Origin of the sequence: Streptosporangium sp. NPDC006930 (assembly GCF_040635605.1) — a bacterium.
Lineage (GTDB): Bacteria > Actinomycetota > Actinomycetes > Streptosporangiales > Streptosporangiaceae > Streptosporangium.
This window is the reverse complement of sequence record NZ_JBEYID010000010.1, coordinates 57382-114413: the sequence shown is the minus strand read 5'-3', so window position 1 is coordinate 114413 and position 57032 is coordinate 57382. Positions and strand designations below refer to the sequence as shown.

The window sequence follows — 57032 nt, the reverse complement described above, 5'->3', positions numbered from 1 at the left end:
CGCTGCCGTACAGCCGCCGGCACTCCTCGCCCATCGTCTGGGAGGCCAGCACCCGGCCGTCCTCCCAGCGCCTCAACTCCCAGGCGGCATCCATGGGGACGGCGAAGGAGGCCAGCCGCTCGCCGAGCCCGGCCCGCACCAGAGGGCGGACCATGTTGGGGCTCACTCCGATCCCCGCTCCCACCTCGCGCAGCTCGGCGGCCTGCTCGTACACGACGGCCTCGACACCGGCCTGCCGCAGGAGCAGGGCGGCGGTCAACCCGCCGAGACCTCCGCCGACAATGGCGACCTTCACTCAGGGGCTCCTCTCGTCGGATGGCGTCTCACCCCGAGGTACCGCTGTGCTCCCGGGGCGGCGTCCCGATGCTCCCGGCGATGTGAACCGCGGCGACTTCGAACGCGTCCGTACGGCACTCCCGGCTCACCCGGAGATCTTCGTCCATTCCATCCCGATCCGGTAGGGGGAAGGAGCTGTCGATCATGGCGAGGCGAGGTCCGGTGGTGGTTCCACGCGCCTGCCCCCGCCCCCGTTGGTCCCTGTACGCCCTCGTGCGTGTGGTGCGCCCGCGCCGCGCGATGTGACGAACGTGTTCGCCGTATCGGGGTTTGAACGCCTCAGCCGAGGAACTGTCGATGTATGGACGCACTCGCGCATGTCGACGCCTACTGGCGCGCGGCCAACTATCTGTCGGTCGGTCAGATCTACCTGCTGGACAACCCGCTGCTGACCGAGCCGTTGCGGCCCGAGCACATCAAGCCGCGGCTGCTGGGACACTGGGGGACCACTCCGGGACTGAACTTCTGCTTCGCCCACCTGAACCGGATCATCACCGAACGCGACCAGGACATGATCTATATCGCCGGTCCGGGCCACGGCGGCCCGGCGGCGGTGGCGCATGCCTGGCTGGAAGGTTCCTACACCGAGTGCTATCCCGACATCTCCCGTGACGGGGAGGGGATGCGGCGGTTGTTCCGGCAGTTCTCCTTTCCCGGTGGCATTCCCAGCCATGTGGCGCCCGAGACGCCTGGTTCGATCCACGAGGGCGGGGAGCTCGGGTACGCGCTGGTGCATGCCTACGGGGCCGCGTTCGACAACCCGGAGCTGGTGGTGGCGTGTGTCATCGGGGACGGAGAGGCCGAGACCGGGCCGCTGGCGGCCAGCTGGCACTCCAACAAGTTCCTCGATCCAAGCCGTGACGGCGTGGTGTTGCCGATCCTGCACCTGAACGGCTACAAGATCGCCAATCCCACCGTGCTGGCCCGTATTCCGGAAGAAGAGCTCCTCGCGCTGATGGAGGGGTACGGATACCGTCCGCACGTGGTGGCCGGGGACGAGCCCGAGGCGATGCACGAGCTCATGGCCCAGACGCTGGAGACGGTCTGGGAGCAGATCGCCGACTACCGGCGGGGACGGGCCGACCGGCTACCGATGATCGTTTTGCGGACGCCGAAGGGGTGGACCGGCCCCAAGCGGGTCGACGGCCTGCCGGTGGAGGGCACCTGGCGCTCGCACCAGGTGCCGCTGTCGGGGGTGCGCGACAACGGCGAACACCTGGCGATGCTGGAGCAGTGGATGCGCTCGTACCGGCCGCAGGAGTTGTTCGACGCCGACGGGCGGCCGGTGGCCGAGATCCTGGCCACAGTGCCCGAAGGGCCGCTGCGGATGAGCGCCAACCCGCATGCCAACGGCGGCGAACTGCTGCGACCGCTGGCGTTGGGCGATTTTCGCGAGCACGCGGTCAAGGTCACCTCACCGGCCACCGCCAGCAGTGAGCCCACCCGGGTGCTGGGTGAGTTTCTGCGCGACGTCATCGCCGCCAACCCCGAGACCTTCCGGCTGATGGGCCCCGACGAGACCGCCTCCAACCGGCTGCAGGCGGTCTTCGAGGTCACCGACCGCGCCTGGAACGCCGAGATCCGCGATGGGGACGACCACCTCCAGGCGGGCGGCCGGGTGATGGAGGTGCTCAGTGAGCACCTGTGTCAGGGCTGGCTTGAGGGCTACCTGCTGACCGGCCGCCACGGGTTGTTCAACTGCTACGAGGCGTTCATCCACATCATCGACGCGATGTTCAACCAGCACGCCAAGTGGCTGGAGTCCTCGCGGAAGATCGGCTGGCGTCGCCCGGTGGCCTCGCTGAACTATCTGCTGTCGTCGCACGTGTGGCGCCAGGATCACAACGGTTTCTCCCACCAGGACCCCGGCTTCCTGGACGTGGTGATGAACAAGAAGGCCGAGGTGGTGCGGGTTTATCTGCCGCCGGACGCCAACACGCTGCTGTCGACGGCCGATCACTGCCTGCGCTCGCGCGACTACGTGAACGTGATCGTGGCGGGTAAGCAGCCGGTGCTGGATCTGATGGGGATGGACGAGGCGATCGCCCACTGCACCCGAGGGCTGGGCATCCTGGAGTGGGCCAGCACCGACGCCGGCGTCGAGCCGGATGTGGTGCTGGCGTGCGCGGGCGACGTGCCCACCCTGGAGACGCTGGCGGCGGCCGCGCTGCTGCGTGAGCATCTGCCCGAACTACGGGTCAGGGTGGTCAACGTGGTGGACCTGATGCGGTTGCAGCCGCCGTCGGAGCATCCGCACGGCATGTCGGACGCGGACTTCGACACGGTGTTCACCGCTGACCGGCCGATCATCTTCAACTTCCACGGCTATCCGTGGCTGATCCATCGTCTGACGTATCGGCGCAACGGTCACGAGAACATCCACGTGCGGGGTTACAAGGAGGAGGGCACCACGACCACGCCGTTCGACATGGTCATGCTCAACGACATCGACCGGTTCCATCTCGTGATGGACGTCATCGACCGGGTTCCCGGGCTGGCCGAGCGGTCGGCGCACCTGCGCCAGCACATGGTCGACGCCCGCCTGACCGCCCGCGCCTACACCCGCGAGCACGGTGAGGACCTGCCCGAGATCCGCGACTGGACCTGGCCCCACTAAAGAACCCGCCCCGGTGCCCCGCGTCCGCCCTGGGACGGGTGCGGGGCACGAGATGGCAGATCATCGTCGCGCGCAGACCATAAGTCCTCCTGTTCAGGGACTTTCGCCGCTGACGCCCCCAGGACCGCCTTGCGATGCTCGTCGTGAGGAGGTGCGTCATGAAGGTCAGGGAAGTCATGGGCGGCACGGCGATCGCGGTGCGGCCGGAGGCGACGTTCGCCGAGATGGTCGACGCCATGCGACGCTTCAAGGTCGGCGCGCTCACCGTCATCGACGCCGACGATCATCCCATCGGCGTGGTCTCCGACGATGATCTTCTGCTCAGGGAGACCGATTCGGGCGCGCGCGCCGGCGGCGTCTTCGACAGTCACAAAAGACGCCAGGAGCACCGTAAAGCCGCGGGCGGCACGGCCAGGCAGATCATGACCACCCCCGCGATCACCATCACGAAGGACGCCGCCGTCCGGGACGCGGCACGGCTGATGCACCGGCATCGGATCAAGCAGCTACCGGTGATCGACGCGGTCACCGGGCGTATCACCGGCACCGTTCACCAGAGCGATCTGCTCAAGGTCTTCGCCCGCCCGGCCGAGGAGATCGAACGCGAGGTCGCCGAGGTCCGTGACCGGCTCGCCGTCGCCCCGGAGGCGATGAGCGTGGCCGTCGAGGCGGGGGTGGTCACGCTGAGAGGGCGGCTCCCCTTCCGGTCGCAGATCGCGCCCCTGGTCGCGGCGGTCGGCGAGATCGAGGGTGTCCTCGAGGTCGAGAACGCCCTCACCTGCCGATCCGATGACCTCGTTCCCGTTCCGCCGTTCCTGTGACAGGGGTGAGACCGTGACTCCTCCGCTCCCTGAAGGGAGCGGCTTCTCGTTAAGCCGCTCGCGCGGCGTCGCGAAGGGCAAGCCCTGCCCTGAGGATGTTGGTCGCCGCGTTCACGTCGGCGTGCGCGGCATGCCCGCACGATACGCACCGGAACTCGGCTTGGGTGGGGCGGTTGCCCTTCGCGCAGTGCCCGCAACGGGCACAGGTGCGGGAGGCGTTGGCGGGGTTCACCGCGATCAGCTCTCGACCGGCGCTTTCAGCCTTGTGCGACAGGATCGTCAGGAACACCCCCCAGCCCGCGTCCAGGATGCTGCGATTGAGACCGGACTCGGCCGCCACGTTACTGCCGGGCGCCTGAAGCGTGCCGGACGCCGAGCGGGTCAGGTTCGCGATCCGCAGGTCCTCGTGCACGATCACGTCGTAGTCGCGAACCAACGCGAGGGCGGCCTTGACGCGGGCGAAGAACGCGGCGAACGCCTTGTCCAGGCGGCGCAGGGTGGCCTGCTGGGAGACCGTATCGAATACCGGAAAGAGGCGACGCGGAATGCGCGAACCTGTCAGGCCACTACACACTCGGGCCTGGACGGCCCTCCCGCTCCCGATTCCCCCGTCGCCTGAAGGCGACGGTCCCCTCGGGAGGAACTGATGGACAAGGGGAAGATCATGAACGTCCGCACCGGCGAGGAGATCACCTCGGTGATCCGCACGGCGCTTCAGGCCGCCACGTGGGCACCGTCGGTGCACAACACCCAGCCGTGGTCCTTCGGTGTCGACGGCGACGAGATCGCGTTGCGCGCCGACAGCGACAGGAAACTGCGGATCGGTGACGCCGCCGGCCGGGAGATGCTGATCAGTTGTGGCGCGGCCCTGATGAACGTGCGGCTCGCGCTGCGCGCGCTCGGCTACGAGCCGCACGTGCGTGTGCTGCCCGACCCCGACCGCCCGGCGCTGCTGGCCACGATACGGCCGGGAGCGGCCATACCCGCCGACGAGAGCGCCCGGCTGTTGTATGCCGAGATCGAGCGTCGCCGCACCCACCGGGCCGGTTTCACCGAGCTGCCCGTCCCGGAGCGTCTTGTCGAGACGCTGGTGGCCGAGGCGGACGGTGAGGGGGCGCGGCTGACACCGGTCCGCTCCGAGGCGGCGATCCGGGTGCTCGCCGCGATCACCTGCGCCGCCCAGGACGTGCAGTCGCAGGACCGGGCGCTGTCGCTGGAGCTGATCCGCTGGGCGCGGCCGCCGGGTAGCGCCCGCGCGGACGGGGTCCCGGCCGAGGGCTACCCGCGCACTCCCCGGCGGACCCGCCCGCACTTCGCCCAGCGTGACTACACCCACGGCCATCCCTGGGGCAGCGAGAGCGACCAGTTCTTCTCCGTCTCCACCGGTGTCGTGGCGGTCCTGACCACGAAGGGCGACTCCCGCGAGGACTGGATCACGGCCGGTCAGACGTTGCAGCGCGTCCTGCTGCGCGCCTGCGCCCACGGTCTCAGCGCGGCCTTCCACACCCAGGCTCTGGAGATTTTTCACCTGCGGGAATTCCTGCGTCAGGAGTTGTGCTCGCAGGAGTACCCCCAGATGATCATGCGTCTGGGCGTCACCTTCGACGAGGGCAAGGGAGTCCGCCGGCCGGTCACCGACATGCTGGAAGAACGCTGACCGAACCGCGAGGCGGTCAGGAAGGCCGTGGATGCGCGCCTCGGGCGGCGTCGCCTTTCCCGGGTCGCGCGGGGTCACCGGCAGGCGTGCCGTGCCGCGAAGCCACCCTCGAGGGCCGGGCAGTGGTGATCGTCGGCGCTCACCCGGCCCGGTCGACGCCCCTGTGCACCCGAGCCGCGCGGTCGACGAGCTCACGCAGTGCGCTCTCGTCGACGTCGTCGAGCCTTTTCAGGTAGAGACAACCTTTTCCGGCTTTGTGAGGACCCAGCCGGGTGAGCACCGATGCGTATCGCTCCTCGAACCCGCCGATCAGGTAGACGACGAGATGCTGCTTTCGCGGCGAGAAGCCCACCAGAGGCCAGTCGCCCGTGCGCCCGCTCTCGTAGGTGCGATGGTAGCTGCCGAAGCCGACGATGCTCGGGCCCCACATCACCGCGGGCGCACCGGTCACCTCGCACAGGACCGCGCGCAGGCGCTCCGCGTCGGCTCGCCGGCGTTGGTCGGGGACCGTGGCCAGAAAGTCGTCGGCGCTCACGCCGGTCGGAACCGTCACCGGCTGTTTCGATGTGGCCATGGAGGCATGCTGCCACGCCGGTGCGACAAAAACCTCGTGAGGTACCGGGACCGCCGCAAGGCCGGCTTCCCTGTGACAATTGGTCTCATGGACAAGATCGCTCAAGCTCTGTCCGAGGTCGGGCCTCGCCTCAAGCGGCTCAGGATCCAGCGTGAGATCACCCTCGCCGCGCTGTCCGAGGCGACCGGGATTTCGAAGAGCACGCTGTCTCGCTTGGAGTCCGGGCAGCGCAAGCCGAGCCTGGAGCTGTTGTTTCCCATCGCCCTGGCCCACCAGGTGCCGCTGGACGAGTTGGTCGGCACGCCCGAGGTGGGCGATCCCAGGGTCCGGCTCACGCCTCGCCGCGCGCACGGCCGGATCGTGGTCCCGCTCACCCGTCAGCCGGGGGGCATCGCCGCCTGGAAGATCCTCGTTCCCGCGGACCAGACCGAGCCCGATCCCAGGGTTCACGACGGCTATGAGTGGCTTTATGTGCTCTCCGGGCGGTTGAGGCTCGTGTTGGCCGACCATGACCTCGTGCTGGTCGCGGGTCAGGTCGCCGAGTTCGACACCCGGCTCCCGCACTGGTTCGGCAGCGCGGGGGCGGGGGCGGGGGCGGTGGAGATCCTCAGCCTCTTCGGTCCCCAGGGGGAGCGCATGCACGTCCGCGCCCAGCCCCGGGCCAAAGGGTAGCGCCGCACGGGAGGGTCTCTCCGTGCCGGTGGAGCGGAGGGCGGGTGCCGACGAGAAGAGAGGGAGGCCGGCGAATCGAATCGTCGCGGTCGAGGCCGTCGGTGGCCGTCGGCGCTTCCCGGGAGCCGCCCGGCGGGCACGGCCGACTCGGGACGCACGGCCGGGCTCCCGTCGCACGGTTCCGGGTGAGACTTTTTGTTAGCGTTAACATCTCGCGTCGGTTTTCACGCCACCTTCTTGGAAAAGTGTGCCCTTGGGAAAACGTCTCGCGAAGGAAGGATGCGTGCCGCCGGGTGGCGGTGCGGCCATCGCGATGCGGGAGGCGGCCCGGTTACTGATATGTTTCAAACACGAGTTTTGTCGTTAACGTAACCGCTGTCAATACCCATTTTCCGCTCTCCGGTCTCGTGGTGGCGCCGAACCGGTATCGGGGTGGGGTGCGGAGCGCATGCCCGTGGCGGTCGGCGGAGAGCCTCGCGACCGCCGCCCCGCGTCGCCGCCCCTCGCGTGTTTTCCGGTGTTTCCGGTGGGCGGGTATCCCGGTCCTGCTCCGTGTCCAGGTCGGCTCTCCCGGAGCCGGGAGTCATGGTGAGTAATGTCCTCGCCTGTGGCAGTGGATGGTCGAGGTCTAGCAGAGCCCAGGTTTCCGGTGTGATTAGACCGTAATAAGGCGACCGCTTGACGGCACGGTTGTTAGCGTTCACAGTCTTGTCCAACGCAAGATGAGGAGCGGCCGTGCAGACAGGTGTGGAGCTCCAACCGCCGGTAACGGCCGAGGCGAGCATGTCGCGCCAGACGGTCGCCCGGCTACACAACGGACCTTCGGGCGCGTGGGAGAAAACACGCGACCGGAGACTGCGGAACTGTGAAGTGGTGTGGTATCGACGTGCCGTCATAGCAGGTCCAGGCGTCGGGCGTGGTGCGCGGACATCCATCGCGTGCCCTCGATCGCCTTGCGGGTGAGCGGCGCTTCGTCGACGCGGCCGTCAACCCGGACGACCGGCGCCAATCATGGTCCTCCGTTCAAATGTTAACGCTCACATAGAAGGACATCCCCCCATGTTCCGAAAGATCTCAGCGCTCGTCCTGGCGGGCGTCATGGCCGCGGCGATGACAGGTTGCAGCAGTACGGAAGGACCGGACACCGCCGACGCCGGCGGCGCCGGAGCCGGTGCCAACGACACGATCGTGATGGGCTTCTCCCAGGTGGGTGCCGAAAGCGGGTGGCGCACCGCCAACACCAAGTCGGTGCAGGAGTCGGCGAAGAGCGCCGGCATCGAGCTGAAGTTCTCCGACGCCCAGCAGAAGCAGGAGAACCAGATCAAGGCGATCCGGTCCTTCGTCCAGCAGAAGGTCGACGTCATCGCGTTCTCGCCGGTGGTGGAGTCCGGCTGGGACACCGTGCTGAAGGAGGCGCAGAACGCCAAGATCCCGGTGATCCTGACCGACCGGGCGGTGGACTCCGCGGACAAGACCCTGTACAAGACCTTCCTCGGCTCCGACTTCGTGGAGGAGGGCAGGAAGGCCGGCCAGTGGCTGGTGGAGGAGTACAAGGACTCCACCGACCCGGTGAACATCGTCGAGCTCCAGGGCACCACCGGCTCGGCCCCGGCCAACGACCGTAAGGAGGGCTTCGGTGAGGTGATCGCGGCCGACTCGAAGTTCAAGATCGCCGCTTCGCAGACCGGTGACTTCACCCGGGCCAAGGGCAAGGAGGTCATGGAGGCGTTCCTGAAGTCCACCCCGGACATCGACGTGCTGTTCGCGCACAACGACGACATGGGGCTGGGTGCCATCGAGGCGATCGAGGGCGCGGGCAAGGTGCCTGGCAAGGACATAAAGATCATCACCATTGACGCCGTGAAGGACGGGATGCAGGCCCTGGCCGACGGGAAGATCAGCTACATCGTCGAGTGCAGCCCGCTGCTTGGCCCCCAGCTGATGGACCTGGCCAAGAAGGTCGTCGCCGGTGAGCAGGTCCCCGAGCGCGTGGTGACCGAGGAGACCACCTTCACCCAGGAGCAGGCGAAGGAAGCCCTCCCCAACCGCCAGTACTGAGCCGCCCACCTGGGAAAGAGAGGAGAGCGCGGCATGGACCAACCGGCACCGATCGTACGGATGAGCGGAATCGGCAAACGATTCCCCGGCGTCAAGGCCCTGGATGATGTCGGCTTCCGTTTGCTGCCGGGCGAAGTGCACGCGCTGATGGGAGAGAACGGCGCGGGGAAGTCGACACTGATCAAAGTCCTGACCGGCGTGTACGGCGTCGACGAGGGCGAGATCGAGCTGGCCGGGAAGCCTGTCGCCTTCTCCAGTCCGTCCGCCGCCCAGCAGGCCGGTATCAGCACGGTCTACCAGGAGGTCAACCTGTGCGGGAACCTCTCGGTGGCGGAGAACATCTTCGTGGGCCGCGAACCCCGCCGTTTCGGCCGCATCCGGTGGCGGGAGATGCGCCGCCGGGCCGAGGAACTGATGGACGGCCTGGATCTGCACATCGATGTGTCGGCGCCGCTGGCGTCGTGCTCGCTGGCCGTCCAGCAGATGGTGGCGATCGCCAGGGCGGTCGACATCGAGGCCAAGGTGCTGATCCTCGACGAGCCGACCTCCAGCCTCGACGCCGGCGAGGTGGCCCAGCTGTTCCGGGTGATGCGCCGGCTGAAGGAAAAGGGCATCGCCATCCTGTTCGTCTCGCACTTCCTCGACCAGATCTACGAGATATCGGATCGCATGACGATCCTGCGCAACGGGAAGCTCGTGGGGGAGTACCTCACCCGCGAGCTCTCCCAGGTCGACCTGGTCGCCAAGATGATCGGGCGGGAGCTGGCCGATCTGGAGAAACTCGAAGGAAAGCCGCCCGCTCGGGTCGCGGAGCCGCTGGTGGAGGCGAGCGATCTCGGGCGGGCGGGCGGTGTCAACCCCTTCACGCTCACCATCAGGCAGGGTGAGGTGATCGGGCTGGCCGGGCTGCTCGGCTCCGGCCGTACCGAACTGGCGCGCCTGCTGTTCGGCGCCGACCACGCCGACAGCGGCTCGCTGCGGGTCGAGGGCAGGCGGATCGCGCTGCGCACACCGAGGGCGGCGATGAACCATAAGATCGCCTTCTGCTCGGAGAACCGCCGGGCGGAGGGACTCGTCGACGAGCTCACGGTGCGGGAGAACATCGTCCTCGCGCTGCAGGCCGCGCGCGGCTGGAGCAGGCCGTTGTCCCGGCGCAAGCAGGACGAGCTGGTCGCCAAGTACATCGCCACGCTGAACATCCGGCCGGGTGATCCCGAGCAACCGGTCCGCACCCTCAGCGGAGGCAACCAGCAGAAGGTGCTGCTGGCCCGGTGGTTGATCATGGAACCCCGGCTGCTCATCCTTGACGAGCCCACCCGGGGGATCGACGTCGGTGCGAAGGCGGAGATCCAGCGGCTGGTCGTCGAGCTGTCCGACGGTGGCATGGCCGTGCTGTTCATCTCCGCTGAGCTGGAGGAGGTCCTGCGGCTCAGCCACCGGGTCGGGGTGCTGCGCGACCGTACGCTGATCGCCCAGCTCGACAACGACGACGCGCTCACCACCGATGTCCTGATGCAGAAAATCGCGAGTGGAGCACCGGTATGAGCCCTGTGGGAAACGGCGCCTTCGGTGCCCTCGGCGCGCTGACGCGGCACCGGCTGCTCTGGCCCGCCGTGATCCTGGGCGCGTTGCTCGCGCTCAACGTGGTGTTCACCGACAACTTCCTGAACGTGCAGATGAGGGACGGCCACCTCTACGGCAGCCTCATCGACATCCTCCGCTTCGGGGCGCCGCTGATCCTGGTCTCGCTGGGCATGACGCTCGTCATCGCCACCGGCGGCATCGACCTGTCGGTCGGATCGGTGGTGGCGATCAGCGGGGCGCTGGCCTGCATGCAGATCAGCGACCTGGCCGATCAGAACGCCGTCGGCGGGGTGCTGTCGGCGATCGGCCTCACGCTGTTGGTGATACTCGTGCTCGGGGCCTGGAACGGGTTCCTGGTGGCCGCCATCGGCATCCAGCCGATCATCGCGACGCTGATCCTCATGGTCGCGGGACGGGGTCTGGCCCAGCTGATCACCGACGGGCAGATCATCACGATCAACAGCAGCCCGTACAAGCTGATCGGCGGCGGCTACTGGCTCACGCTCCCGTTCGGCATCCTCATCGTGATCGCGCTGATCGCGCTGACCGCCTTTCTTACCCGGCGGCTCGCATTGGGCATGTTCATCGAGTCGGTCGGCGGCAACGCCGAGGCCAGCAGGCTGTCCGGGATCCGCTCCCGGGGCGTGCTGATCGTGGCATACACCTTCTGCGGGCTGTGCGCGGGCATCGCGGGTCTGATGATCAGTTCCAACGTGTCCAGCGCGGACGGCAACAACGCCGGCCTGTGGATCGAGCTGGACGCGATCCTGGCCGTCGTCATCGGCGGCACCTCGCTGGCGGGGGGCCGGTTCTCGCTCAGCGGCACCGTGCTGGGGGCGCTGATCATCCAGACCCTGACCACCACGATCTACTCGATCGGCGTGCCGCCCGAGACGACGCTGCTGTTCAAGGCCCTCGTGGTGACCATCGTGTGCCTGCTGCAGTCGCCCGCCTTCCGGCAGAAGGCGTTCGGGTGGAGCAGACGTCCTGCCCCACCGCCTCCGGTTCCCAAGGAGGAGCCCGGCCGCCCCTCCGCGGGTCCGGGCGCCGTCGCCGAGCAGGCGCGGGAAGAGGGCGGGCAGGCAAGGGAAGAGACTGTGAGGAACAGATGACGACGGACACCATCACGGCCGGTCCTGCCGGGCGGCTCGCGATCCCCCGCAGGTACGTTCCGGTCGCGGTGACCGCGGGCCTGCTCATCGCGATGTTCACGGTCGGCGGCATCCGGTACGAGGGGTTCGCCAGCGGCCAGGTGATACTCAACGTCTTCGTCGACAACGCCTTCCTGCTCGTCGTCGGCGTCGGCATGACGTTCGTGATCCTCGCCGGCGGCATCGACCTGTCGGTGGGCGCGGTGGTGGCGCTGTCCACGATGATCACGGCCAGTCTCGTCACGAACCAGGGCTGGCCGGCGCCGGTGGTGATCGTGCTGGTGCTGGCCGTCGGCGCGGCGCTGGGAGCCGGGATGGGGGCGATCATCCATTACTTCCAGGTCCAGCCCTTCATCGCGACCCTCGCCGGGATGTTCCTGGCGCGCGGTCTGTGCTACACGATCGGCACCGACTCGATCCCGATCACCGACGGTCTCTTCACCGCCTTCGCGCAGACCAGGATCGACCTGGTCGGAGAGATGTGGATCTCGCCCAGCGTGGTGATCGCCACGGTGGTGGTGCTGGTCGCCGCGTACGTGCTGCACTACACGCGTCTGGGCCGCACGGTCTACGCCGTCGGCGGCAGCGAGCAGTCGGCGCTGCTCATGGGTCTTCCTGTGGGACGGACGAAGATCGCCGTCTACACGATCAGCGGGTTGTGCTCCGCGCTCGGCGGGATCCTGCTGTCCTTCTACATGCTGTCCGGGTACGGCCTGCACGCCGTCGGCATGGAACTGGACGCCATCGCGGCCGTGGTCATCGGCGGCACGCTGCTCACCGGCGGTTCCGGGTATCTCTTCGGCACCGTTCTGGGCATTCTCGTCCTCGGCCTGACCCAGACGATCATCAGCTTCGAGGGAACCCTCAGCTCCTGGTGGACCAAGATCTTCATCGGCCTGCTGCTGTTCGCCTTCATCCTGCTGCAGCGGCTCATCGGCGTCCGGCGGACCTGAGACTCGGCACGGCCGTCCAGGACCCCGGACGGCCGTGCCCGACTCTGCGTCCTCCTCCGGCGCGCAGGCGCGGGTCCTGGCCCGGGGAGCCGACGGCGGCGCGGAAGGCGGCTTCACTCCAGAAGCTGGCGGGCCAGCGCCTCGCCCCACCACCGCTCGACGCGGCCGGGTGACCAGCCGCGCTCGACGGTGAGCGTGGTGTAGACGTCGACGTTGCACAGGGCCGCATAGACATCGACGGCGGACCGTACGTCCAGGCCGCTCCGCAGGACGCCGTCCGGCCAGGAGGAGAACACCAGTATCCGGGTCTCATCGCCTCGCCTGCGGCCGTCGTGGTAGGCCGTCGCCAGCTCGGGCTCGGTGCGGGCCGCCTCGCGTACCAGCGCGATGACGTCGCCCGCGCGTTCGAACAGCCGCCGGTCGTAGGCGGCCATCGCCGCGAGTTGCCGCTCGGGGGACGCGGTCGAGGACTCCAGCTCTTGCAGCATCCGCGAGGCGTCGGCCGACAGGTCGGCCGAGTCCGCCAGCGCCCGGGTGAGCCCCGCCTTGTTCCCGTACGCGGCGTAGACCGTCGGTGTGGAGACTCCCGCCTCGCGGGCGACGTCTCGCACGGTGGTCGCCGCCCACCCCTGGGAGACGAACAGCCCGCGGGCGGCGCGGGCGATCTCCGCCCGGGTCTCCCGCGCCTGCGTCGCCCGGCGCAACGAGTCGTAACGGCGCCGGTCCGGCTCTGCGCTCACTGGCTTCCTTCAATCATTTTACGCTGCTTATAATGAATAAATGTTACGTCAAACGTTCGGAGGGGCCGCCCTGGGCTTCTCCCGGATCACCGGTATCGCCGCCCTCGGCTTCGCCGGTGCGATCGTCCTCGCCAACGCGATTATGGTCCCCGCGGGTCTGCCGCTCACCGGTGCCGAGATCGGCGAGGTCAACGCGTTCTTCGGCGCCAGGGGCGACGCCGTCGCCGTCGCGTCCGCCCTCACTCCCGCAGCCTGGCTCCTGGCGACCCTGTTCGGCGCGGGCGCGGTCTCCGCGCTGCGGCGTTCGGAGCGCGACCGGGGCGAGGCGTGGTCACTGCTCGGATTCGCCGGCCTGGCGCTGCAGAACGCCACCTTCGCCGCGGTGATCGCGATCCGCCTCGCGCTCACCTTGACGGCCGCGCCCGGCAATGCCACGACCGGGGGGTTGTGGGTCCTGCACGACGCGCTGTTCACCCTCAACGGCACGTTCCTCGCGCTCGCCCTCATCGGCCTGTCCGTCGCCGGCCTGCGCGCCGGTCTCATCCGGCCGTGGCACGGCACCCTGGGGCTGACAGCGGCCGCGCTGCTGTTCGGCTCCGCCACCCTCACGCCCCTGATCATCGACCACGCCGGTCCCCTCGGTCTCCTCGGTCTCGCCGGTTGGCTGATGTGGGTCGTCTGGATCATCGCGTACGGCCTCACCCTGATCCGGCTGAACCCCGCCCCGTGACGTCGCGGCGAGCGGTGCGGGTGCGGGCGGACCGGCGGTCGCCCGGTCGCGCAGGTCGCCCGCGGCTTCGGTCGTGCCCAGAACGGTTCGCGGCGCGCAAGCGGCTCTTTCGTCCCGTACGGGTGCGGCCACCGGAACCGGGCCCGGCTCGACGGGCCGGTGAACGAGAGGGCTTTGACAGGAAAGTCGCGGATAAGCATACTCGGATGCGCAATAGTGAACGAAAGTTCGCACAGCGAACGCATGGCGGGACGGAGTGTCGTGCGCAGGGACAAGGTGGTCGCCGACGCCGCGGAGGCGCTGGCGGATGTGCGTGACGGCGCGTCGTTCGCGGTGGGCGGGTTCGGCCTGAGCGGCATCCCGAACGTGCTGATCCAGGCCCTGTACGACACGGGCGTACGCGGCATCGGCGTGGTGTCGAACAACTGCGGAGTGGACGGCGGCGGCCTGGGCGTCCTGCTCGCGGCCGGGCGGATCGGCCGGGTGACGGCCTCCTACATCGGTGACAACAGGGAGTTCGCCCGGCAGTATCTGAACGGGGAGCTGGAGGTGGAGCTGACCCCGCAGGGCAGCCTGGCCGAGCGGCTGCGCGCGGGAGGCTGCGGCATCCCCGCCTTCTACACCCCGGCCGGAGTCGGCACGCCGGTCGCCGAGGGCGGGCTGCCGCTGCGGCACGGCCCGGACGGCTCGGTGCTGCTCGCCTCGCCGCCCAAGGAGGTGCGCGAGTTCGGCGGACGGGACTACGTGCTGGAGTACGGCATCACCACCGACTTCGCGCTGGTGCGGGCGGCCAGGGGAGACCGGTACGGCAACCTCGTGTTCAACAAGGCCGCCGCGAACTTCAACCCGCTGGCCGCGATGGCCGGCCGGGTCACGATCGCCGAGGTCGAGGAGCTGACCGAGCTCGATCCCGACGAGGTCCACCTGCCAGGCGTGTTCGTCCAGCGCGTCGTGCGGCTCACCCCGGAACAGACCGCCGACAAGGCCGTCGAACGGCGCACCACCTCCGCTCCCGCGCCTCGGGAGGAGGACGCCTCATGAGCTGGAGTCGTGACCAGATGGTCGCGCGCGCGGCGGCCGAGCTGCGCGACGGCGACTACGTCAACCTCGGCATCGGCCTGCCCACCCGCATCCCCTCCTTCCTGCCGGCGGAGGTGGACGTGATCCTGCACTCGGAGAACGGCATCCTGGGCGTCGGCCCCTACCCCGCTCCCGACGACGTCGACCCCGACCTGATCAACGCCGGCAAGGAGACCGTGACCGTGCTCGCGGGCGCGTCGTTCTTCGACTCCTCGCTGTCGTTCGGCATGATCCGCGGTGGTCACATCGACGTGGCGGTGCTGGGCGCGATGCAGGTCTCGGCCCGCGGCGACCTCGCCAACTGGATGGTCCCCGGCAGGCTCGTGAAAGGCATGGGCGGCGCGATGGACCTGGTCCACGGTGCCCGCAGGGTCATCGTGATCATGGAGCACACCGCGAAGGACGGCTCGCCGAAGATCGTCGAGGAGTGCTCGCTGCCCCTCACGGGCAAGGGGTGCGTGCACCGGATCATCACAGACCTCGGAGTCCTCGACGTCACGGGGGAAGGACTGGCGCTGGTGGAGACCGCGCCCGGGGTGAGCCCGGCGCAGCTGCGCGATCGTACTGGCGCGCGGGTGAGAGAGTGAGGACGGTCTTCGCCGAGGACGCCGTACGCGCACCGTCCGGCCGTCAGGACGCCGACGATCCCGCCGCGCACGCCACAAGGACCCTCGCGTCCGGCTCCGGCCGGGACCCGGCCCTCGTTCCCGGAAGGTAGGAGTTCATGTCAACACCGCCCACGCAGGCCGACATCGACCGCGAGATCGCCGAGCTCCGCGAGCTCCGCGAGCCCCGCGAAGCCGGGGAGAGACACCACCCGTCCCGCGACTACGCCCCCTACCGCAGCACCGCGCTCCGTCACCCCGGGCAACCGCTGATCGCGCTCAAGGACCCGGACGCGGCCGAGCTCACCGGGCCGGTCTTCGGCGTCACCGACGTCACCGCGCTCGACGCCGACCTGACCAGGCAGCATCTCGGCGAGCCGCTGGGCGAGCGCATCACCGTGCACGGCCGCGTCCTCGACAGGAACGGACGCCCGGTGCGCGGCCAGCTCGTGGAGGTATGGCAGGCCAACGCCTCCGGCCGCTACCCGCACCAGCGCGACGACCACCCGGCCCCGCTCGACCCCAACTTCACCGGGGTCGGCCGCTGCCTCACCGACGACGACGGCGGCTACGCCTTCACCACGATCAAGCCCGGCGCCTACCCGTGGCGCAACCACGTCAACGCCTGGCGTCCCGCGCACATCCACTTCTCCGTCTTCGGTACCGCCTTCGCCCAGCGCCTGGTCACCCAGATGTACTTCCCGAACGACCCGCTGTTCCCCTACGACCCCATCCTCAACTCCGTGACCGACGACCGAGCCAGGCAGCGCCTGGTCGCCGCCTACGAGCACGACCTGTCCGTCCCCGAGTGGTCCCTCGGCTACCGGTGGGACATCGTCCTGGACGGCCCCGCCGCCACCTGGACGGAGGAGAGCCGTTGACCTCCTCCCCAGGGCCGAGGCCCGGGGCCTCCGCGCTCAAGGAGTTTCGATGAACCCGACCCCCTCGCAGACCGTCGGCCCCTTCTACGGCTACGCGCTCCCGTTCCCCGGCGGCGGCGACATCGCGACCGGCGGGATCATCGTGCACGGCTACGTGTACGACGGCGCCGGCGCCCCGGTGCCGGACGCGCTGCTGGAGTTCTGGCAGGCCGCCCCGTCCGGCGACCTCACCGGCGCGCCGGGCACGTTGCGCCGCGACGCGGTGAACGGCGCGGTCCTCGGCAGGAACGGTGTCGACTTCACCGGCTTCGGCAGGGTTCCCACCGACGCCGACGGCCGCTGGACGCTGCGCACCCTCGTGCCGGGCAACGGCTACATCAGCGTGTGCGTGTTCGCCCGCGGCCTGCTGCACCACCTCTACACCCGGATCTACCTCGCCCACGACGCCTTCCTCGACTCGATGCCGCCCGAGCGCGCGCACACGCTGCTGGCCACGCCGGAGCGAGAGGGCGTCCACCGCTTCGACGTCCACCTGCAGGGCGAGAAAGAGACGATCTTCTTCGACCTCGGCTGAACAGCGGCCGCCCACCGCGAGCGAGTCCGTCCGCCGCGCCGTGCGCGACGTCGGGCGTGTGGAGCGCCCATCCACCGCGAGCGAGTCCGTCCGCCCTGCGGTGCGTGACACCCGGCGCGGGAAGCACCTCCACGGTCATGGCGCCGGTGCCGGCGGGGTCGCGTGTCACCCGCGACCCCGCCGGCGCCGCGCGATCAGAGGGACCTGTACATGATGTGCAGTCCGACGTAGCCCTTGTCCGGATGCTCGAAGCCCTCCGGCAGGGTCGCCAGCACCTCGAAGCCCAGCGAGCGCCACAGTGCCACCGCCCGGGTGTTGGTCTCCACGACGGCGTTGAACTGCATCGCCCGATAGCCCTCGGCGCGCGCCCACTCCAGGACGTGCTCGCCCAGGGCCCGCCCGACGCCGCGCCCGGCGTGGCCGGGGTCGACCATGAAGCTCGCACTGGCGATGTGCGAGGCGGGCCCCATGTGGTTGGGATACATCTTGGCCGAGCCCAGGACGGTCCCGTCGGCGTCGACGGCGACGACCGTGCGGCCCGGAGGTTCGGGAAACCACAGCTCCCGGGCCCGCTCCTCGCTGACGTCGCGGTCCCAGGTGTAGGTCTCGCCGGCGGCCACGATCCGGTGCAGGAAAGGCCAGATCGCCGGCCAGTCGCCGGACGTCGCATCTCTGATCAGCATGACGCCCAGCATGCTGTTCGAGGTGGTGGAGCCACAAACCGTTTTTCGCGGAAAAGCGGGAAGGCGAGGGCGGCCCGGCGGCGGGCACCGCGCCACCGCTTCCTCCGCGGCATGGGCGGCCGTCTCACCGGCCACCCGTCGCCGTGATCGGCTCTGTGCGCCGGGTCCGCAGGGCCCAGCGCACGGCCGGTCCCATGGCGAGGCCGGCCAGCAGGAAAAGGCCACCGAGCACCAGCCAACCCGGAGTTCCCCAGGTGAGGATCAGCGTCGTGAGCAGTAGGGGGCCGAGCATCCTGGCGACCGCCGCACCGGACCCGAAGAAGCCCTGGTACTGGCCCTGCCTGTCGGCGGGGGCGAGATCGAATCCGATCTCCCAGGCGCCGGAGGCGTGCGCCATCTCGCCGAACACCTGAAGACAGGCCGCGAGGAGCAGGACGAACGCGGCGGCCCACGCCGAGGACCAGGCCGACGACAGGGCGAACACCGCGCACGCGGCGAACAGCACCGCACCCGCCCGCCGCACGGACCGGGAGGCGGTCTCCAGATCCGTGACCCGCCGGGCCACCCGTACCTGGAACAGCACGACGCCCAGAGTGTTGAGGACCAGCAGGGCCGAGACCGTCCAGTTCGGGGCCTCGGTCCGCTGGACGATCCACAGGGGGATGACCAGGCTGAGCAGTGGCATGTTCAGCAGCGTGACCATGTTGAGCAGGGAGATGAGCGCGTACGGCCTGTCCCTGAGCACCGCCAGTGCCGGTTCGCCCGCCGGTGCGGCCGCGGTGGGCGGCACCGGGGGAAGGCGGAGCAGGATCAGGGCCGAGAGCAGGAAGCTCAGCGCGTCCATCGCGAGGACCGCCAAATAGGCGGCCCGGGTGTCGAGGTGCAGTGCCACCCCGCCGAGCGCGGCGCCTACAGCCAGCCCGGCGTTCGCCGTCGCCTGCAGGTGGGCCCGGATCCGGGTGCGCCGCTCCCTGTCCACCAGGCCGGCGAGCAGCGCCTGCCTGGCCGCGGCGAGACCGCACTGCGAGGTCGCGTACAGGCAGGCGACCACCACGAACAAGGGAAAGGAGTGGACGAACAGAAACGAGCCCACCGAGGCGGCGGTGGCGACGGCGAGCAGGACCGCCGTGCCGCGAGGTCCACGGCGGTCGGCGAGGTGGCCGAGCGGGACCCCCGCCACGAAGCCGACGGCCCAGCCGAGTGTGAGCGCGAAGCCGACCTGGGTCGGCGAGAGTCCCACGATCCGGATGAAGTAGAGCGCCGAGCACACGTAGTACGCGCCGTCCCCGATGGAATTGGTGAGCTGTGCGAGGGCGAGGACTCTGGGCGGCCCGGCAGGGGGCATGATCCGGCTGAACACGGGACTCCTCGGTCGCTACGTGGCCGACATGGCTCCTCGCCGGCCCAGGGGCAACCATATGGAGCCGATTGACCCCGCATAAGATCCAATATGAGGGCAACTCATTGGGCCAATACGAGAGGGCGAGATGGACTTCCACGTGAGCCTCACCGGGCGCGGCGACCTGTCCGCCCGCATCTACCGGCAGCTCCTGGACGCCGTCCTCGACGGTCGCCTGCGCCCGGGGGAGCGCCTGCCCGCGACCCGGGAGCTGGCGCGGCGGCTCGACGTGTCGCGCAACACCGTGGCCGTCGCCTACGAGCGGCTGGCCGCCGAGGGGATTCTCGTCGGCCAGGTCGGGGCGGGCACCTTCGTGTGCACCGAGCCCCTCACCGGGCCCCTCGCCGGAGTCCGCTCGAGGAACGCTCCCGCGGGCGGCGTACGTCCCCGCCGCCACTGGCGCCTTGAGACCGCACCGCCGGCCGAACCGGAAGGGGAGCCGGTCTACGACTTCGGGGTGGGCGTTCCCGACGCGCAGCTGTTCCCGCTCGAAACGTGGCGCAGGCTTGTCACCCGCGAGTTGCGCCCGGCGCTGGCGCGCTCCGCCGGTTACGGCGATCCCTCAGGACACGCGGGACTGCGAGAGGCGCTCGCCCGCCACGTCGGCGTCTCCCGCTCGGTGCGGGCGAGCGCCGACGACGTTCTCGTCACGCAGGGAGCCCAGCAGGCACTCGACCTGATCGGCCGCGTCATGATCGAGCCCGGCTGCCGCGTGGCCGTCGAGGAGCCCGGCTACCCTCCGGCCAGGCTGCTGTTCGAGTCGCTGGGCGCGCGGGTCGTCGGCGTCCCCGTCGACGGGGAGGGACTGGACGTGGCGGCCCTTCCCGACTCAGCCCGCCTCGTCTACGTCACGCCGTCCCATCAGTTCCCGCTGGGGATGCCGATGTCCCTCGGCCGCCGCGCCGCGCTGCTCGAATGGGCCGGGCGGCGCGGGGCCGTGGTGATCGAGGACGACTACGACAGCGAGTTCCGTTTCGAGGACCGTCCGCTCGAACCGCTCCAAAGCCTCGACCGCGGCGGTCACGTCGTCTACGTCGGCTCCTTCTCCAAGACGATGCTGCCGATGCTGAGACTGGGCTTCCTGGTCGCCCCCGCCTCGCTCCAGCCCGCCCTGCGCGCCGCCAAGCGGCTCACCGACTGGTGCGGAGACCTTCCCAGCCAGGCGGCGCTGGCCGCTTTCATCGGCGAGGGCCTGCTCGGGCGGCACGTCCGCAAGGCGACGCGCGAGTACGCGGCCCGCCGCGAGCGAATCGTCACTGTCCTGCGGCGTGACCTTCGCGACTGGCTGGAGCCGGTTCCCTCCGCCGCCGGCCTCCACCTCTGCGCCTATCTGACCCCGGCCGCAGGGGCCGACACGGCCCCTGTGAGGGCGTACGCGCGAAAGGCGGGTATCGCGCTGCAGGACCTCGCCCCCTACTACGGCGAGACCTCCGCGCGGGCGGGACTGCTGCTCGGGTACGGTTCGATCCCCACGGAGAGAGTCGAACCTGGTCTGAGGCTGCTCGCCGAGAGCTTCCGCGAGACGCGGAGGTCCCGGTGATCGGCGCAGGAGAACGTGGGGTGTCCGGCCGCTGACACGGTCCGCCGGATCCTGGCGCCGAGTGCCGGCGTCATCCGTCCGCGGCGTCCTCGGCCTGCCAGCGCAGCAGGTCTCCCGGCTGGCACTCCAGCACCTCGCAGAGCGCGGCGAGCGTCGTGAAGCGCACCGCCTTGGCGCGGCCGTTCTTGAGCACCGCCAGGTTGGCGGGCGTGATCCCGACGCGGTCCGCGAGCTCGCCCACGGACATCTTCCGCCTGGCCAGCATGACGTCGATGTCGACGGTGATCGGCATCAGATCACCTCCTCCAGCTCTGCCCGCATCCGCGCCGCCTCCACGTCGCGTGCGACGGCCTGGGCGAGCAGCATCCGCAGCACGAGCACGACGAGCGCCACCCCCAGGACCGCCGTGGCGGCCCCGCAGATCAGCAGGACCATGCCCGGGGGGACCGGGTCGCCCGGCGCCAGGAGGACCGCGAGCGCGAACACCAGGAGGGCGGCCGCCGTGATCGCGCCGATCACGGTGTGAACGTACCGGAAGGCGGCGTGGGAGAACACGGTTCCGCGTCGCACCATCGTCACCAGCCGCCACACACAGACCAGGACGACCTGGATCGTCACCACGCCCAGGAAGACGATCACGAGGAGCGGGGCGCGCAGGTACGCGACGTCCGCGTCGAGCGCCTCCAGGTCGACGGCGAACAACGGCACCATCACCGCCTGGACGAACACCGATCCGGCGAGCAACACCACGAGCACGGCGCGAAGCGCGAGCACCGTTAATCTTCCCATCGTCTCTCCCTCTATCGAGCAACGATGTAAATATATCGATTTTCGATAGGTTCAGCAAGAAGTCGGGCTGCTCCGGGAGATGAAGAGCTGGAATTTTGCATAGTCATGCGTCGTGATGCATACTCTTGTCTCATGTCCAAGGTTCTCACCTCCTTGCCCGCGGGCGAGCGCGTCGGCATCGCCTTCTCCGGCGGCCTCGACACCTCGGTCGCCGTCGCGTGGATGCGCGACAAGGGTGCCGTTCCGTGCACCTACACCGCCGACATCGGCCAGTACGACGAGCCCGACATCGCCTCGGTGCCCGGCCGTGCGCTGGCGTACGGCGCCGAGATCGCACGCCTGGTCGACTGCCGCGCGGCGCTGGTCGAGGAGGGCCTGGCCGCGCTCACCTGCGGCGCGTTCCACATCCGCTCGGCCGGACGTCCCTACTTCAACACCACGCCGCTCGGTCGCGCCGTCACCGGGACCCTGCTGGTCCGGGCGATGATCGACGACGACGTGCAGATCTGGGGCGACGGCTCGACGTTCAAGGGCAACGACATCGAGCGGTTCTACCGCTACGGCCTGCTCGCGAACCCCCACCTGCGCATCTACAAGCCCTGGCTGGACGCCGACTTCGTCTCCGAGCTCGGCGGCCGCAGGGAGATGTCGGAGTGGCTGCTCGCCCACGGCCTGCCCTACCGTGACAGCACCGAGAAGGCATACTCGACCGACGCCAACATCTGGGGCGCCACCCACGAGGCCAAGACCCTGGAGCACCTCGACACCGGCATCGAGACCGTGAACCCGATCATGGGCGTGCGATTCTGGGATCCCGAGGTCGAGATCGCCACCGAGGTCGTGACCATCGGCTTCGAACAGGGCCGCCCGGTGACGATCAACGGCAAGGAGTTCGCCACCCCCGTCGACCTGGTGATGGAGGCGAACACGATCGGCGGGCGGCACGGCATGGGCATGTCCGACCAGATCGAGAACCGGGTGATCGAGGCCAAGAGCCGGGGCATCTACGAGGCGCCGGGGATGGCACTGCTGCACGCGGCGTACGAGCGGCTGGTCAACGCGATCCACAACGAGGACACCCTGGCGAGCTACCACAACGAGGGACGGCGGCTCGGCCGGCTGATGTACGAGGGCCGCTGGCTCGACCCGCAGGCGCTGATGCTGCGAGAGTCGCTGCAGCGCTGGGTCGGCACGGCGATCACCGGCGAGGTGACGCTGCGGCTGCGCCGCGGTGAGGACTACTCGATCCTGGACACCTCGGGACCGGCCTTCAGCTACCACCCGGACAAGCTGTCGATGGAGCGCACCGAGGACTCGGCGTTCGGCCCGGTGGACCGGATCGGCCAGCTCACCATGCGCAACCTCGACATCGCCGACTCGCGCGCCAAGCTGGAGCAGTACGCCGGCCTCGGCATGGTCGGCACCACCCACCCCGCGCTCATCGGCGCAGCCCAGGCGGCCTCGACCGGGCTGATCGGCGCGATGCCACGCGGTGGCGCGGAGGCCATCGCCTCGCGCGGCGAGGTCTCCGACGACGACGAGATGCTCGACCGCGCCGCGATGGAGTTCGGCACCGACTGACAGAGACGATGTAGGTGAGCACCTTCCGCCGGGGGCTGACCCACCGAGTGACCGGCTTGGGGTCTTCGACAGGATCCGTCCTTCGAGGACTCACCCGCCGGCCTCTCGGTCGCCCGCGTGCGGGAAGAGCGGGCGCGCGTCCGCCGTCCGGGACGGGGCCCGCCGGTGGGATACCGTTCCAGCGTGGACAGGGCCGTACCGGCCGCGGCGGGACCGCCGCGGCCTTTCGTGGACGCGGCGGCCGCGCTCGTGGTCGTCGGGACGTTCTGGCTCCCCCCGGTCATCGGCGCGGCCGGCCTCTGGCGCCCGGCAGCCGGGATGGCGCTGGCCACGGTCGCGGTGGCGGCGATGCTGCTGCGCTGGCGGTGGCCGGTGCCCGCGGTGGCGGCGGCCGGGGCCGCGACGGTGGTCGCGACCTTGCTGGGGGTGTGCCAGGATCCGATGCTCGCCACGGCCTGGTGCCTGTACCCGCCGGCGCTCACCCGCGCGCCGCGGGTTCGCGGGCTCGCCCTCGTCGCGGTCGGTGCCGTCGCGGTCCTGGCGGCCGTGACGGCCGTCCCGCAAGACGGCCTGGGCGGCTCGGGCCGGCGGGTGGTGATCGCGATCGCGGCACTGAGCGTGTCGTGGTTGCTGGGGGTCGCCGTCGGCAGGCGGATCGAGTCCGTCCGGGAGGCCGAACGCGCCCGGGCGGTCGAGCGAGCCGCTCGCACGCAGCTCGAGGTCGCCCGCGAGGTGCACGACGTGGTGGGGCACGCCCTCGGGCTGATCAGCGCCGAGGCCGGGGTGACGCGGAGCCTTCCCGACGCGAGCGAGCAGGAGCTTCGCGACGCGCTCGCCGACATCGAGGATCACGCGAGGACGGCGCTGGAGGACGTCCAGTCGCTGGTCCGCTCGCTTCGGGCGGGGTCCGGCGAGGACCGGACGGACACGGCCGGGCCCGTCCCCGGCGTCTCGGACGTGCGTTCGCTCGTCGCGGCCACGCGTGCCGCGGGAGTACGTGTCGAGGCGCGGATCGCGACGCCCGGGCAGGGCGGCGAGATCGGTGAGGCCGCCGCGGCGGTCGCCTTCCGTATCGTTCAGGAGGCGCTGAGCAACGTGATACGGCACGCGCCGGGCGCCGCCTGCACCGTGGAACTCCATCCGGACGGCGACGCGCTCGTCGCGCGGATCCGCGACGACGGCCCCGGCGGGAAGGACGAGGATGTGTCCGGGTTCGGCCTGCTGGGGATGCGGGAGCGGGCGCGGCTGGCCGGTGGCACCGTGGCGTGGCGGAACCTGCCGGAGCGGGGATTCGAGGTCGAGGCCCGGCTGCCGCTGGGGGAGGATCGAGCCGGTCGGGAATCGGACGACGGCGACCGGGGGAGGAGATGACACCTGTCAGCGTGTTCCTTGCCGACGACGACGGCCGTTTCCGCGGCGTGTACCGGAAGCTGTTCGACCGCACCGAGGGGTTCCGCGTCGCGGGGGAGGCGGCCGGTGGCGTGGAGGCGCTGCGGCTGATCCTCGCGCTGCGGCCCGACGTGGCCCTGCTCGACGTGCAGATGCCGGACGGCGGCGGACTGGAGGCGGCCCGTGGCGTCCTCGCCGAGGCGGAGGGCACCCGGGTGATCATGTTGACCACGTTCGATCTCGACGAGTACGTCCACGAGGCACTCACCCTGGGCGCGTCGGGGTTCCTGCTGAAGAACGCCTCACCGCAGGAGGTGCTCCACGCGGTCCGTACGGTCCACGCGGGCCATGCCATGCTCGCACCGGAGGTCACCGCGAGGCTGGTGCGCCGGTTCGCGCCGGAGCGGTCGCGGCGCCGGCACGCGTTCGCGGACGAGGTGCTCTCCGCCAGAGAGGTGCAGGTGATCCGGCTGGTCGCCCGCGGATACTCCAACCAGGAGATCGCCGGTGAGCTCTTCCTGAGCACGGAGACGGTGCGCACGTATCTCAAGCGCGTGTTCGCCAAACTCGGCGTGAACGACCGCACCCGCCTGGCCGTGCTCGCCTACGAGGCGGGACTGCTGCACGAGCCCCGCTGAGGTGTCCCCTTTCGGGGGACGCGGCCCCGCACCCCGTCGCCGCAGGCTGGAGGACGTCGTCCAACGCGAGGGATCGGGGTGTGCGGTGATCGAGATCAACGGGCTCAGCAAGCACTATCGGAACAGGAAGGCGGTCGACGACGTCACGTTCACGGCCAGGCCGGGCCGTGTCACGGCGTTCCTCGGCCCGAACGGGGCGGGAAAGTCCAGCACGCTGCGCGTGCTGCTCGGCCTGGACGCGGCCACCGGAGGACGGGCACTGATCGGGGGGAGGCGCTACCGGGACCTGCGATACCCGCTGCGCACGGTCGGCGCCCTGCTGGACGGCGCGGGACCGGTGCCCGAGCGCCGCGCGATCGACCACCTGTCGTGGATCGCCCGGTCGAACCGGATCCCCCGGGAGCGGGTGCGGGAGGTCCTCGATCTCGTCGGCCTGGCGGACGCCGCGAGACACCGGGTGAAGAACCACTCGCTGGGCATGAGGCAGCGACTGGGGATCGCGGGGGCGCTGCTCGGCGAGCCGGAGGTCCTCGTCCTGGACGAACCCGTGAACGGGCTGGATCCCGACGGTATCCGCTGGGTCCGCGACCTGCTCAGGGAGCACGCGGCCCTGGGTCGTACCGTGCTGCTGTCGAGCCATCTCATGAAGGAGACGGCCGACACCGCCGACGACGTGGTGATCATCAATCGCGGCCGCATCGTCGTCCGGGGGACGCTCGCCGAGGTGACCGCCGGCCACGCCTCGCTGGAGGCGGCGTTCTTCGCGCTCACCGGCGACCGGGCCGGGGCACGCCGGTGAGCGGGATCTCCGCGGCCACTCGGGCGGAACTGAGCAAGATCCTCACCCTGCCCGGTGCGTGGATCGCCGCCGGTGTCATCCTCGCCCTGCACGTGCTGGTCCAGATCCCGCCCGCCGGACTCTTCGCCGACGCCGTCGCGAACATCACCTCCGAGGGCGTCATCGAGATCTTCGCCGGGCAGCCTCAGCCCGCCACCGAGGCGATCCTCGGCCTTTGCGCCGGGGCGTCGCTGCAGATGGGCCTGTTCCTGCCCGTGCTCGCCTCCGTGATCGCGGGACAGGAGTTCCGCTCGCGGCAGCTCGGCCTGACCGTGCTCGCGATGCCGCGGACGGTTCCCCTGCTGGTCGCCAAGCTTCTCGCCACGGCACTGTACGTGTCCGTCGTCGCGATCCTCATCGCGGGCATCAGTTCCGCGTTCGTCTACGCCGCCGTCAGGGACTGGAACCCGGGCCTGCTCGTCACCGGGGAGGCGCTCGTCGGCCACGGCCGGTTCGTCGCCTTCGCGGTCCTGTTCTGCCTCACCGCGTTCGCCGTCACCCTCACCGTGCGCGACACCCTGATCGGCGTCGTCGTCACCGTGGTGCTGATCACGGTCACGATGACCCAGGTCCTGGCCGGGATCGCGCCCGAGGTGGACGCGCTGTTCCCGCTCAGCGCGGCGAGGAATTTCATGCTCGACCCCGGCGTCAACGACCTCACGGCCGGCCGGGCGCACGGTCTGCTCGTCCTCGCCGGATGGGCCGCCGTGACCGCCGTCGCCGCGGGCGTCACGCTCGGCGCGAGGGACGCGCGATGAGCACCCGGACGATGGCGGCCATCCGGTTCGGCGACGTCCTGGCCGCTGAGCTGATCAAGATCACCACCCTCCCCGCCAGCTGGATCGCCCTCGCCCTCGGCTTCGGCGCCAACGGCCTGCTCGGGATCGTCGCGGCCACGGACACCGTCCGCGTCGCCGGTCAGGACGGTGGGATCCCGATCGCCGAGCTCGGCACCCTCACCCTCTCGCCGGTCTACGCGTTCGTCGCGATCGCGGTCTTCGCGGCCGGTGGCGAGTACCGTGGCGGCCAGTTGCGCGTCAGCCTCGCCGCCGTCCCCGGCCGCGACCTGCTGTTCGCCGCCAAACTCACCGCGAGCGCGGCCTTCGGCCTGGTCGCGTCGATTCCGGCCGTCCTGCCGGGACACCTCCTGCGGCACCTCCCGGCGATTCGGGCCGGGGAGACGGGAGTCGATGACGCCGTCGCCGGCCTCCTCGCGCTCCTGGTCGCCTATCTCCTGCTCGGCCTCGTCGGGTTCGGTCTCGCCGTCGTCACGAGAACGGTCGTCACCCCGCTCGTCACACTCCTCCTCACGCCCGTTCTCGTCTCACCGATGTTGCAGGGCGCCCTTCCCCACGTGGTGAGCCTTCTTCCGCACGAGGCGGCACTCAGCCTCATCGGCATGCCCGCCACCCCCGCCACCGCGCTCGGCCCGGTCGCCGGTCTCCTCGTGTCGGCCACCTGGGCGACCCTCTCCGTCGTCGCAGCCTGGCAGACCTTCGTACGCAGGGACACAATGTGATGATCATCCAGATTCGCCGTGGAGCGCCGCGCTCGTCGGCGACGTCGGCACGGGGGGCGTGATGAGCCGGAGGCGCAGGGTGTGGCGGTGGTTGCCGGTCGTCGTCGCCGGGCTGTTCGTGGCCGTGGTGGCGGGCATCGCGCTCGCCTTCCCCTCGGTCGCAGCCACGACCTGTCCGACCTGTTACGGCATGAGACAGGTCAGGCCGGGCCTGTATCTGGAGTCCGGCCTGCCGACGGCCAGGGAGCGGCAGGTGGCGGAGGTGATCGACGCGGCCGACCGGCGGGTGGCGGACTTCTACGGTGGGCGCCGGAGCTCTCCCGACATCCTGGCCTGCCTGACCGCCTCGTGTTATCGGAGGATCGGCGGCGGCGGGGAGCGCGGGATCGCCGTGCTGAACCGTGCGATCATGCTGTCACCTGGCGGTGTCAACCCGGTGATCGCCTCACACGAGATGTCGCACGTCGAGTTGCACGCCCGCCTTGGGTCCGGTGCGGTGCCGCTCCCGCAGTGGTTCGACGAGGGGCTGGCCGTCGTGGTCTCCGACGACCCGCGCCACCTGAAGCCCGACACGGCCGGCGACCGGTGCCGGGTTCCGGAAGGGGAGGCGCCGCCACAGACGCTCGATGACTGGCTGCGCACGGCGAAAGCCGACCCGGACGCGTACGCCAAGGCCGCGTGCCGGGTGAGCCGGTGGCTTCGGGCGAACGGCGGTCCCGGAGCCGTCCTCGAACTGATCGAGCATGTTGCCGGCGGCGGTGAGCTGCCCACCCCTCTGCGAACCGCGTCGCGCGAGGCTCCTTCGTGACGGTGTTCGGGACGGTGTTCGGGACGGCGTTCATGACGGGGGCGGGGCCGTGCCGTCTGCCGTCCGCGGCGAACCGCGTGGGGTTCAGCACCCGGGTGACATCTCGCGATCGTGGGCCACTTCGGGGAGTGGCAGCACTTCACGTGTTTCATGTCCTTCGCGTTCCTCGCGTTCCTCGCGTTCCTCGCCTCCGGATGGGGTGCGGTAGTCGCGCAGGGGGCGGTTGACCATGCCGACGGCGACGACGCAGAGCGCGGCCGCCAGGCCGCCCGCGACGAGCGCGACGGGCGCGGACGTGAGGGAGGCGAGGAGTCCCCCGCGGAAGTTGCCGGCCTCCGGGCCGGCGACGCCGATGACGTGCTCGACCGAGGAGACCCGCCCGCGGTAACGGTCGGGCGTCTCGAGCTGGACCAGTGCGCTGCGGGTGACCACGGCGACGGTGTCGGCCGCACCGGCGATCACGAGGCAGCCGAGGGCGAGCCAGAGCGGCCCTGCCAGGCCGAAGCCGGCCAGGGCGAGGCCCCAGAGTGTGGCCGCGACGAGCTGGACGAGGCCGCCGCGGTGTAGCCGGGTGACGGTTCCGGACAGCAGGCCCGCGCCGAGCCCGCCGACCGCGATCGCGGACAGGAAGAGTCCCAGGGTGCGGGGGTCGCCCTCGAAGCGGATCTCGTTGATCAGGGGGAAGAGCGCGATCGGCATGGCGAGGAGGGTGGCGGCGAGGTCGGTGGCGAAGGCGCCCCACAGGGTGGGGCGCCGCAGGATGATCCGCCAGCCTCCCCTGGCCGGACCGCGCGGCCGGGGCGCGCCGTCGACGGGCGGCCGCTCGTCGACGGCGCGCGAGACGGCCATCGCGGGCAGCCGCATCACGGCGATCAGCGACGCGACGCCGGCGAGGGCCTGGATCGCGTACGCGGCGGGATAGTGCCACTGGGCGAGCACGAGGCCGGCGAGGGCCGGCCCGGCGAGCATGGAGGCCTGGAAGGCGACGTTCTGCAGGGCGAGTCCGGCGGCGACCTGGTCTGCGGGGAGCAGCCGGACGGGGAAGGTGCGCTTCGCCGGGGCTCCGAGCGCCGCGCAGCCGGACTGCGCGGCGATCAGGGTGAGCAGCAGCGGGACGGAGCGGTTGTCCACGGCGGCCTGCGCCACGAGGCCCATGGCCACCAGGACCTGGCCCGCGGTGGTGGCGCGGACCAGGTTTCTGCGGTCGACGGCGTCGGCGAGCGATCCGCCGACCAGTCCGAGCACGAGGAGGGGTACGGCTGTGGCGAGGCCGATGGCGCCGGTCCAGAGCGGGCTGCGTGTGAGGTCCCAGACCTGCAGGAGGACGGCGACCCCGGCGACCTGCTGACCGAGTGAGGCGAGGGAGGATCCGATCCACAGGTCGCGGAAAGGCCTGCTGGTGCGCAGAGGGCGGACGTCGATCAGCCGTTCGCGCCAGGTCACGGAGACGGCTCCGCCGGGGCGGCGGGCGGCTCGTGGAGGTGGGCGAGGATCCGATCTCGCATGGGCCGCCGCGCCAGGGCGCGCTCCAGTTCGGCGACGACGGCACTGAGCGCGTGCGGGATCTCGTCGTCGAGCTCGGCGACGGCGGCCTCGGTCGCGCGCCACTCGGCCTCGAGGAAGGGGATGAGGGCGCGGCCGCGGCCGGTCAGGGTGATGCGGCGTGTGCGGGCGTCGGTGCCGAGCTCGGAGTCGACCAGCCCTTCGCGTCGCATCGCCGTGATCGTCTGGCTCATCGCCGAGTGCGAGCGGCCCAGCGAGTCCGCGAGTTCACGGATCGTCAGCGGGCCGGTGTGGGCGAGGCGGATCAGCGGATAGGCGAACCTGGGGCGCACTCCCTCGATGCCCCGCTCGACGTACACGGTTTCGATCTGGGCGTCCAGGGCGGCCAACATGGCGTGGACCGCGTCCCATCGTCCGGGGGAGGCGGTGGGGTCCAAAGATGTCACAGCGCTAATATAACAGTGCTCATATAAAATGGCGCAGGGTGAGCCGGAAGGCGCAGCCGCCGGCCGGATGGGGAGGATCCAGCGTGAGGTCGCCGCCGTGGGCCAGGGCGATCTGCCTGGCGATCGGCAGGCCGAGACCGGTGCCGGGGACGTCGCGCCGGCCACGCCAGAAGCGCTGGAAGACGTGTTCCCGTTCGTCGGCGGGGGTGGTCGGTCACGATCAGCGTCGCCTCGGTGTCGCCGACCTCGACGTCGATCTCCACCCGCGAGCCGGCCGGGGCGTATCTGATCGCGTTGTCGACGAGGTTGGAGATCGCACGGTTCACGGTGGGCTCGTCGACGGGGCACACGGCGGTGGACGGGCCGGTGACCGACAGGCCGATCTCCTTGCCGGCCGCCAGCACGCCGGCGTGTTCGACGACGCCGCGTACCAGGGCCATCTGGTCGGCGGCCGCCGGTCGACGGCGCGGGCCCGCGCGCGGGCGTCGACGCGGTGGGGCGCAGCACGAACTTGAACGACCTGCGCACCACACCCCCCTCGCTCGAACCTTTGTTCCCACCGTATCGAATGCCGGAAAGAGGCGACGCGGAATGCGTGAACCTGTCAGGCCACTCCACGCTCGGGCCTTAGCGGCCCTCCCGCTCCCGATTCCCCCGTGGCCCAAAGACGACGGTCCCCTCGGGAGGAACTGATGGGAGCGAAGCTAGGCTCTGCCCTGCAAACCCGATGTGAACGACTCCGCGTGCCCGGGCGGTCCGCTCGCTTCGACGGCGCGCCCGGTTCTACCGGGTCAGCTCGCGAGCCGGGTGCCGTCCTCGTCGAGGAGGACGGGGGCGCCGGTCGCGGCGGAGAGGTTCGCCGAGATCCCGACCATCACGCCGGCGACGCCCGCGAGGTGCCCCGCCTGGCGGCCCAGCGGATCCTCACCCGCGCCGCGGAAGACGTCGTTCAGCATGAGGGCGTCGCCGCCGCCGTGACCGCCCGCGCCCGAGGGGATGGCGACCTCCTCCGGTTCGCTCCAGTGCCGGTGCAGGACGAGCCGCTCGAAGGCGCCGGGGGCGTGGGCCTTGTCGGCGGCGGTAGGGTCGATCGCGGCTCGCGGCGGGGTCCAGGCGCGTTCGACGACCTCCAGCTCCAGCCGTCCCGCGGTGCCGTTGAAGGCCACCCGGTAGCCCTCGAAGGGGCCGTGGGCGTTGAGTGAGTAGGTGAGCGTCGCCCCGCGGGAGTAGCCGACGAGGACGGCCATGTTGTCGTCGATGCTCACGCCCTCGCCGAACACGTCCTGGTCGCGGATGTAGCCGTCCTCGTGCTCGGCGTCCAGGTACAGGCGCTTGAGCCGGGGATCGGCGGAGATGTCGAGGAGGTAGGGGTCGGTGCCGAGTTCCGGCGCGCCGTGAGCGCGTTGTGGCCGGTCGCGCAGGCCGCGGGCGCGGGCGTTGGCGGCTCCGTAGAACCGCAGCGCCGACCGGGCGTAGACGGAGCGGGCGGTGTCGGCCAGCCACCAGTTGACCAGGTCGAAGTGGTGGGTGGACTTGTGCACCAGCAGCCCGCCTGAGCTGGACCTGTCACGGTGCCAGCGGCGGAAGTAGTCGGCTCCGTGGATGGTGTCGAGCACCCACTCGAAGTGTACGGAGGCGACGTCGCCGATCGCCCCGTCGGCGATCAGCCGGCGGACGGCGCTGTTGCGCGGCGAGTAGCGGTAGTTGAAGGTGACGACGAGCCGGCCGGTGCTGCGCTCGGCGGCCTCGACGATGGCCGCGCAGTCCTCGGCGGTGGTGCACAGCGGCTTCTCCACGATGACGTCCTTGCCCGCCTCCAGCGCGGCGACGACGTAACGGGCGTGGGTGGCGTCGACGGTGGCGACCACGACGGCGTCGGCGAGCTGGAGCAGCTTGCCGAACTCGTGCGGCGCGAAGCACGGGACGTCGCGTCCGATCCGGTCGAGGTAGTAGCCGATCCGGGTCCGGTTGACGTCGCAGAGGGCGGCGATCTCGCCGGTGTCGCCCCACTCGCCGAGCAGCGCGTCGATGTACAGCTGCACTCGGTGGCCGAGTCCGACGAAGGCGTATCGCATCAGGATCTCCATCAGGGGGACGGGAAAGGGGCAGGTGTGCCGTACGGCTCGGCGCGAGCCGTACGGCACACGTCAGGGGAGGCCGGTTACTGGGAGATGGCGGCGTTGGCCTCGTTGAGGAAGGCCTTCACCGCGTCGTCCGCGGAGGCCTTCTCGAACAGCACCGAGTCACTGGCGCGCTTGAGGATGTCCTCCATCTCCATCGCGCCCTTCGGCGGGATCACGATCGGGCTCAGCTCGCTCTTGATCGAGTCGATGAAGGCGAGCACCTTCTGGTCGGTCGGGGTGAGCTTGTCCTTGATGGCGTCGACGACCTTGGCGTTGGTCGGCAGGCCGCGGTCACTGAGCAGGATGGCGCCGGCCTCGGGGTCGTTGACGAGGAATTCGACGAACTTCTGCGCGGCCTCGGCCTGCTCGGTCTTCGACGAGATCGTGTAGTACATCGCCGGCTGCAGGAACATGCCGGCGGTGGTCGCGCCCTCGGCCTTGGGCATCCGCAGCAGGTCGAGTTCCTGGCCGGAGCCCTTGTTCAGCGCGGTGAGCTGGTTACTCCACCAGCTGCCGAACGCGCTCGCGTTCGTGGCGAGCAGTGCCTGGTCGACCTTGGTGCCGGTCTCCAGCATCTGGGCCGCGTCAGGACCGGCCTTGGTGGAGACGATCTTCTGCAGGAGTGCCCACCAGTCCTTGATGGTCTGCTCCGACATGCCGATCTTGCCGTCCTTGTAGAACTGCTCCCCGCGCTGGGCGGCGAACAGCTGCAGGAAGGCGGGGTTCACGTTCCACTCGGTGCCCCAGATCTTGCCGTCGCCCTTCTCGGTCACCTTCTGGGAGATCGAGATGTAGTCGTCCCAGGTCCAGGTCGTGTCGTCGGGGACCTTCTCGCCCGCCTTCTCCACCGTCGCCCTGTTGGCGATCATCGGGAAGGTGTTGACGCCGGTGGGGATGGCGTACTGCTTGCCGTCGACCTGACCGGCCTTGAGCACCTCCTGGTCGAGGTCGGCGGTGTTCAGCTTGCCGGTGAGGTCGGTGAGGGTGGCGCGGCCCGCGTACTCGGCGAGACCGCGGATCTCGATGGACATGACGTCCGGGGCGTCGCCGGCCGCGGTCTTGGTGGCCAGTTTCTCGTAGTAGCTGTCCCAGTCGGAGAAGTCACCTTCGATATCGATCGTCGGGTTCTTCTTCTCGAAAGCGGCGATGGCCGACTCCGTCAGCTTCTGACGGGCGTCGCTGCCCCAGTACGAGAAGACGACCTTCGTCTTCCCGCCGGAATCACCGCTGTCGTCGCTGCCGCAGGCGGTGGCAGACACGGCGAGCAGGGTGATGGCGGTGGCCGCCAGGATGCGCTTCATCGGGATACCTCCGGGGGGTGGGGGATGGGGGAGGGTTATTTGAGACCGGTGGTCGCCATACCGCGGATGAGATACTTCTGGCCCGCCAGGAAGAATCCGAAGATCGGGCCGAGGGAGATGATCGACATCGCGAACAGCGGCCCCCAGGAGGACTCGCCGCTGGAGTCCATGAACTGCCGGAGCGCGACGGGAACGGTGAGGTTGTCGGAGTTGGTCAGGTAGAGGTTCTGGGTGAAGAAGTCGTTCCACGTCCAGATGAAGGTGAAGATCGCGGTGGTCGCGAGCGCCGGGACGCACAACGGCATGATCACCCGGGTGAACGTGCGCCACTGGCCCGCGCCGTCGATCGCCGCCGCCTCGTCCAGTTCCCGGGGAAGGGTGCGGATGAACTGCACCATCAGGAAGATGAAGAACGCGTCGGTCGCGAGGAACTTCGGCGCGACGATCGGCCAGATCGTGTTGATCCAGTCGATCTTGGCGAACACGATGTACTGCGGGACGACCGTGACGTGGTGCGGAAGCATGATCGAGCCGAGCATGATCGCGAACCACATCTTCTTCAGCGGGAACTCCAGCCGGGCGAAGGCGTAGGCCGCGAGCGAGCAGGCGGCCAGGTTGCCGACCACAGCAAGGGCGGTGAGGACCGCCGAGTTCCACAGGTAGTAGCCGAAGGAGTGCTTGAGCGCGCCCCAGCCCTCGGTGTAGTTCTCGGCCGTCACCGCGGTCGGCATCAGCCCCGGCTCCCGGAAGATCAGCTCCTCGGGCTTGAACGAGCTGGAGACCATCCAGAGCAGCGGGTAGAGCATGAGCAGCCCGGCGGCGATGAGCAGCAGGTGCCTGACCAGGCGCGGGGCGGGCCGGAAGAGGGCCGGTACGCGCTTACTTGTCGTCGCCATAGAAAACCCAGAATCGAGACATGAGGAAGTTGACGGCGGTCAGTGCGGCGATGATGAGCAGCAGCACCCAGGCCATGCCGGCCGCGTAACCCATTTCGTAGTTCTTGAAGCCCTTGATGTAGAGGTAGAGCGTGTAGAACAGGGTCGAGTCGACCGGTCCGCCGTTGCCGCCGCTCACGATGAACGACTGGGTGAAGGACTGGAACGACTTGATCACCTCCAGCACCAGGTTGAAGAAGATGATCGGGGTGAGCAGCGGCAGGGTGATCGAGCGGAACTTCCGCCACCTGCCGGCGCCGTCGACCGCGGCCGCCTCGTACAGGCTCTGCGGGATCTGGCGGAGCCCGGCCAGGAAGATGACCATCGGGGCGCCGAACGTCCAGACGTGCAGGATGATCAGCGTCCACAGCGCGGTGTCGGGGCTGGTCACCCAGCCGTGGCCCTCGTAGCCGAACAGGCCGAGGAACGAGTTGACGATGCCGTCGGTCCCGAAGATCTTCCGCCAGAGGATCGAGATCGCCACGCTGCCCCCGAGCAGCGACGGCAGGTAGAAGATCGAGCGGTAGAACGGCAGGCCGCGCAGTCCCCTGTCCAGCACGAGTGCGAGCGCCAGGGCGAAGGCGAGCTGCAGCGGGACGGACACCACCACATAGGTGGTCGTCACCTGCAGCGAGGCCATGAACCGGTCGTCCTGGGTGAACATCTTCTCGTAGTTGTCCAGGCCCACCCAGTGGGCTTCGCTCAGCAGGCTGTAGTCGGTGAACGACAGGTAGAGCGAGGCGATCATCGGGCCGAGCGTGATCGCGAACAGGCCGATGAACCAAGGGGCCAGGAACAGATAGGCGGCCAGCGCCTGCGATCGGCTGCGGGAGCTCTTGAGACGCCCTGGGCGGGGGGCGCCCGCCTTTTCCCGGGGCGCGACCGGTATCTCGGCCGTCCCCGCCGGTGCGGGACTCAGCGTCATCACTGGCCCTTCGGGGAGTTGGTGAATGGGATGCGCTTTTCCTATAGCGTTACGAACTAATACGTCAACCCTTTGCAGTGAGCTAGCTCACGAATCGTAACGCTCGCTTTTAGTGTTATCGCAGCTCAGAGGGGATATTCGCCGCCGAGGCCTGAATGGAAAAATCTCGCACTGAGACGAGTTTGTACAACCGATTGCAGTTGCGAGCGTAGACACGCCCCCGTTGTGGCGAGCGGAAAACGCCTGGTGAACGCCCCTGCGGGCGCTCCCGCCGCACCTGTTTCCGGCATAGGGCGGCGCCGGGCCGGGTGCCTTGTGGCGGCTTGGGCCTCATCGGCGGGGGAGTCGCCCCTTCAGGCGGGCGCGCCTTCCCCGGGGGGTGTGGTCGCCGAGGGCGGCGCCCGTCTCAGCCGATCGATCGGTGGGGCGGGCGCGGCACCCGTCCCGGCCGACCGGCGGGCAGGGCGGCCTCCTGGAGGTTCACGGAGTTTCCCTGGGGGGCGCGGTGGACTCGCGGACCACCAGGTGAGTCTCCAGGACGGTGGTTGCGCTCATCGACTGGATGAGGAGGTCGACCGCCATCCGGCCGGCGTCGCTCGCGGGCATCGCGACCGTGGTGAGTTTGGGGCGGTGCAGCCGCCCGGTGATGCTGTCGTCGAAGCCGATCACGCTGACGTCGCCCGGCACGTCGACGCCGAGGACCTCCAGTCCTCCGATGAGGCCGATGGCGACGAGGTCGTTGTAGGCGAGCACGCCGGTCACCCCGGCCTCGGCAACCTTGGCCGCGGCGGCGATGCCGCCCTCCTCGGTGGGGGAGTTGGGGCCGATGACGACCGTGTCGAGATCGGGGATCTCCGCGACGGCCTTGCGGATCTCGCCGCTGGTCCACGATCCGGCGGGACCCGTCACCAGGGCGACGCGCCGGTGACCGAGTCGCACGAGATGATCCATCGCGACGCGGGCGCCGTGGGCGACGTCCATCACGACCGTGGTCAGCCCGCGGATACGCCGGTTGACCAGCACGAACGAGACGCGTTCCGAGAGCTTCTCCAGAGCCTTGTTCGACAGTCGCGGGCTGCACAGCACGATGCCGTCGACCTGCTTGGAGAAGGCCAGTACGAGGTTCTCCTCCTCGGTGGGGTCCTCGCCGGTGTCGGCCACGAACAGATGGTAGTCCTGGCGGCGGGCGGCGGCCTGCGCGGCCTTGATCAGCGGAGGGAAGAACGGATTGGCCAGATCGGCCACGATCAGCCCGATGTTGTTGGTGCGGCCCGTCTTGAGGGAGCGGGCCGCCCGGTTGGGCCGATAGTCGAGCTTCTCGGCCGCCGCGAGCACCCGGGTTCGGGTCTCGGCGTTCACCAGATGAGGTGCCGAGAAGGTTCGGGAGACCGTCGACACGTGAACACCTGAGGCGTGGGCGACGTCCCGAATGGTCACTGACATGCCGCACACCCTAACGCAATCGTTTGCAGATCAACTAACCATCCTGAGACCGGTTGCGGGTGATTGACCCCGCTCACTTGACGTATTGTCTCGCCTGACGCGATTGTTTACTGCAACTGATTGCAGTCTTCAGAAGGAGTCCACACGGTGAGCAGAGTGCTCGTCACCGGTAGCGCGGGCCGGCTCGGCCGCAGCGTGGTCACCTCGCTCGCGGCGGCCGGACATGAGGTGATCGGCGTGGACAGCGCGCCGGGCACCCCGCGAGAGGCCGCCTCGGCCCTTCCCGCGGATCTCACCGATCTGGGGGAGGCCCACTCGGTGATCACGCGGTTCCGGCCGCAGGCGGTGGTCCACCTGGCGGCCATCGCGGTGCCGTTCAGCCGCTCCGAGCCCACCACGTTCCGCGTCAACACCCAGCTCGCCTTCAACGTCTGCACGGCCTCGGTCGCCCTCGGGGTGGAGAAGCTCGTCGTGGCCAGCAGCCCCACGGTGATCGGATACGGCGCGCCGGGCGGATGGACCCCCGCCTACCTGCCGCTCGACGAGGACCACCCGACGGAGCCCTGGAACGCCTACAACCTGTCGAAGGTCGTGGCCGAGCAGACCATGCGGACCTTCGCCCGCACCACCGAGACCACCCGGATGGCCGCGTTCCGCCCCTGCTTCGTCGTCGCGCCCGAGGAGTGGGAGGGCGCGCCCACCCAGTCCGGGCACACGATCACCGAGCGGCTGAACCGGCCCGAGATAGGCGGAGCCTCCCTGTTCAACTACCTCGACGCCCGCGACGCCGGCGACTTCGTCGACACACTGCTCACCAGGCTCCCCCTGCTGGAGACGAACGGCGAGGTCTTCTTCGCCGGCGCCGGCGACGCCCTGGCGCGCGAGCCGCTGGCCGAACTGCTGCCGGCCGTCATGCCGGAGACGAAGACGTTCGCCGCCCATCTGACCGGTACCGCCCCCGCCTTCTCCTCCGCCAAGGCCGAGCGGCTGCTCGGCTGGACCGCCAAGCGCGGCTGGCGCACCGAACTCTCCTGACTCTGCAGAAAGAGACCCTGATCATGAATCTCGACGGTGTCCTCTTCTTCCCCGTCACCCCCTTCGGCCCGGACGGCGACCTCGCGCCCGGCGTGCTGGCCGACCACGTCCGGCGAGGCCTTGAGCACCGGCCGGGCGGCGTGTTCGCCGCCTGCGGGACGGGCGAGTTCACCGCGCTGTCGCAGGCCGAGCACGCCGAGGTCGTCCGGGTGGCGGTGGAGGCGGCGGCCGGGGCCGTCCCGGTGTTCGCCGGAGCGGGCGGGCCGATCGGCGCGGCACTCGCCCAGGCGCGGGCCGCCAGGGAGGCGGGCGCCGACGGGCTGCTGCTCATGCCGCCCTACCTCGTCCAGGGGCCCGGCTTCCCCGCCTACGTACGGGCGATCGCCGCCGAACTCCCGGTGATCATCTACCAGCGCGGGCCGATCGCGCTCGAACCGGAGGCGGCGGTCGAGCTGGCCGCGATCCCCGGTGTCGTCGGGCTGAAGGACGGCCTCGGCGACATCGACCGGATGCAGCGGATCGTACTGGCCGTCCGGGAGACCCACCCGGACTTCCTGTTCTTCAACGGGCTGCCGACCGCCGAGCTGACCCAGCCCGCCTACCGGGCGCTCGGCGTCGGCCTGTACTCCAGCGCGGTGTTCTGCTTCGCGCCCGAGATCGCCAACGCCTACCTGAACGGCGACGAGCGGCTGATCGCCGAGTTCTACGCGCCGCTGGTGCGGCTGCGTTCCAGGGTTCCGGGCTACGCGGTGTCGCTGGTCAAGGCCGGGGTGCGGCTGCGCGGGCTGGACGCGGGTGAGGTCCGGCCGCCACTGGTGCCCGTCGCGCCCGAGCACGAGGCCGAGCTGGAGGCGCTGATCAAGTCGGGGCTCGCCCTGGTAGCGTCATGATCAAGGACTTGACGGTCACGCCACGGTCGGTACCCCTCACCCGGCCCTGGGGCCCGGACGTCTCTCACAACCACGTACTGCTGGTCACGGTCACACTGGACGACGGGCGGCGCGGCACCGGGATGGCGTGGACGCCACAGATCGGGGCCCAGGCGATCAGGGCACTGCTGGAGCACGACATCCGCGAGGCGGTGATCGGCCTGCCGCCGCATCCGGAGCTGGTGTGGGACCGGCTGTCGGCTCACCTCGGTGAGGCGGGCCGGGCCGGGATCGTCCCGATCGCCCTGGCCGGGGTGGATCTCGCCCTCTGGGACCTGCGCTGCGGGGAGCGACCGCTGGTCGAGATCCTCGGCGCGCGGCGCGAGAGCGTCCCCGTCTACGGCAGCGGAGTCAACCTCCACTACCCGCTGGAGGAACTCCGGGCGCAGGCCCGGCGATGGGTCGCCGCCGGATACACCGCGGTCAAGATCAAGGTCGGGCGCCCCTCGCCGGCCGAGGACGTCGAGCGGGTGGCGGCGGTCCGTGAGGTGATCGGCCCCGACCGGCTGCTGATGGTCGACGCCAACCAGCGCTGGGATCTGCACCGGGCCCGCGTCGCGCTACGGGCACTGGAGCGCTACGACCTGTTCTGGATCGAGGAACCGCTGCCCGCCGACGACCTGGCCGCCCATGTGGAACTGCGGCGCAACGTCGCCGTCCCGATCGCGGTCGGTGAGAACGTCGCCACCGTCCACGGGTTCCGCGACCTGCTGACCGGGGGTGCCTGCGACGTCGTCCAGCCGAACCTGGTGCGGGTCGGCGGTATCACGCCGTTCCTGCGGATCGCCGAGCTCGCCCGCGCCTTCGGCGTCCCCGTCTATCCGCACCTGCTCACCGAGCTGTCGGGCCAGCTCGCCCTCGCGCTGCACCACCCCGCGATGGTGGAGAGGGTGGAGGAGGCCGCACTGACCGACCTCGGGCTGCTCGCCCCGCCCTTCCCGGTGGAGATCAGCGGGCCGGAGCTGCGGGCGACCGGGGCACCGACGAGGTGGGCGTCGTGAAGCCCGTACGAGTGGTGGTCGCCGGAGTGCACGGCTACGGCAGGAACCACCTGGCGAACGTCCGGCGGCTCGCCGCGGCGGGCCGGGCCGAGCTCGCCGGGGTATGCGACACCCTGCCGCCCTCGCCCGGCCTCGACGTGCCGTTCTCGGCGGACCTGCCGTCGCTGATTGCCGAGACCGGTGCGGAGGTCGCGGTGATCGCGACGCCGATCCACACCCACGCTCCGCTCGCCGTCGCGGCCCTGCGGGCCGGCGCGCACGTGCTGCTGGAAAAACCGCCCGCGCCGTCGGTGGAGGAGTTCGAGCGGATCTCCGCCGCCGTGGCGGAGACGGGGCTCGCCTGCCAGGTGGGCTTCCAGTCGCTCGGCTCGGCCGCCGTTCCCGCCGCGGCCGGAGCGCTGGGCGAACCACTTCGGGGCATCGGTGTCGCCGGATCCTGGACACGCCCGTTCACCTACTACTCGCGCGCCCCCTGGGCGGGACACCGCAGGCTGGACGGTGTGGACGTCATGGACGGCGCGCTCACCAATCCGTTCGCGCACGCGACGGCCACCGCGCTGGCCGTCGCGGGGGCCGACACGGCCTCCTCAGTCGAGGGCGTCGAGCTGGAGCTGTACCGGGCCAACGAGATCTCCTGCGACGACACCTCCAGCGCGCGGCTCCGCCTCGCCGACGGCACCGTCATCGCGATCACCGTGAGCCTGTGCGGCGACCGCAGGACCGAGCCCTACCTGCACCTGCACGGCGAGAGGCGCTCTGCCCTGCTCTTCTACACCCTCGACGAGATCGAGGTGGACGGTGTCCGCACCGGCTTCGACCGGGTCGATCTGCTCGGCAACCTCCTGGCGCACATCAGGGAGGGGGAGGAGTTGCTGGTGCCGCTGGAGCGGACCGGGGGCTTCACCCGGCTGCTCGACGAGATCCGGCGCGCTCCCGATCCGCTGCCCGTCGACGGCTTCCGCATTGAGCCGTCCCGGCTGGTACTGCCGGGCATCGAAGGTCTGGCCGCGCGCGCGGCGGCCGAGCTGAAAACCCTCTCGGAGCTCGGTTTCCCCGGCGGACCCGGCTCCCAGGCGGCGACCGGACCAAAGGCGGTCTGGCCCGAGACGGTGCTGAGGGCCGGTTCGCGGCAGGTCGCGACCTACCTCCAGCGGGGCGACCTGCAGCCGACGGACGCGCCGCGCCCCCACCTGCATCCGGTCCTCACCCTTGGCGGAACGGTCGTGACCGAGAGCCGGCCCGCCGACCACGTGCACCATTTCGGGGCGAGCGTGGCGATCTCCGATGTCAACGGGGTCAACTTCTGGGGCGGCTCCACCTACGTACCCGGCACCGGCCCGCGGATCCTGCCCAACCACGGGCGCCAGCGGCGGCGCTCCCTGCGTCCCGTGCACGGAGGCTTCGCCGAGAGCCTCGACTGGGTCGGACCGGACGGCACCGTCCTGGCCGTGGAGGAACGGACCCTCACCACCCGCGTCCTGCCCGGCGCCTGGGCGCTGGACGTCGCCTTCACGCTGGACAACCGGACCGGTGCGCCGCTGTCGATCCAGAGCTCGGCCTGCAAGGGCAGGGCCGGCGCCGGCTACGGGGGATTCTTCTGGCGGGCGCCCAAGGACTCCACCGGGCTGGACGTCTTCACCGACGGCGCCTCCGGCGAGCGGGCCGTGCACGGTGGCCTCTCGCCCTGGCTCGCGCTCATCTGTGACGACTGGAGCCTGCTGTTCGTGCAGACCCTCGGGCTCGACCCGTGGTTCGTTCGCGTCGCCGAGTACCCGGGTGTCGGACCGGCTCTGGCCTGGGACGCGCCCCTGAGCGTCCCAGGCCGGTTGGAACGCGCGATCACCGTCGTGGTCGCCGACGGGCGGCTCACCACGCAACGAGCCTCGGACCTCGCCGCGGAGCTCGTCACCTCGTGACGAACCTCGCCGCGGGCGGCCTCGGTGATGACCGCGAAGGCGGTGGCGGCGGGCCTCGCGCGTGCCTCACCGTCGCGCCCGAGGCCCGCGGGGAGGGTCGTGCCGGAGGCGAGAGCCCCGTCTCGCCGGCACCCCGGGCCCCGCCGGTCTCATACTCGGCCGGCCTCGCCGGTCGGCCGCGGCGGGCGCCCGGCGCGAGTGAGCTTCGCCGCGGCGGTGCGCAGCACCCCGGGCACCAGCAGGCGATGGACGGCGGACAGCGGAGGCCACACGGTGTGGGCCAGGCTCCGGTCGTAGCGCAGGAAGGTCCCCAGCGACACCCGCCCTTCGGCCGTCCGCACGAGGAGGTTGCCGCTCAGAAACCAGGAGGCGGCCTCAAGCCGGATCCAGTCCTCGCCGCGCTCACCGATCCACCATCCGGCCACGGTGTCCGGTGACCGTCCCGGGCTGAGCCGGAAACCGAGGAGAACACGCCAGATCAGCAGCTCGGCGATGCTGGGCACGTCACCGAACATCGCACGGGCCCACTGCTCAGGTGTCGCGTCCGCGTCCGTGGAGAGGGTGAAGAGGTCGACGTAGTCGATGCGGGAAAGCGAGCTGAGAGCGCGGACGGATTCGGGGACGCTGTGCGTCCCCACGGCACGGTCGACGAGGCCGACGGTCATGTCTCGCTGTCTCCATTCGTATATACGCTACCGTATAACGCGAGGCTAACTTATTTATACGGTGGCGTATATACGAACAGAGAAGTGAGGTGGGACAACATCGTGGGCGCGACTCGCACGCCGCGTGACAGGTGGGTCGAGGAGGGGCTGCTGGCGCTCGCCGCCGGCGGTCCCGACGCCGTCCGCGTCGAGACGCTGGCGAAAAGGCTCGGCGTCACCAAAGGGGGGTTCTACGGTTACTTCGCCGACCGTGACGCGTTGCTGAAGGCGATACTGGACGCCTGGGAGCGAGAGAGCACCGACGAGGTGCTCGACCGCATCGAGCGCGAGGGCGGCGACCCGAGGGACAAGATCCGGCGCGCGGGCGTCCTCACCTTCTCCAGCGGCCGCCTGCTCCCCATCGACCTCGCGATCCGGGACTGGGCCCGGCGCGACGAGGAGGTCGCCGAGCGCCTGCGACGGGTGGACAACCGGCGCATGGCGCTGCTGCGAGAACTGATCGGCACCTTCTGCTCCGACCCCGACGAGGTCGAGGCCCGCAGCATGCTCGCCTTCTGCGTGGCGATCGGCGAGCACTTTCTCGCCGCCGACCACGGCGACCGGACCCGGGCCCAGGTCCTCGCCCGCGCCGCCGACCTGCTGCTGAACCGCCCCCGCGAAGAGCACAACCGCTGAGCCGCGTGGCCGGGAAGTCCGAGTCAGGGATCATGTCGGTCGCATGCCACGCCACCCCGGCGGGTACGTTTGTGCGAGCCTCACAACTCCGGCCGCGAAAGACGCTCAGTCCCCGCCATTTCCGGGGGCGGGGAACGACCGGGAGTATGTACCACGATCGGGGCGGGGACGGCCGCCGTGTTCACCGCTTCGAAAGGTTCGCTCAGTGTTCAGTCGTGTTGCCATCGTCAACCGCGGTGAAGCCGCCATGCGGCTCATCTACGCCGTTCAGGACCTAGCCGCGGAGACGGGAACACGGATCGAGACCGTCGCCCTGTACACCGACTCCGACCGGACGGCCACGTTTGTCCGCGAGGCGGACATCGCCTACGACCTGGGGCCCGCCGCGAACCGGCCCTACCTGGACCACGCGGTCCTCAAAAAGGCCCTGGTCGAGACCGGCGCGGACGCGGCCTGGGTCGGCTGGGGCTTCGTGGCCGAGGACCCGGCGTTCGCCGACCTGTGCGCCGAGATCGGCGTGACGTTCGTCGGCCCGGGTGCCGATGCGATGCGCAAACTGGGCGACAAGATCGGCTCGAAGCTGATCGCCGAAGAGGTCGGTGTGCCCGTCGCGCCGTGGAGCCGCGGCCCGGTGGAGACGCTGGAGGAGGCGAAGGAGGCGGCGGAGCGGATCGGCTACCCGTTGATGCTGAAGGCGACCGCGGGCGGCGGCGGCCGCGGCATCCGGATGATCTCCGGCCCCGACGAGCTGACCCTGGCCTACGAGCTGACGCGCCAGGAGGCGGCGCGCGCGTTCGGCAGCGGCGTCGTGTTCCTGGAACGCCTGGTGACGGGCGCCCGTCACGTGGAGGTACAGGTCATCGCGGACGGCCAGGGCACCGCGTGGGCGCTGGGCGTGCGCGACTGCTCCGTGCAGCGGCGCAACCAGAAGATCATCGAGGAGTCCGCCTCGCCGGTCCTCGACGCCACGCAGGTCGCCGAGCTGAAGGCGGCGGCCGAGCGGCTCGTGCTCGCGGTGGACTACAAGGGCGCGGGCACCGTCGAGTTCCTCTACCACCCCGGCGAGCGGCTGTTCGCGTTCCTCGAGGTCAACACGCGCCTGCAGGTCGAGCACCCGATCACCGAGATCACCACCGGCGTCGACCTGGTGAAGGCCCAGCTGCACGTCGCGGCGGGCGGCAGGCTGGAGGGCGAGGCCCCCGAGGAGTGGGGGCACGCCGTCGAGGCGCGCCTCAACGCCGAGGACCCCGACCGCGACTTCGCGCCCTCACCCGGCAGGATCGCGCGGCTCGCGCTGCCCAGCGGTCCCGGCGTCCGGGTGGACACCGGGTTCGGCGAGGGCGACACGATCCCCGCCGACTTCGACTCGATGATCGCCAAGATCATCGCACACGGCCGTGACCGTACCGAGGCACTGGCCCGCCTGCGTCGCGCGATGACGCAGACGACCGTCATCATCGAGGGCGGTGTGACGAACAAGGGCTTCGTCCGCATGCTGCTCGACGAGCCCGAGGTGATCGACGGCTCGGCCGACACCGGCTGGATCGATCGCGTGCGCGCCCGGGGCGCCCTCGTGTCACACCGGCACTCCGCGATCGCGCTGATCGCCGCCGCCGTCGAGGCGTACGAGGACGAGGAGGCCGTGACGCGGCAGCGATTCCTGGCCGCCGCGCACGGCGGCCGCCCGCAGTCGCAGCACGAGAGCGGCCGCGCGCTGGAACTCAAGCTCCGCGACGTCGGCTACCGCGTCCAGGTCGCGCGCACCGGCGGCCACCGGTTCCGCGTCGGCATCTCGGCGGGCGGCCTGCGGCACACGGCCGACGTCGACATCGAGCGCTTCGACGAGCACAGCGGCCAGATCACCGTGAACGGCGTCCGCTTCAAGGTCGTCACGAGCACTCACGGCCCGATCCACCTGGTCGAGGTCGACGGCGTCACCCACCGGATCAGCCGCGACGAGGGCGGCATCGTGCGCTCGCCCGTGCCGGCGCTCGTGGTGGCCACGCCGCTGCAGCCGGGCGACGAGGTCGAGGCCGGCGCGCCGCTGCTCGTGGTCGAGAGCATGAAGATGGAGACCGTGCTGCGCGCGCCGTTCCGCGGACGCGTACGGGAGCTCGCGGTCTCGGTCGGCAGCCAGGTGGAGGCGGGCGCCCGCCTGCTCCGCCTGGAACCGCTGGGCGACGGCGCGGCCGGTCCCGTCGCCGAGGTGCGGGAGATCGAGCTGGACCTGCCGCCGGAGCCGGTGGACGTGCCCGCGGCCGAGCGGGCCGCGCGTGGCCTGCAGGACCTGCGCGGCCTCCTGCTGGGGTTCGACGTCGACCCGCAGGACGAGAAGCGCCTGCTCACCGGCTACCTCGCCGCGCGCGCCGAGCTTGTCGCGAAGGGCGACCACGAGCCGGCCGGTGAGGTCGAGCTGCTGCACCTGTTCGCCGACCTGAGCGAGCTGAGCCGCAACCGGCCCGCCGGCGAGGAGTCCAAGCCCGACTCCTCGGTGCACAGCCCTCGCGAGTACTTCCACACCTACCTGCAGTACCTCGACCCCGACCGGTCCGGGCTGTCGGAGAACTTCCAGCAGCGGCTCACGCACGTGCTGTCCCGCTACGGCGTCGAAGGCCTGGAGCGCACGCCGCAGCTGGAGGACGCGGTCTTCCGAATCTTCCTCGCCCAGCGGCGCGCCTCCGCCGACGTCGCCGTGGTGACGACCCTGCTGCGCCAGTGGGCCAAGGAGGCCCCGCCCGCCCAGGCCGACCGCGTCGCCGTCGGCGTGGTGCTGGAGCACCTGATCGCCGCCACCCAGATCAGGTTCCCGGCCGTCGCGGACCTGGCGCGCGGCGTGGTGTTCGCCTGGTTCGTCCAGCCACTGCTGCGCCGCACCCGCGCCAAGGTCTACACGGCCGTACGCAAGCACCTGCGCCACCTCGACCAGCACCCGGACTCGCCCGACCGCGCCGAGCGGATCTCCGCCATGGTCGCCAGCGCCGAGCCGCTCGTCCGGCTGGTCGGCCAGCGGATCGGCCGCGAGGACGTGGACCCCGTGCCGCTGCTCGAGGTGCTGATCCGCCGCTACTACGGCAACCGCGCGCTCAGCGGCATCCGGACGAGCAAGGTGGCGGGCTGCACGTTCGTCGTCGCCGACCACCGCACCACGAGCGGTGAGGGCCGCGTCGTGGCCACCGCGGTCGACTTCCTGGCGCTGGCCGAGGCCGTCAAGGCGGTCGACGAGTTCGCCGGTGCCGGCGAGCTGGTGGCCGACATCTACCTGACCTGGCCGGACGCTCCCGAGGACCCCGAGGAGATGGCCGCGCGCCTGCGCGAGGTCATGGCCGCGCAGCAGCCGTCGCACCGGATCGGCCGCATCGCCGCGACCGTCACGGGCGACAGCGGCGCCGTGATGCACCACCACTTCACCTTCCGGCCGTCCGCGGACGGTTTCGTGGAGGAGCGGCTGCTGCGCGGCCTGCACCCGCGCATCGCCGAGCGCATGCAGCTGGAGCGGTTGCGCGACTTCGACCTCACCCGGCTGCCCGCGCCCGACGAGGAGATTTACCTCTTCCGGGCCTCGGCGCGGCAGAACCCGTCCGACGAGCGCCTCGTCGCCCTGGGGCAGGTCCGCGACCTGACCCCGTTGCGCGACGACGAGGGAGGACTCGTCGCGCTGCCCGCGGCCGAGAACGTGCTGGCCACCTGCCTCGACGCGATCCGCCGGGCCAAGAAGCCCGGCGCGAAGACGTCCGCCACGAACCGGATCGTCATCTACGTGTGGCCGCCGAACGATCTCTCGCCGGACGACCTGAACACCGTGGCGAAGCGCGTGCTGCCGACGACGGCGGGCGCGGGCCTGGAGGAGGTGTTGTTCCTGGGCAGGCGCCGCGACGGCGTCACCGGCGAGCTCGTCGACATCGCCGTCCGGATCGGCTACGACGTGGGCTCCGGGGTGCGGCTGTCCATCGTGCCGCCGCCGACCGAGCCCGTCGAGCCGCTGGACGACTACCGCCAGGAGGTGCTGCGCGCGCACAGCCGCGGCACGCACCACCCGTACGAGCTGACCGACATGCTCGCCGGGCCGTTCGGCTCCTTCACCGAGTACGACCTGGACGAGTACGCGAGGCTGGTGCCGGTGAACCGGCCCAAGGGGCGCAACGGCGCCGCGCTCGTCGCGGGTGTCGTCAGCACGCCCACGCCGCGCCACCCGGAGGGCATGACCCGCGTCGTGCTGCTGGGCGACCCGACGAAGGCACTCGGCGCGCTGTCGGAGCCCGAGTGCGCACGGGTGATCGCCGCGCTCGACCTCGCCGAGCGGATGCGGGTGCCGCTGGAGTGGTTCGCGCTCTCCGCGGGCGCCCGGATCTCGATGTCGTCCGGCACCGAGAACATGGACTGGGTGGCGGCCGCGCTGAAGCGGATCGTGACCTTCACCCAGGACGGCGGTGAGATCAACATCGTGGTCGCGGGCATCAACGTCGGTGCCCAGCCGTACTGGAACGCCGAGGCCACGATGCTCATGCACACCAAGGGCATCCTGGTGATGACGCCGGACTCCGCGATGGTGCTGACCGGCAAGCAGTCGCTCGACTTCTCCGGCGGCGTGTCGGCCGAGGACAACCACGGCATCGGCGGCTACGACCGGATCATGGGCCCGAACGGCCAGGCACAGTACTGGGCGCCGGACATCCGCGGCGCGCGGGAGATCCTGATGTCGCACTACGACCACAGCTACGTCGCGCCGGGGGAGAGCGGGCCGCGCAAGGCGATCACCGGCGACCCGGTGGACCGCGACGTGTCGACGTTCCCGCACGCCGTGCCGGACAGCGACTTCACGACGGTGGGTCAGATCTTCTCCGCCGAGTTCAACCCGGACCGTAAGAAGCCGTTCGACATCCGCACGGTCATGCGCGCGCTGTCCGATCAGGACCACCCGGTGCTGGAGCGGTGGGCGGGCATGGCCGACGCCGACACCGCCGCGGTCTGGGACGTCCACCTCGGAGGCCGGCCGGTGTGCCTGCTGGGCATCGAGTCGCGGTCCGTGCCGCGCCGCGGATTCCCGCCCACCGACGGCCCGGACACCTACACCGCGGGCACCCTGTTCCCCCGGTCGTCCAAGAAGACCGCCCGGGCCATCAACGCCGCGAGCGGGAACCGTCCGCTGGTCGTGCTGGCCAACCTGTCGGGGTTCGACGGCTCACCCGAGTCGATGCGCAAGCTGCAGCTGGAGTACGGCGCGGAGATCGGCCGCGCGGTGGTGAACTTCAAGGGCCCGATCGTGTTCTGCGTGATCTCGCGCTATCACGGCGGCGCGTTCGTGGTGTTCTCCAAGGCGCTCAACCCGAACCTGACCGTGCTCGCGGTCGAGGGCTCGTTCGCCTCGGTGCTCGGCGGCGCCCCGGCCGCCGCGGTGGTCTTCGCGCGAGACGTCGACAAGCGGACCGGCAACGACCCCAGGGTGCTCGCGCTCGCCGCCCGCGTCGCGGAGGCGCCGGCCGCCACCCGGGCCGCGCTCGCCGCCGAGCTGGCCGAGCTGCGCTCGTCGGTGCGGGCCGAGAAGCTGACCGAGGTGGCCACCGAGTTCGACCGCGTGCACAGCATCCAGCGGGCGGTCGACGTCGGCTCGGTGGACGCGATCATCAGCTGCTCCGAGCTGCGGCCTCGAATCATCGAGGCGGTCGAGAAGGGCATCGCCCGGCAGGTCTGACCCCTTCCGAACGCCCCGGACGCCCGCCTCTTTTCCCGGTGGGCGTCCGGGGCGTTCGTATCGCGGGCGGTGACCCGAGATGACGGATGTGCTTTTGTGCTGCGATGATCGTTGTTGCGCGGATAAGATCGCCTCTTGGTAGACATGGCCGGACGGTGGGCAGGCAACCGGCCAACGAGCCAGATCGTCGTCCGGGCAGTCGGTCTCCCGGCGACCGCGGAGGGGAGCCGGCTCCGGTGGGAAGATTCGACCTGAACCGCGAGGCGCTGGCCAAGCTGCGCGTCACGGTGAACACCCAGGGGGGAAGACTCGCCGGCGTCGGCGACGACTTCCCGGCCAAGGGCGGCGCGAGTTCCTCGATCTTCGGGACCATGGCAGGTGCCCAGGAGCTCGCCGACGCGATCGGCAGGGTCGAAGGGTACGCCGACAGGGAGCTGGGCACGGTGAAGAGCCGCCTTGACGGCGTCGAGCGTGCCCTCGACACCATCGAGGAGAACGTGACCAGGGCCGAGCGGAACACCGGTAACCACCTGCCCGCCCTATGACCGACATGAACGCCGTGGCGGCGCTGCCCGGAGGGCAGGCCCTGGCCGCGCTGGTGAAGAGGACGGACGGGGACCCCGCCGCGATCCGGGCGATCGCCACCCGGTGGCGTAGGGCGGCCGGCTCGTCCGCCGAGCCGTTCACGCTCCTGAAGAAGGCGGTCGACCAGGTGGACACCGCCTGGAAAGGGGCCTCCGCCGACGCCTTCGTGGCGTACATGCGGCGCTACAACAGTGCGGGCGCCTCCCTGCGAGACACGATGGGCGACTGCGCGACCTCCCTGGAGGCCGCCGCCGACGCCGTCGAGACGGCGAGGACGAACGCCGAGCGTGTCTGCGACGACCTGCTGACCCGGGTGGCGGAATACCGGCGTCGCAACCCGCACGCCACTCCGGAGCAGCTCAAACCGGGCATCGGCGAGGAGGTCGGGAGGGCGGTGTTCCTCGTGCGGGGGCACGTCGACTCGGCCGAGACCGCGCTGTCCACCGCGCGGCGTGAGATCGACAAACACCTCGGCGACGCCACGGTGTTCTCCGCCATCCCGGCCGCGGGAGAGCAGAACTTCGTCCCCGGCCCCGGGCGCCTCACCCCGTGGGTGCCGGTGGCCGAGGGGGACGAGTCCCGCACCACCACGCTCGCCGGTACTGAACCCGGCTCGCAGGGCGGCGGGGGAGGCGGGGGAGGCGGGCAGGGTAACGGCGGGGGGTCGCCTTCCGGGAGCCACACCGGAGACTCGGGCGGCGGCGGTGGAGGAGGCCGGACGATCCCGTACACGGTGACCGGCGACGGCACCGGAGCCGACATCGTGGCCGCCGCGAGGAGCCACATCGGCAAGCCCTACGTCTGGGGCGCGGACGGCCCCGACGCGTTCGACTGCAGCGGCCTGGTGCACGTCTCGATGAACGAGGCGGGAATCAAGATCGGAGACAACACCGCCGCCGGATACCAGGCGAGCGGCAAGCCGATCACCGGTCCGCCGCAGCCGGGCGACATCGTCTTCTTCGGCTATCCGGCGAGCCACTGCGGCGTCTACATGGGCGACGGCATGATGATCGCCGCCCCGAAGCCGGGAGACCACGTCAAGATCCAGTCGGTGGCCGGCGCGCACCCCATCACCTACCGGCGTTTCACCTGAGCGTCCGTACGAGGCTCGCGTGAGGATGACCGGCCTGGCCGGGCACTGCGGTGCCGCCGGGCCCGACACCGCCTCGGCGGTCGACCGACCTCGGGCCGCTCCTGGAGGCACGCGTGTCATGTTCAGGGGCTCGTGTGTCGTGCGGGGCGGCTTCCGCTTCTAAGCTCAGGGGGTGGCGAAATACTTTGATGTGCATCCGAGCAGTCCCCAACCCCGGCTCATCGGGCAGGTGGTCGATCTTCTGCGTGCGGACGGGCTGATCGCGTATCCGACGGACTCGGGCTACGCGCTGGGTTGCCGGCTGGGCAACAAGGAGGGCATCGACCGGATCAGAGAGATCCGCGACCTCGGAAGTGACCATCACTTCACCCTGGTTTGCAGGGACTTCGCGCAGTTCGGTCAGTTCGTGCATGTGAGCAATGCGCTGTTCCGCTCGGTCAAGGCGGCGACCCCCGGCGGTTACACGTTCATCCTGCCCGCGACCAAGGAGGTGCCGCGGCGGCTGCTGCACCCCCGGAAGAAGACGGTCGGAGTCCGGATCCCCGATCACGTTGTCGTGCAGGCGCTGCTGGCCGAGCTCGGCGAACCGCTGGTGTCGAGCACGCTGCTGCTGCCCGACGAGGCCGAGCCCCTGACACTGGGCTGGGATATCAAGGAGAGGCTCGACCACGCGGTGGACGCCGTCATCGACTCCGGCGAGTGCGGCGCCGTCCCGACAACGGTCGTCGATCTCTCGCAGGACGAGCCCGAGGTCCTCCGCCGGGGCACAGGAGACCCGTCCCTCTTCGAGTAGGGGTGCCGCGCGTGGCGCGGTGGGTGGATGCCGATCTCGACGGCGACGCGGTAGGTCTGCCGGTGGTGGGCGGCGTCGCAGGACAGCAGCCCGCCGCCACGTCGACGGCCGGTGATCCCGATCGAGTCTTTCATGCTGTTTCGTGGAGCAGCGGGGAGCGGGTGGCCGCCAAGGCGGGCACCCGCTCCTCGGTCCGTGGTCCGGCCCCCGGTGTCAGGCGGTGCCGGGGGCCGGACCACGGAGGTCGGGTCCGACGGGGCGAAGGATCAGGGCAGGTAGATGTTCGGCTGCGGCGGGGTGGACATGCCGTCGCCGATGAAGAAGCCCGGGTGCGGCGGCTGGTTGTAGGCGGTGTTCTGCCAGGCCAGGGCGACCCGGTACTGCGGGTCGTGCAGCAGGGTGTGGATCTTGGTGGTGGTCACGGTCGGCGTGCTGTAGATCCGCAGCGCGGTGTTGTTCGAAGTGGGCCAGATGACCTCCTCGCGCCAGTCGCCGAGCAGGTCGCCCGAGAGGGACGGGGTGGACTTGGTGCCGTTGTTGGAGTGCACCCCGGAGGCGGTCAGCAGCCGGGTGTCCCCGCCGGTGCCGTACTTGTCGATGCGGGTGGCGTCCACCAGTTCGCGGACCGGGTCGCCGTCCCACCAGGCGAGGAAGTTGGCAGAGGAGGGAGTGCGGCCGACCGAGGCCCCGGAGGAGTTGTACAGGTTGCCCATGTTGGTTCCCGCGCCCCAGAACTCCGCTCCCGGGCTGCCCGCGTAGATGTCGGCGGCCACGCCGCGGCCGGGTCCCTCCACGCCGCCGTTGCCCGGACGCTGCCAGATGACCTGCCCGGTGCGGGCGTCGTGCACGTCGGCCGCGGGCTGGTCACCCGCCTCGTGGATGGTGAACACCTCCAGGCCCGACCGGCTCGGGATCAGGTCGCCCACGTGCAACGCGTCGCCGTGCCCGAAGCCGGTGCGGTACATGCCGACGCCGTTGTCGTCGATCGTGGCCGAGCCGTAGATGATCTCCTGCCTGCCGTCGGCGTCCACGTCGGCGATGGACAGGCTGTGGTTGCCCTGCCCGGCGTAGCCGCCGTTGCCCGAGGAGTTGGAGTCGAACGTCCAGCGGCGGGTCAGCGAGCCGTTGCGGAAGTCCCAGGCGACGATGACCGATCGGGTGTAGTAGCCGCGCGCCATGATCAGGCTCGGCCGCCGTCCGTCCAGGTAGGCGGTGCCCGCCAGGAACCGGTCCACCCGGTTGCCGTAGTTGTCGCCCCAGGAGGAGACGGTGCCGCGTGGCGGCTCGTAGTTGACGGTCGACATCGCCGCGCCGGTCTGGCCGTTGAACATCGTCAGGTACTCGGAACCGGCCAAGATGTATCCGGAGGAGTTGACGTGGTTGGCGCCGGCGTTGCCGATGGTGGTGCCGCGGCCGTCGACCGTGCCGTCGGCGGTCTTCATCGCCACCTCGGCCCGGCCGTCGCCGTCGTAGTCGTACACCTGGAACTGGGTGTAGTGGGCGCCGGCGCGGATGTTGCGGCCCAGGTTGATCCGCCACAGCCGGGTGCCGTCGAGTTTGATCCCGTCGATGTAGACCGGGCTGGTGGTTCCCGACTGGGAGTTGTCCTTGGCGTCGTTGGGCTCCCACTTGAGCACCAGGTCCAGCCTGCCGTCGCCGTCCAGGTCGCCCGTGCTCGCGTCACTGGCCGTGTGGGCGCCGCTGGGCGGGCTGATCGGCACGTCCAGGTAGCCGTTGCCGAAGCGCAGCGAGGTCTCCGAGTCCGCCTGTTCGGTGCCGCCGACCACGGCGCGCACCGTGTACGAGGCGTCGGCCGAGGCGCCCTGGTCCAGGTAGTTGGTGGAGTTGGTGACGCCGGCGATCTGGGTGCCGCCCCGGTAGACGTTGAACGTGGTGTCGCGGGATTCGGTGCCCAGCAGGCGCCAGGAGACCAGGTTGCCGTTGCCGGAGCGCACGCTGATCAGGCCGCGGTTCAGCTTCTCCATCTGCTTGGCGTCGCCGGGGACCGGGTCGGTGCCGCCGATCCTCACGAGTTGCCACTGCTGGTTGGCGCCGTTGAGGTCGGTGTACTGGGAGATGCGGCCGCCGTCGGCGGTGGACCATTCCCAGGACTCGAGGGCTTTGCCGCTGTTGCGGTTGATCAGGCGGATATGGTTGGCGTCGCTGTCGACGACGCGAAACTGCTGGTTGGTGCCGTTGTTGTCACTCCACTGCACGACGTTGGCGCCGTCGGCGGTGGAGCGGGAGGCGATGTCGATGACCTTGCCGCTGTGGCGGGAGCGCAACCGGTAGTAGCCGCCACCGGAGTCGACGAACTGCCACTGCTGCCAGGCGCCGTCGTTGCGGGACCACTGGACGAGGGGGGCGCCGTCGTTGGTGGCGAGGTCGAGGACGTCGATGGCCTTGCCGCTGTGCCGGTTCACCAGGAGATACCAGGCACTGGTGTCGATCGTCGCGGCGGCGGCCGGGCCGGCGGCCACCAGTGACTGGCACAACGCGAGCAGCAGCGCGACGGCTGCCGCGCAGGCGGCGCCGGTACGGCGGCGCACGCGTCGCGGGGGAGGGCTGGCGGGTCTGTTCACGGGGGGGTACCTCTCGTTACGGACGATAGGTCCACGAACGCGCGACGGATGCTGATGGCGCTGATGTTTCCGCCGGATGCCTGGAACCTCACAGGCGGGAAGGCGGATGTGTGCCAAGTGTTGGCATCGGCGTCACGGCCGTCAAGAGAGGTGCGAGATTCCCGGAGTCCCTGACGCGCGGCCGGTGTTCCGCATGGCTCTCGCGGTCATCGCGGGCCGGTGGCCACTCCGTGCGTCACCTGCGCTTCCCCGGCGGCCGGAGCCACGGGCCGACCTCGTCTCCCCGCTTCGCGGGGGAGTCGGCTCGGTACTGAAAGTTTCAGGGTGGCCCGGCCGGGAGCGCGACTCCTCCTGGCCGCCCCGTCCTGGGCGGCCAGGAGGAGTTCGTCGCTCAGTCGTCGTGCTGGCCCTCCGGGACGCCGTCCGAGGTGATGGCGCCGTCTCCGGGAGTGCTCGTCAGGTAGGTGTGCTGGTGGCCGTTGCCGGCGTCGACGTTGAGCTGGTCGAGCTGGGTGGCCGCGACGGACCACACCGTGACGGCGGTGGAGCGCTGGCGTGCGGCGAGGTCGAGGAGGTCCTTGCGGGACCCCTCGGGGAGCCGCAGGCCGGCCGCGTAGGTGTCGACCGCAGTGACCAGGGCGTTCACCGCGCTGCGGAGCCCGCCGCGCGCCACGTTGGTCCCGGTCGCTCCCGAGGGGGTGGGAGCGTGCTTTTCCGCGGTCTCGCGGAGGATCCGCTGCCAGTCGTCGACCCGCTCCTGCGTCGCCGGTGGCGCGTCGGAGGCCCCGTCCACCGGGAGTGCCTCGGCGAGCCCGGCCAGGACCTTGTTCAGGTCGTCGGCACTTGTGCGCGCCAGGGTGGTCAGCTCGGTGATCTGCTGGGCGTCTCGCTTGGCCTCCGCCTCCCGCATCTCGGTGATGGCGCTCTGGGTGGCGTCGGGGCGGCCGCTGTTGTAGCCGATCAGGGCTCCGAGCGATCCGGCTATCAGGGTGGCGGCGAGGGCGGCGGCGACGTAGCCGGTCGCGTTCGACCGGCGGGTGCCGGCCTGGGATCGGGCCGCCGGTCCGACCGTCTTTCGAGCCACCTTCTGAGCCACTGACGACTCCTTTCCCTGATCCGCCCGCTCTCCTCCGGGAACCCGGCGGACAGCTGACGCCGAGATTACTGTTTTCCAGGATCTCCGTCCATTTTTGGCCGTATCATCCAGCGCCTTCGCCGCCGAGAGGGCAAAAGGCCGGTGAGCGGGGGAGGACATCACCGCCGACGGCGCGTGAACGGCATCGGCCGGAGCGGAGCGAGGCTCGAAGTCCTGTTAGCGTTACCGCATGGGGGTTGAGCTGCTTTGAAGGCGAAATCGAATGACGGCCTGCCACGTTCCAGGCCCGCGGTGCTGGAAGACGTCGCCGCGCTCGCCGGGGTGTCGGCGATGACCGTGTCGCGGACGCTGAACGCGCCCGAGCGGGTGCAGGCGAAAACCCGGGAGCGGGTGCTGGCCGCGGTGCGGGAGCTGGACTACCGGCCCAACACCGCCGCACGTCAGCTCGCCACAGGACGGTCCGGGGTGTTGGGCGTGGTCAGCATCGACACCACCCTGTACGGCCCGGCCTCGACCCTCTACAGCATCGAACGTGCCGCCAGGCTCAACGACTACTCCGTGAGCATCGCGAGCCTGAGCATGCTCACCCGTCGCTCGATCGAGGAAAGCCTGCGCCAGTTTCAGTCCCAGTCGGTGGACGGCGTCATCATCGTCGCGCCGCACGAGTCGGCGGCCGACGGCCTGCGTCACCTGTCGTCGAAGATTCCGGTGGTCGCGGTCGACGCCGGGGCGGGCCTTTCCGTTCCCGTCGTCACGGTGGATCAGCGGGCGGGAGCCGCGAGGGCGACCAGGCACCTGCTCAGCCTCGGTCATGAGACGGTGTGGCATCTGGCGGGCCCGGCGAGCTGGATCGACGCCAACGGCCGGGTCGAGGGCTGGCGCGAGGTGCTGGAGGCCGGGGGGCATCGGGTTCCCGAGGTGTCGCGCGGGGACTGGAGTTCGCGCTCCGGTTACCAGCTCGGCCGGCGTCTGGCGCAGGACTCCGAGGTCACGGCCATCTTCGTGGGCAACGACCAGATGGCGTTGGGGGTGCTGCGGGCGTTGCGCGAGGCCGGGCGGCGCGTTCCCGAGGACGTCAGCGTGGTGGGTTTCGACGATGTGCCGGAGTCCGCCTATTTCTGGCCTCCGCTCACGACGGTCCGGCAGGATTTCGAAGAGGTCGGCAGCCACGCCTTCCACGTGTTGCTCGACCAGATGGCGGGCAGGTCGAGCCAGGTGCGGCGGCTGGTGGAGCCCGAACTCATCGTGAGGGAGAGCACCGGACCCTCGCCGGGCTGACGTGCCGCCCGGTCGCCTTCGGGCGGCCGCGGTCGGTGCCGGGGCCGCGGTCTTTCCGGCCGCCGCGATGCCGGGGGCGTGCGCCGGTGGGGAGGCCGGGTGAGCGGCTCGCTGATCGGGCTGAAACTTTTCGGAAGCGGGGACGTCGTCGACCCGCTCATGTCTGAGCTGCGGGTGAGGCGTGCGCGACCTTCGCAGGTGACAGAGTCATCTGACTGATCCCTTGACGAGCCTTTGTAAGGCGCCTATATTTCCGCAATATTAATAGAAAATCTTGAAAGTTTCAGTCTCCGGATCTTCGATGCTTCTGTCCGGCAGCGTCAGGTGACGCCGTCGCAGGCCGAAAGGATGGCATGCGAGAAAGGGAACTCCACGACCTGGATTCCGCGTCGAATGGGTTCGCCCGGTGAAAGGGGCCCCGGGGAGCACAGACCTCTCCTGCCGGACGGGCCGAGCCGTCAAGGGCACCGGATGAGGCCGGGGACTCGAGAGTGAGCGCGACCAGGACGATCGACGTCTCGCCCGAGAATCAGGATCCGCGCGAGGTGAGGCCCGGACCCGTCCACCGGAAGCGCACTTCGGGCCGCACCTGGCGGCAGGCGTTGCGTCACGACTGGCAGCTGTACTCGCTGGCGATCCTCCCATTGCTGTTCTTCGCGATATTCCGGTATCTGCCGATGATCGGCAACGTGATCGCCTTCCGGAAGTTCGAGCCCGGTGGCAGCGTGCTGGGCGAGGAGTGGGCGGGCCTGCGCTACGTGCGGATGTTCCTGAACGACCCGACGTTCTGGCAGGTGTTCAC

General features: G+C 70.3%; 51 protein-coding genes and 1 pseudogene (2 of these 52 only partly in view). 33 read left to right on the top strand and 19 right to left on the bottom strand.

All coding sequences use genetic code 11. From position 1 onward, the window contains the following. A protein-coding gene (locus ABZ664_RS19370) for an FAD-dependent monooxygenase (RefSeq protein ID WP_362511186.1) crosses the window boundary here: on the bottom strand, window positions 1–295 show its beginning. The gene continues 893 nt to the left of window position 1, outside the view; only the first 295 of its 1188 coding nucleotides appear in the window; it begins with the start codon at window positions 293–295; its stop codon lies beyond the left edge, outside the window. 342 nt (window positions 296–637) lie between these two features. On the opposite strand from ABZ664_RS19370, the gene ABZ664_RS19365 reads away from it, so the two are divergent. Both ABZ664_RS19365 and ABZ664_RS19360 read left to right on the top strand, forming a co-directional pair. Next, the gene (locus tag ABZ664_RS19365) at window positions 638–2953 is read left to right on the top strand and encodes a phosphoketolase family protein (RefSeq protein ID WP_362511183.1); all 2316 of its coding nucleotides are present in this window, start codon (window positions 638–640) and stop codon (window positions 2951–2953) included. A 158-nt stretch (window positions 2954–3111) separates the two neighbouring features. Beyond that, window positions 3112–3774 carry a CBS domain-containing protein gene (locus ABZ664_RS19360; RefSeq protein WP_362511180.1) on the top strand — a complete coding sequence of 221 codons (663 nt, stop codon included), beginning with the start codon at window positions 3112–3114 and terminating at the stop codon, window positions 3772–3774. Between the two features lie 49 nt (window positions 3775–3823). On the opposite strand, the gene ABZ664_RS19355 is transcribed toward ABZ664_RS19360, so the two are convergent. Then, entirely contained in the window at window positions 3824–4348 is a 525-nt protein-coding gene (locus tag ABZ664_RS19355) for a transposase (RefSeq protein WP_362511177.1), read from the bottom strand. A gap of 72 nt (window positions 4349–4420) precedes the next feature. On the opposite strand from ABZ664_RS19355, the gene ABZ664_RS19350 reads away from it, so the two are divergent. Then, a complete protein-coding gene (locus tag ABZ664_RS19350) occupies window positions 4421–5431 on the top strand; it encodes a hypothetical protein (protein WP_362511174.1) in 1011 nt (336 codons plus the stop codon). Between the two features lie 139 nt (window positions 5432–5570). Here ABZ664_RS19350 and ABZ664_RS19345 read toward each other — a convergent pair whose 3' ends face one another. After that, window positions 5571–6005 (bottom strand): DUF1801 domain-containing protein, encoded by a 435-nt coding sequence (locus ABZ664_RS19345; RefSeq protein WP_362511171.1) that lies wholly within the window; start codon window positions 6003–6005, stop codon window positions 5571–5573. Window positions 6006–6092: 87 nt separating this feature from the next. Here ABZ664_RS19345 and ABZ664_RS19340 point away from each other — a divergent pair, with 87 nt between their 5' ends. The 5 genes from ABZ664_RS19340 to yjfF all read left to right on the top strand — a co-directional run bounded on the left by ABZ664_RS19340 (window position 6093) and on the right by yjfF (window position 12423). After that, window positions 6093–6677 (top strand): XRE family transcriptional regulator, encoded by a 585-nt coding sequence (locus tag ABZ664_RS19340; protein ID WP_362511168.1) that lies wholly within the window; start codon window positions 6093–6095, stop codon window positions 6675–6677. 1059 nt (window positions 6678–7736) lie between these two features. Further along, window positions 7737–8735 (top strand): ABC transporter substrate-binding protein, encoded by a 999-nt coding sequence (locus ABZ664_RS19335; RefSeq protein ID WP_362511165.1) that lies wholly within the window; start codon window positions 7737–7739, stop codon window positions 8733–8735. A 33-nt stretch (window positions 8736–8768) separates the two neighbouring features. Beyond that, on the top strand, window positions 8769–10280 hold the full coding sequence (locus tag ABZ664_RS19330; protein WP_362511161.1) for a sugar ABC transporter ATP-binding protein: 1512 nt from the start codon (window positions 8769–8771) through the stop codon (window positions 10278–10280). Continuing rightward, window positions 10277–11431, top strand: a complete 1155-nt coding sequence (locus ABZ664_RS19325) for an ABC transporter permease (protein ID WP_362511158.1) — start codon at window positions 10277–10279, stop codon at window positions 11429–11431. The genes ABZ664_RS19330 and ABZ664_RS19325 overlap by 4 nt, the downstream gene beginning before the upstream one ends. Then, the gene (yjfF, locus tag ABZ664_RS19320) at window positions 11428–12423 is read left to right on the top strand and encodes a galactofuranose ABC transporter, permease protein YjfF (RefSeq protein WP_362511155.1); all 996 of its coding nucleotides are present in this window, start codon (window positions 11428–11430) and stop codon (window positions 12421–12423) included. The genes ABZ664_RS19325 and yjfF overlap by 4 nt, the downstream gene beginning before the upstream one ends. A gap of 113 nt (window positions 12424–12536) precedes the next feature. Here the strand turns inward: yjfF and ABZ664_RS19315 are convergent, their stop codons facing one another. Continuing rightward, window positions 12537–13163 carry a helix-turn-helix domain-containing protein gene (locus ABZ664_RS19315; protein ID WP_362511152.1) on the bottom strand — a complete coding sequence of 209 codons (627 nt, stop codon included), beginning with the start codon at window positions 13161–13163 and terminating at the stop codon, window positions 12537–12539. A gap of 40 nt (window positions 13164–13203) precedes the next feature. On the opposite strand from ABZ664_RS19315, the gene ABZ664_RS19310 reads away from it, so the two are divergent. From ABZ664_RS19310 to pcaG, 6 genes are all read left to right on the top strand, one after another. Beyond that, entirely contained in the window at window positions 13204–13893 is a 690-nt protein-coding gene (locus ABZ664_RS19310) for a hypothetical protein (RefSeq protein WP_362511149.1), read from the top strand. A 261-nt stretch (window positions 13894–14154) separates the two neighbouring features. Further along, window positions 14155–14934: a CoA transferase subunit A gene (locus tag ABZ664_RS19305; RefSeq protein ID WP_362511146.1), complete on the top strand. Its 780-nt coding sequence runs from the start codon at window positions 14155–14157 to the stop codon at window positions 14932–14934. Continuing rightward, window positions 14931–15560 carry a CoA transferase subunit B gene (locus ABZ664_RS19300; RefSeq protein ID WP_362511143.1) on the top strand — a complete coding sequence of 210 codons (630 nt, stop codon included), beginning with the start codon at window positions 14931–14933 and terminating at the stop codon, window positions 15558–15560. Before ABZ664_RS19305 ends, ABZ664_RS19300 begins: the two co-directional genes overlap by 4 nt. Continuing rightward, window positions 15557–15691 carry a hypothetical protein gene (locus ABZ664_RS19295; RefSeq protein WP_362511140.1) on the top strand — a complete coding sequence of 45 codons (135 nt, stop codon included), beginning with the start codon at window positions 15557–15559 and terminating at the stop codon, window positions 15689–15691. The genes ABZ664_RS19300 and ABZ664_RS19295 overlap by 4 nt, the downstream gene beginning before the upstream one ends. Window positions 15692–15697: 6 nt before the next feature. Continuing rightward, window positions 15698–16459: a protocatechuate 3,4-dioxygenase subunit beta gene (pcaH, locus tag ABZ664_RS19290; protein ID WP_362511137.1), complete on the top strand. Its 762-nt coding sequence runs from the start codon at window positions 15698–15700 to the stop codon at window positions 16457–16459. Between the two features lie 49 nt (window positions 16460–16508). After that, window positions 16509–17033 (top strand): protocatechuate 3,4-dioxygenase subunit alpha, encoded by a 525-nt coding sequence (pcaG, locus tag ABZ664_RS19285; RefSeq protein WP_362511134.1) that lies wholly within the window; start codon window positions 16509–16511, stop codon window positions 17031–17033. Window positions 17034–17227: 194 nt separating this feature from the next. Here pcaG and ABZ664_RS19280 read toward each other — a convergent pair whose 3' ends face one another. Together ABZ664_RS19280 and ABZ664_RS19275 are read right to left on the bottom strand one after the other, a co-directional pair. Further along, a complete protein-coding gene (locus ABZ664_RS19280) occupies window positions 17228–17716 on the bottom strand; it encodes a GNAT family N-acetyltransferase (RefSeq protein ID WP_362511131.1) in 489 nt (162 codons plus the stop codon). 124 nt (window positions 17717–17840) lie between these two features. Next, a complete protein-coding gene (locus tag ABZ664_RS19275) occupies window positions 17841–19076 on the bottom strand; it encodes an MFS transporter (protein ID WP_362511128.1) in 1236 nt (411 codons plus the stop codon). 127 nt (window positions 19077–19203) lie between these two features. Between ABZ664_RS19275 and ABZ664_RS19270 the strand changes: the two genes are divergently transcribed. Continuing rightward, entirely contained in the window at window positions 19204–20655 is a 1452-nt protein-coding gene (locus ABZ664_RS19270) for a PLP-dependent aminotransferase family protein (RefSeq protein ID WP_362511126.1), read from the top strand. Window positions 20656–20725: 70 nt separating this feature from the next. Here the strand turns inward: ABZ664_RS19270 and ABZ664_RS19265 are convergent, their stop codons facing one another. Beyond that, window positions 20726–20947 carry a helix-turn-helix transcriptional regulator gene (locus ABZ664_RS19265; protein WP_362511123.1) on the bottom strand — a complete coding sequence of 74 codons (222 nt, stop codon included), beginning with the start codon at window positions 20945–20947 and terminating at the stop codon, window positions 20726–20728. After that, on the bottom strand, window positions 20947–21444 hold the full coding sequence (locus tag ABZ664_RS19260) for a DUF2975 domain-containing protein (protein WP_362511120.1): 498 nt from the start codon (window positions 21442–21444) through the stop codon (window positions 20947–20949). The genes ABZ664_RS19265 and ABZ664_RS19260 overlap by 1 nt, the downstream gene beginning before the upstream one ends. A gap of 132 nt (window positions 21445–21576) precedes the next feature. Here ABZ664_RS19260 and argG point away from each other — a divergent pair, with 132 nt between their 5' ends. The 7 genes from argG to ABZ664_RS19225 all read left to right on the top strand — a co-directional run bounded on the left by argG (window position 21577) and on the right by ABZ664_RS19225 (window position 28217). Continuing rightward, window positions 21577–23025, top strand: coding sequence for an argininosuccinate synthase (argG, locus tag ABZ664_RS19255; protein WP_362511117.1), 1449 nt, complete (start codon window positions 21577–21579; stop codon window positions 23023–23025). 183 nt (window positions 23026–23208) lie between these two features. Then, the gene (locus tag ABZ664_RS19250; RefSeq protein WP_362511114.1) at window positions 23209–24396 is read left to right on the top strand and encodes a sensor histidine kinase; all 1188 of its coding nucleotides are present in this window, start codon (window positions 23209–23211) and stop codon (window positions 24394–24396) included. Then, complete coding sequence (locus ABZ664_RS19245; RefSeq protein ID WP_362511111.1) at window positions 24393–25052, top strand: response regulator transcription factor; 660 nt, start codon at window positions 24393–24395, stop codon at window positions 25050–25052. The genes ABZ664_RS19250 and ABZ664_RS19245 overlap by 4 nt, the downstream gene beginning before the upstream one ends. 85 nt (window positions 25053–25137) lie before the next feature. Continuing rightward, the gene (locus tag ABZ664_RS19240) at window positions 25138–25851 is read left to right on the top strand and encodes an ATP-binding cassette domain-containing protein (protein ID WP_362511107.1); all 714 of its coding nucleotides are present in this window, start codon (window positions 25138–25140) and stop codon (window positions 25849–25851) included. Continuing rightward, window positions 25848–26648 (top strand): ABC transporter permease, encoded by an 801-nt coding sequence (locus ABZ664_RS19235; protein ID WP_362511104.1) that lies wholly within the window; start codon window positions 25848–25850, stop codon window positions 26646–26648. The genes ABZ664_RS19240 and ABZ664_RS19235 overlap by 4 nt, the downstream gene beginning before the upstream one ends. Further along, complete coding sequence (locus ABZ664_RS19230; protein ID WP_362511101.1) at window positions 26645–27409, top strand: ABC transporter; 765 nt, start codon at window positions 26645–26647, stop codon at window positions 27407–27409. Before ABZ664_RS19235 ends, ABZ664_RS19230 begins: the two co-directional genes overlap by 4 nt. 61 nt (window positions 27410–27470) lie before the next feature. After that, on the top strand, window positions 27471–28217 hold the full coding sequence (locus tag ABZ664_RS19225) for a hypothetical protein (protein WP_362511098.1): 747 nt from the start codon (window positions 27471–27473) through the stop codon (window positions 28215–28217). Between the two features lie 84 nt (window positions 28218–28301). Here ABZ664_RS19225 and ABZ664_RS19220 read toward each other — a convergent pair whose 3' ends face one another. The 8 genes and pseudogenes from ABZ664_RS19220 to ABZ664_RS19185 all read right to left on the bottom strand — a co-directional run bounded on the left by ABZ664_RS19220 (window position 28302) and on the right by ABZ664_RS19185 (window position 36893). After that, window positions 28302–29660: an MFS transporter gene (locus tag ABZ664_RS19220; protein ID WP_362511095.1), complete on the bottom strand. Its 1359-nt coding sequence runs from the start codon at window positions 29658–29660 to the stop codon at window positions 28302–28304. Continuing rightward, window positions 29657–30166: a MarR family transcriptional regulator gene (locus ABZ664_RS19215; RefSeq protein ID WP_362511092.1), complete on the bottom strand. Its 510-nt coding sequence runs from the start codon at window positions 30164–30166 to the stop codon at window positions 29657–29659. Before ABZ664_RS19215 ends, ABZ664_RS19220 begins: the two co-directional genes overlap by 4 nt. 19 nt (window positions 30167–30185) lie before the next feature. Further along, window positions 30186–30606: pseudogene (locus ABZ664_RS19210) on the bottom strand (sensor histidine kinase). Between the two features lie 351 nt (window positions 30607–30957). Then, window positions 30958–32253 carry a Gfo/Idh/MocA family oxidoreductase gene (locus tag ABZ664_RS19205; RefSeq protein WP_362511089.1) on the bottom strand — a complete coding sequence of 432 codons (1296 nt, stop codon included), beginning with the start codon at window positions 32251–32253 and terminating at the stop codon, window positions 30958–30960. A 74-nt stretch (window positions 32254–32327) separates the two neighbouring features. Continuing rightward, complete coding sequence (locus tag ABZ664_RS19200) at window positions 32328–33590, bottom strand: extracellular solute-binding protein (protein WP_362511086.1); 1263 nt, start codon at window positions 33588–33590, stop codon at window positions 32328–32330. 35 nt (window positions 33591–33625) lie between these two features. Further along, window positions 33626–34486: a carbohydrate ABC transporter permease gene (locus tag ABZ664_RS19195; RefSeq protein WP_362511083.1), complete on the bottom strand. Its 861-nt coding sequence runs from the start codon at window positions 34484–34486 to the stop codon at window positions 33626–33628. Next, window positions 34470–35450 (bottom strand): sugar ABC transporter permease, encoded by a 981-nt coding sequence (locus ABZ664_RS19190; RefSeq protein ID WP_362511081.1) that lies wholly within the window; start codon window positions 35448–35450, stop codon window positions 34470–34472. Before ABZ664_RS19190 ends, ABZ664_RS19195 begins: the two co-directional genes overlap by 17 nt. Window positions 35451–35930: 480 nt before the next feature. Continuing rightward, complete coding sequence (locus ABZ664_RS19185; RefSeq protein WP_362511078.1) at window positions 35931–36893, bottom strand: LacI family DNA-binding transcriptional regulator; 963 nt, start codon at window positions 36891–36893, stop codon at window positions 35931–35933. A gap of 147 nt (window positions 36894–37040) precedes the next feature. Between ABZ664_RS19185 and ABZ664_RS19180 the strand changes: the two genes are divergently transcribed. The 4 genes from ABZ664_RS19180 to ABZ664_RS19165 are packed head-to-tail and all read left to right on the top strand — an operon-like array spanning window position 37041 to window position 41774. Further along, entirely contained in the window at window positions 37041–37928 is an 888-nt protein-coding gene (locus ABZ664_RS19180; protein WP_362511075.1) for an NAD(P)-dependent oxidoreductase, read from the top strand. 23 nt (window positions 37929–37951) lie between these two features. Then, window positions 37952–38818: a 5-dehydro-4-deoxyglucarate dehydratase gene (locus ABZ664_RS19175; protein ID WP_362511071.1), complete on the top strand. Its 867-nt coding sequence runs from the start codon at window positions 37952–37954 to the stop codon at window positions 38816–38818. After that, entirely contained in the window at window positions 38815–39858 is a 1044-nt protein-coding gene (locus ABZ664_RS19170) for a mandelate racemase/muconate lactonizing enzyme family protein (RefSeq protein ID WP_362511068.1), read from the top strand. Before ABZ664_RS19175 ends, ABZ664_RS19170 begins: the two co-directional genes overlap by 4 nt. After that, window positions 39855–41774 (top strand): DUF6807 family protein, encoded by a 1920-nt coding sequence (locus ABZ664_RS19165; protein WP_362511065.1) that lies wholly within the window; start codon window positions 39855–39857, stop codon window positions 41772–41774. The genes ABZ664_RS19170 and ABZ664_RS19165 overlap by 4 nt, the downstream gene beginning before the upstream one ends. A gap of 149 nt (window positions 41775–41923) precedes the next feature. On the opposite strand, the gene ABZ664_RS19160 is transcribed toward ABZ664_RS19165, so the two are convergent. Continuing rightward, on the bottom strand, window positions 41924–42439 hold the full coding sequence (locus ABZ664_RS19160; RefSeq protein ID WP_362511062.1) for a hypothetical protein: 516 nt from the start codon (window positions 42437–42439) through the stop codon (window positions 41924–41926). Window positions 42440–42523: 84 nt separating this feature from the next. Between ABZ664_RS19160 and ABZ664_RS19155 the strand changes: the two genes are divergently transcribed. The 5 genes from ABZ664_RS19155 to ABZ664_RS19135 all read left to right on the top strand — a co-directional run bounded on the left by ABZ664_RS19155 (window position 42524) and on the right by ABZ664_RS19135 (window position 51274). Next, on the top strand, window positions 42524–43114 hold the full coding sequence (locus ABZ664_RS19155) for a TetR/AcrR family transcriptional regulator (RefSeq protein ID WP_362511059.1): 591 nt from the start codon (window positions 42524–42526) through the stop codon (window positions 43112–43114). Window positions 43115–43319: 205 nt separating this feature from the next. After that, window positions 43320–48803 carry a carboxyl transferase domain-containing protein gene (locus ABZ664_RS19150; protein ID WP_362511056.1) on the top strand — a complete coding sequence of 1828 codons (5484 nt, stop codon included), beginning with the start codon at window positions 43320–43322 and terminating at the stop codon, window positions 48801–48803. 236 nt (window positions 48804–49039) lie between these two features. Beyond that, a complete protein-coding gene (locus ABZ664_RS19145) occupies window positions 49040–49348 on the top strand; it encodes a hypothetical protein (RefSeq protein ID WP_362511053.1) in 309 nt (102 codons plus the stop codon). Then, window positions 49345–50481: an NlpC/P60 family protein gene (locus ABZ664_RS19140; protein ID WP_362511050.1), complete on the top strand. Its 1137-nt coding sequence runs from the start codon at window positions 49345–49347 to the stop codon at window positions 50479–50481. The genes ABZ664_RS19145 and ABZ664_RS19140 overlap by 4 nt, the downstream gene beginning before the upstream one ends. A 172-nt stretch (window positions 50482–50653) precedes the next feature. Beyond that, entirely contained in the window at window positions 50654–51274 is a 621-nt protein-coding gene (locus ABZ664_RS19135) for an L-threonylcarbamoyladenylate synthase (RefSeq protein ID WP_362511047.1), read from the top strand. 266 nt (window positions 51275–51540) lie between these two features. Here ABZ664_RS19135 and ABZ664_RS19130 read toward each other — a convergent pair whose 3' ends face one another. Together ABZ664_RS19130 and ABZ664_RS19125 are read right to left on the bottom strand one after the other, a co-directional pair. Then, window positions 51541–53856, bottom strand: a complete 2316-nt coding sequence (locus ABZ664_RS19130; protein WP_362511044.1) for an RICIN domain-containing protein — start codon at window positions 53854–53856, stop codon at window positions 51541–51543. 391 nt (window positions 53857–54247) lie between these two features. Continuing rightward, window positions 54248–54952 (bottom strand): hypothetical protein, encoded by a 705-nt coding sequence (locus ABZ664_RS19125; protein ID WP_362511041.1) that lies wholly within the window; start codon window positions 54950–54952, stop codon window positions 54248–54250. A gap of 291 nt (window positions 54953–55243) precedes the next feature. On the opposite strand from ABZ664_RS19125, the gene ABZ664_RS19120 reads away from it, so the two are divergent. Together ABZ664_RS19120 and ABZ664_RS19115 are read left to right on the top strand one after the other, a co-directional pair. Further along, entirely contained in the window at window positions 55244–56230 is a 987-nt protein-coding gene (locus tag ABZ664_RS19120; protein ID WP_362511038.1) for a LacI family DNA-binding transcriptional regulator, read from the top strand. A 491-nt stretch (window positions 56231–56721) separates the two neighbouring features. Continuing rightward, window positions 56722–57032 carry the beginning of an ABC transporter permease subunit gene (locus ABZ664_RS19115; RefSeq protein WP_362511035.1) on the top strand. 682 nt of this gene lie beyond the right edge of the window, so only the first 311 of its 993 coding nucleotides appear in the window; it begins with the start codon at window positions 56722–56724; its stop codon lies off the right edge, out of view.

What these genes read in the sequence shown, in the direction of transcription:
- ABZ664_RS19365 (WP_362511183.1), top strand. Translation starts at nt 638, where the DNA reads ATGGACGCACTCGCGCATGTCGACGCCTACTGGCGCGCGGCCAACTAT.
- ABZ664_RS19360 (WP_362511180.1), top strand. Translation starts at nt 3,112, where the DNA reads ATGAAGGTCAGGGAAGTCATGGGCGGCACGGCGATCGCGGTGCGGCCG.
- ABZ664_RS19350 (WP_362511174.1), top strand. Translation starts at nt 4,421, where the DNA reads ATGGACAAGGGGAAGATCATGAACGTCCGCACCGGCGAGGAGATCACC.
- ABZ664_RS19345 (WP_362511171.1), bottom strand. Translation starts at nt 6,005, where the DNA reads ATGGCCACATCGAAACAGCCGGTGACGGTTCCGACCGGCGTGAGCGCC.
- ABZ664_RS19340 (WP_362511168.1), top strand. Translation starts at nt 6,093, where the DNA reads ATGGACAAGATCGCTCAAGCTCTGTCCGAGGTCGGGCCTCGCCTCAAG.
- ABZ664_RS19335 (WP_362511165.1), top strand. Translation starts at nt 7,737, where the DNA reads ATGTTCCGAAAGATCTCAGCGCTCGTCCTGGCGGGCGTCATGGCCGCG.
- ABZ664_RS19330 (WP_362511161.1), top strand. Translation starts at nt 8,769, where the DNA reads ATGGACCAACCGGCACCGATCGTACGGATGAGCGGAATCGGCAAACGA.
- ABZ664_RS19325 (WP_362511158.1), top strand. Translation starts at nt 10,277, where the DNA reads ATGAGCCCTGTGGGAAACGGCGCCTTCGGTGCCCTCGGCGCGCTGACG.
- yjfF (WP_362511155.1), top strand. Translation starts at nt 11,428, where the DNA reads ATGACGACGGACACCATCACGGCCGGTCCTGCCGGGCGGCTCGCGATC.
- ABZ664_RS19310 (WP_362511149.1), top strand. Translation starts at nt 13,204, where the DNA reads ATGTTACGTCAAACGTTCGGAGGGGCCGCCCTGGGCTTCTCCCGGATC.
- ABZ664_RS19300 (WP_362511143.1), top strand. Translation starts at nt 14,931, where the DNA reads ATGAGCTGGAGTCGTGACCAGATGGTCGCGCGCGCGGCGGCCGAGCTG.
- pcaH (WP_362511137.1), top strand. Translation starts at nt 15,698, where the DNA reads ATGTCAACACCGCCCACGCAGGCCGACATCGACCGCGAGATCGCCGAG.
- pcaG (WP_362511134.1), top strand. Translation starts at nt 16,509, where the DNA reads ATGAACCCGACCCCCTCGCAGACCGTCGGCCCCTTCTACGGCTACGCG.
- ABZ664_RS19280 (WP_362511131.1), bottom strand. Translation starts at nt 17,716, where the DNA reads ATGCTGATCAGAGATGCGACGTCCGGCGACTGGCCGGCGATCTGGCCT.
- ABZ664_RS19270 (WP_362511126.1), top strand. Translation starts at nt 19,204, where the DNA reads ATGGACTTCCACGTGAGCCTCACCGGGCGCGGCGACCTGTCCGCCCGC.
- ABZ664_RS19265 (WP_362511123.1), bottom strand. Translation starts at nt 20,947, where the DNA reads ATGCCGATCACCGTCGACATCGACGTCATGCTGGCCAGGCGGAAGATG.
- ABZ664_RS19260 (WP_362511120.1), bottom strand. Translation starts at nt 21,444, where the DNA reads ATGGGAAGATTAACGGTGCTCGCGCTTCGCGCCGTGCTCGTGGTGTTG.
- argG (WP_362511117.1), top strand. Translation starts at nt 21,577, where the DNA reads ATGTCCAAGGTTCTCACCTCCTTGCCCGCGGGCGAGCGCGTCGGCATC.
- ABZ664_RS19245 (WP_362511111.1), top strand. Translation starts at nt 24,393, where the DNA reads ATGACACCTGTCAGCGTGTTCCTTGCCGACGACGACGGCCGTTTCCGC.
- ABZ664_RS19230 (WP_362511101.1), top strand. Translation starts at nt 26,645, where the DNA reads ATGAGCACCCGGACGATGGCGGCCATCCGGTTCGGCGACGTCCTGGCC.
- ABZ664_RS19225 (WP_362511098.1), top strand. Translation starts at nt 27,471, where the DNA reads ATGAGCCGGAGGCGCAGGGTGTGGCGGTGGTTGCCGGTCGTCGTCGCC.
- ABZ664_RS19205 (WP_362511089.1), bottom strand. Translation starts at nt 32,253, where the DNA reads ATGGAGATCCTGATGCGATACGCCTTCGTCGGACTCGGCCACCGAGTG.
- ABZ664_RS19200 (WP_362511086.1), bottom strand. Translation starts at nt 33,590, where the DNA reads ATGAAGCGCATCCTGGCGGCCACCGCCATCACCCTGCTCGCCGTGTCT.
- ABZ664_RS19195 (WP_362511083.1), bottom strand. Translation starts at nt 34,486, where the DNA reads ATGGCGACGACAAGTAAGCGCGTACCGGCCCTCTTCCGGCCCGCCCCG.
- ABZ664_RS19190 (WP_362511081.1), bottom strand. Translation starts at nt 35,450, where the DNA reads ATGACGCTGAGTCCCGCACCGGCGGGGACGGCCGAGATACCGGTCGCG.
- ABZ664_RS19185 (WP_362511078.1), bottom strand. Translation starts at nt 36,893, where the DNA reads ATGTCAGTGACCATTCGGGACGTCGCCCACGCCTCAGGTGTTCACGTG.
- ABZ664_RS19175 (WP_362511071.1), top strand. Translation starts at nt 37,952, where the DNA reads ATGAATCTCGACGGTGTCCTCTTCTTCCCCGTCACCCCCTTCGGCCCG.
- ABZ664_RS19170 (WP_362511068.1), top strand. Translation starts at nt 38,815, where the DNA reads ATGATCAAGGACTTGACGGTCACGCCACGGTCGGTACCCCTCACCCGG.
- ABZ664_RS19160 (WP_362511062.1), bottom strand. Translation starts at nt 42,439, where the DNA reads ATGACCGTCGGCCTCGTCGACCGTGCCGTGGGGACGCACAGCGTCCCC.
- ABZ664_RS19140 (WP_362511050.1), top strand. Translation starts at nt 49,345, where the DNA reads ATGACCGACATGAACGCCGTGGCGGCGCTGCCCGGAGGGCAGGCCCTG.